We start from the raw sequence: 46,627 nt of genomic DNA, 5'->3' as shown, positions 1-46,627 counted from the left end.
AGTCAAATCGGGGAGTAAAGCTGACAAGGTAAGCTTATGGGCAAATAACCTGCGGGAGCGGCTGCCATTTAATAAAGCAGTGGTTGCATTAGCGAATAAAATGGCGCGAATGGCATGGGCGATGACCGTAAAACAAGAGAGGTACAAATTTGTATAAAAACATTAACCGCAATTAAAAGACAAAAGTTCAATAGCAAAAATTGCAAAGATTGAGATTGACGGAAAACGGTTCATAGCCGTCCTATTTAAACCTGATAATACCAAAGGCTGTTAGAAGCCGTCGAGATTGATAAGGTGATAGGGGCGGATATCCATCAGGGCTAGAGCGGATAAATCTGCTCATAAAAAAGCCGAATATATGGCAGCAATGAACTTTGAAATTCTATCAATTACTGTCTTGCAATCGGAGAGAGTCCATATATGGTATTAATTCTTGTACGAAGGAAAGGCTATTGGAGCGTAATGATGAATGATACACCATAAAGAACAGGAACGTTCTTTATGGTGTATTTTATTGATAATACAGACTAATTATACTGTATTAAAATTTATAAGATGCTTGAAGGTAACCAAATCGACCGATATTGTCATAGATGGCTGAGCCTGCACCTGTACCCGTTGTGCTTCCTGGTAACCTACGGTTAAATAAGTTGTCAACACCCAGTTTAAGGCCAACACCATTTTCAAAGTTATATGCGAATGAAGCATCAGTTATAAAGTATGAGCCATAACGCATTTCACTTGATGGATTTGGGTTAGTATCTAACGACGTGTGATCATATAGTTCAACACCATCTATAAAGCGTGTGCTAAAACCAACTTTATAGTTATTGTAAGTATAATCAACGGTTAGATTACCTTGCCATGTCTCTTCACCTAAAACACCTTCATAATCAGTGTAGTTTTCTGGCTCTGCTGAGAATGGATAATCTTTTGCTTCAATTAGGTATGTACCAATGAAGCTAGTATTGAATCGACCACCTAGTGCGTCAAAGTCATATGCAAACTCAAAGTCAACACCAGAGTTTAAACTACGAGCAATGTTAAGCGCAAACCCTTTTAGTAGGGTAATTTCGCTCGTTTCAGGATCGCGAGTAATTAAATTACAGAATTGATTATCAACACCTGTAGGCGAATCAACACAACGGTCAATAATAGTTTGGAAACCGATACCACTAATTGTATCGTCAATGTCAATTTCCCAGTAATCCGCAGTTACGCTGAAGCCTTCTAACCAACTTGGTTGATAAACGATACCAGCCGTAATTGATTTTGATTCTTCAGGTTGCAAATCAGGATTACCACCGACTAAAGTTTCAAGAGTTGCGCTATCGTAGTTAGAATCGAAGTCTGCTGGAACACCTAATGCAGCACAGTTTGCAGCACGTATTGCTCTGCCCTCAGCGCTTAACTGATCCAACTCAGAAACCTTACAACTATCATCTACATTAGTAAATGACTGGCTCTGACCAGAGAATAGCTCGTCAATGTTTGGTGCTCTCATTGCTTCTGAAACAGTGAAACGTGCTCTCAACTCTGGGTTAATGGTCCAATCTAAACCTAACTTCCAGCTTGTTGCATCACCAATTGTAGAATAATCCGCATAACGAACAGCCGTGTCTAAAACGAGTGAATCGATTAAAAAGACTTCTTCTAGTAATGGAATCGATAATTCAAAGAATGCTTCAGATACATCATATCCACCATCGGTTTCACCTAGGGCATTAAAGAAAGTAGCCCCGGTTTTAGCAAATGGGTCTTCAATAGTGACGCTTGATTCGTCTCTATATTCGATACCACCGGCGAAACCAACCATACCCGCAGGTAATTCAAAAAGTGCAGAATTAGAGAATGTCGCATTAAACACAGTTTGCTCAATCTCTGAAGTTCCCACAGACGTCGTAGTTACATAGTCAATCGCTTGCTGACTAATAGCACCATCGCCCATAATATTAGCAGCTACACAGCCATCAGCACGGGCTTCTTCACTACGACAAACAATATTTCCTGCGTCATCAAAAACCGCATCTATTGCATTGGCATAATTAGCCATGATGACGTTTGCACCATTAATACGTTCTATCTCTGACTTACCATGTACCAAAGATATATCCATGCTCCAGTCTTCAGTCAAATTACCTTTGAACCCTGCTACGAATCGTGTTGTCTCACGCGTATTTTCTTCTAAGCGGCGACCGATATCATTGTACATTTTATTGACACCAATGATCGATAGACCTTCTTGATCCATTAGGGCTGCTGTATCTTCAGATAAGAAAGCATTATCACGCTTTATTAAGTTTGCACCACTGAAGAAGCGGAAGAAAGGCTGACCAATATTTTCCCCTTCGGTTTTAGAGTACTTTGCTTGGAAATATGCATTCAAGTCATCTGTAACATCATAATTAACTTTGAAATTTAAGTTAATGCGGTCAAACTTTGGCTGAATTTCCGAATATTGGCGTAAATTAATATAATCACAATCTGGGCCACCACAATATGAGCCGTCCTCAAAACTGCCTGTATTTACAGGTCCTAACGTGCTGTCTGGGTTAAATCGACCCATAATCGCACCAGTGTTAGGGTTCCAAACTGTACCCGCGTTAGAGATTAAATAATAGCCCGCATTTGGTACTACTATTTTGTCTGGAAAATCTTCACTGTCTAGCATATCTTCAGGTCTTTCCATACCTGTCACGACTTCATATGGCATCGAAGCATAAGATGTCGAAGTCCACGGGTTATCTAATGCATTTAGAGAATCCTGTGAATTGTATTCGAAAGAGATAGCCGCATTACCGCGCCCTTCTGAAAAATCTTGACCGTATGAAAAAGTAAACTTCTCATTTTCATAATTATTGTTATCCGCAAACCCTTTCGTTGCAGATACATTAAGGCCTGTTATTTCTTCTTTTAAAATGAAGTTAACAACCCCCGTTACAGCATCAGCACCATATACAGCTGACGCACCACCGGTGATAATCTCAACTCGTTCAATCCACGCACTAGGAATAGTATTTGTATCTACAGAAGATGTACCTGGGGCACTAGAAACGTGACGTTTTCCATCTACAAGTACTAACGTACGCTCACTACCCATACCACGTAAATCAAGTAAGCTTACACCGGCTGTACCAATAAATCGGCCTGAGTTAGCCAGTGAATACGTCGTTGCTAGTGCAGGTAGCTTGTTTAAAACCTCACCGATATTCATTGCACCAGTGCTTACTAAATCTTCACCTGTAATTACAGTAACTGGTGATGGAGAGATAGCCCCTTCACGAAAAATGCGCGAACCTGTAACCTCAATACGCTCAACTTTTTCTACGCCTTCATCATTTTCATCTGCCGCAATAGAGCTTGCAGAGAATAGTGAAGTTGACGCTGCACTGAAAGCAAGTGCTAAGCGAACGGCCTTCGAAACCTGATTATTTAACATTGTATTCTCCCTGGTCATATCCATATTATGACTTATTAATTTTTATTTAACCCCGCCATAGGCACTAATACCTTAATGCGGTGATTAAATACTAATATCCTAGATAACTTCTGGTCAACATGTTTTTAACTTGCGCCTTTTAAAATAAAATCAATATAAATACAAACGCAACAAAAAATAAAAAATTTAAAACAAACCAAACAATGTAAAAACAAAATTGCAACAATATATTAATAATGCATATTTAAAAAAAACATTAAAACCCCACTAGCTTAAAGGGAGACAGTCTAAAAACGCAGGAAAGAAGAGAGCATCAACCTTAAAACACATAAATCCAAAAAACAGAACAATGAACAACCACTAAGCTCATCACCTATAACGTCCTCATAAGTCAAAAAGGTTATAAGCACTGATGATTTGCTAATATAAAATACTAAAGACACAACTTTTCATAAATAAAAGTAGCTTTGATAGCCTTCGGCATAATTACCACCCGATAGACGGATCAGCTATGTACATTTACATGTCAAACTCACCACCCAATCATAAGCACTTGATTTTAATGTATTTTTAGTTTTAATGGCCAGAAAGCTAAATTTGAGACGCAGGAAAGATTTTAAATGTTCGAGATTAATGGCATATCAGTGTCAAAATATGCAGCTGCTATGCGAAATGAAATGGACGGCTACTTCATAACTGAAGCACTACCCTATTCTTAATTCAATATTGTTGAATGACAAAAGATCTAATATAAAAAGTAAAGAAGTGACATTTCTAAAAAACACCATTACAAATATAAAGTTTATTTTCATTCACGTAAAAATTAATAGTACAAAATATTAAATATAATCTTCCAAAACTTATTATAAAAACCCCTCATAAAAACACAAAAATTTAACAAACGTAAAAGCAAGCATTAAAAATAAATAAAGACATGAAACCATTGCATTCAAAGCCAATACCAAAGAGCTAGAACAATTACTTCAACCTACACTAAATTACATATGATAAAACTATGTTACAACAATGTATTTACAACACTTTCAACTCTGATATTCTTAATACCTACAATTAAAAAACCAAAAACAATTGGATTGATATGAGATATATAAAAAGTTTAGGCCTCTTACTTTTACTATTTAGCCAAATGACTTTTGCTAAAAACACCCTTGAAGACTTCTTTAACAGCAAAGATTATCAACAAGTAAAAATCTCGCCTAATGGAAAATACTTTTCGATTACATTTCAAGATGAGACACAAGTTAAGCTTGTGATTCTCGATAGAAAGACAAAAAAAGTGCTATCCAGTTATGGATTTGGTGAATATCAAAAAATAGCTAACGTCATCTGGGTAAATGATGAACGCTTCATCATGTCAGTCAAAAAAACCGTTGGTTATTTAGATACTAAAGGTGGTTCACCTTACTTCATAGCTTCAAACTTTGACGGCTCTAACCGACGGGAATTGTTAGCGTCACAAACATCGTTTTACAACATTTTAAGTATTTTACCTGACGACAAAGAAAACATATTAGTTACAAAACAACATTATGCTGATGATTTTGCAGTAAAAGTTCATAAGGTAAATGTTTATAATGGTCGTTCTAGTTATCAAGCAGATCAACCTAAAGAAGATGTCTTTGGCATGGTTGCAGATGTGTCAGGCCAACCAAGAATTGCTTTTAGTTATGTTGAAAAAGAAGAGCATGAAATGGGGAAAGGTGAACTCAACATGTTCTATAAAAAGACACCTAATTCAGACTGGGAGACATTTAACCTAGGAATCTTAAATTATAATCCTGGTGATAACCTTTCAATTATTGGCATGAACAAGTCAGGAAATTTAGCGTACTTTACTAATGACTCTACCACTAAGAACATAGCCGTATTTTCTTTTAATTTGGAAACAAATGAACTTAAGAAACTGATAGAAGACGCAGATGTTGATATTTCAACACCTATATATGGCTTTTCAGGTGAGGTTGTGGGTGTTACGTATGATCCCAATTACCCTGCATATCATTATTTCTCGGATGCAGGGGATAACGATGTTTTAAAAAGGCTAAGTGACTCATTCCACGCATATAGGCTAAGATTTACAAGTCATGCCAAAGAACAAAAGCTTTCTGTCTTTGAAGTTTCATCAGATAAATCACCCACAGAATTTTACCTTTACGACATTACCTCGAAGAAAGCGAGTTTTGTCGCTTCGATGAACGAGAAAATAAACAAAAAGGAACTAGCAACTGTAGAGCCATTCAAAATATCAGCACGAGATGGTGTCGTATTACACGGTTATATAACGATACCAAATAATAAAAAAGAACCTTACTCTGCAGTAGTAATGCTGCATGGGGGACCTCATGGTGTCAGAGATTTCTGGGGGTTTAATGCTGAAGCTCAGTATCTCGCAAGTATTGGATATGCAGTGTTGCAAGTAAACTTCAGAGGCTCTGGTGGCTATGGTAGCTCATTTTTAAAGAGTGGTTACAAAAATTGGGGTACAAAAATGCAAGATGATGTAACTGATGCCACCCACTGGGCTATAAAGCAAAAAATTATCGATAAAAATAATATCTGTATATATGGTGGGAGTTATGGTGGTTACGCAGCACTAATGGGCGCAGTAAGAGAGCCTAACTTGTACAAATGTGCTATTGGATATGTAGGCGTATACTCTATCCCTGAAATGTTTTCCAGTGGAGATATCCCAACGAGAGATTCTGGGGTGAAATTTTTAAATACTGTGCATGGTATGGACGTAGAAGATCAGAAATCTCGTTCACCTGCATATAATGTTGATAAAATTAAGGCTAAACTTTTTATAGCTCATGGCTCGGATGATATTAGGGTTCCTATGGAGCAATATGAAGCGCTAACTTCAGCCCTTGATAGAATTAATTACCCTTATGAATCAATGGTAAGAAATGAGGGGCATGGTTATCATAAGCCTAAAAATCGCACTGATTTTTACAATGCTATGACAAAGTTTTTAGATGAAAATCTTAAATAGAGTTTAAAGAACCAGAAATAAAATTAGCAAAATTTTAAGCCGTTAGTTAAATAACCTCTAACGGCTTAATGTTAAACAGAGTGTATATAATTAAGTTTATTAACCTAGTTGTGATACGCTTTGAGAAAATAAAAAAGTTCACTGCTCTTATAAATAGCGTGCATTAATTAATTTGAGCAGCTTATATTTACTAGGAAGTTTTTATAATGTTCATGCTTTTTTGTAACGCTAACTTAAATTTAAAGTCCTTTTATTAGTGATAAATACACAGAAACACAATAGAAATATTCAGTGGGAGACTCGTTTTAACTAAACAAGGGGCCCTTGCCTCTTTACTCGATAACAACGGTCCATGCAAAGTGTTCTTCATCAACGGACATTGGGTTAATACTTTTAATCTTTAATTCTAGACTCGCTTCATCGAATGCGCTGCGAATAGAGTTTTCAGTCATTGACACACGTGTTTGCTCTTCAAGCCGTTTAATTTGAAATTCAACATTAGTCTGTAATTTATCAATTGCAGTATGCGACTCTGAATTAATGTTTTGCATTATTCTTGCAACATTACTTACAACATCTTGAAACCACTGTAATGAATTATTGTCCAGTGAAAACTCATTTAGTGATTTAATGAGTTGTTTATTTTTGTTAGTAAACTCAAGCTGCTGATTTGTAAGCTTGAGATCAACCAATGTTTTTAGTTTTTCAAACAGTTCCAACTCAACCAAAGATTTAAACACTGACAGTCCTGCTGCCGAGTTTAGTGCAATTTGTGATGATGCACTGTGCATCATAAACACCGCTTGGCCACCTGGTTTTAAAACCCGGGTCACTTCTTTGAGGGATGATTCCCACGACGAATATTCGAAGCCAAATTGACTAACTAACAGATCAAAACAATCATCTTCATAAGGCAACTGTTCAAGGTTAGTCGCAAATGAAAAATTTATATCTTTAATGATTTTTTCTAATTTCACATCATTTGACTTTATCGAACTTACGTCTATGTCAGCCGCATCACAAGCATAAATATCAACCAACTTATTCTGTGAATTTGCCGCAGCTTTTAGCCAAATAGCAAGTGCCCCCTTACCGGTTGCTAAATCAAGTACCTTTAGATTTTCACTGCTTATTTCACTAAGAGTTTTCTGCCAAAAATGCAGTATTTCTTTAGGGTAACCAAACTCATTTTTAAGTTCTGCAAAACTTGAAAAACCATCTGTTGAATTCCAATATTGTTCCCAATGCATAATAAAGTCCGAATTTGATACGCACACACTCCAGCTCATATTATAAAGAATCAAAAAGCTAGATTCTATAATTAAAGTCTCTACTGTGTATTCGTATTAATAAAGAGGGGCGAAAGAGGTTATAAAATAAAAGAGCGACATATAATAATGTCGCTCTTTTCTAGTTAAACTTAAACAATATTAGAATGATTGTTTAAAGTTGAAGTACATGATACGACCGAAACCTGAGTATAGGTTGAAGTTGTAGTCACGACCATCATAAGCAAATAGAGGTGGCTCTTTACCAAATGCATTTTGAGCACCGAAGCTGATCTTAGAGTTCCAAGGCGTGTTATACGCTACTTGAAGGTCATGAGTTACCCACGTAGGAATATGACCAATACACTTACCATCTGCATCGATGTCTTCACATTGGCTATCAATAAGGTTTAAGTTCCAAGTTACATCAAAATCAGCAACTGAATAAACATTTGATAATGTTAGACGTTGTTGTGGTACACCAGGGTCTTTAACGAAGTTACGACCACCGTCCGTGCTGTAATCAAGGATGTGAGAGATGTTTAAGTTAGTTGTTAAACGACCTGCATCACCGAAATCAAAGCTTGAACGTGCTTTAAAGTCTAAACCAGAAGTTTCAAGTGTACCATCGTTACCGAAACCACGAACTACATTAGTAATACCGCCATTTGGTGCACGAGTTACTGTAAATGCTGGCGGAAGTGAGTCACCACGTAATGTTGCATCAATAATGTATTGAGAACCAAACGCACGGATACGGTTAGTAATCTCGATATCATAGTAGTCTAGCTCAAAATCGATGTTATCAGTCGCTTGATATACGATACCTAATGACATTTGCTCTGATTGCTCAGATTGTAGATCAGGGTTAGAGATAACAGTTGCATTAATTTGTGATGAACAACCAGCTGCCTCACCGATTGCCGCACATGTTAAATCATCGCTTACTGAGTCAGCAGACTCTGCTGGCTGTTGTGTAAGGTCTGGTAATGACGGTGCACGGAAACCTTTACCCCAAGAAGCACGAAGTACTAACGCATCAATTGGGTTATAACGAGCAGATACTTTTGGTGAGAAATCTGAACCATAGTCAGAATAATCATCGTAACGACCAGCGAAGTTTAGTTCAAATTGCTCAGTTACTGGTACTAGCGCTTCGAAGAATAGACCTCGAACAGAACGTGAACCACCTGCAGAGCTACCTGATGAACCACCTACTTGACCCGCTTCAGAAAGTGAATCGTAGTTATCAGCATAATCTTCTGTACGGTATTCAAAACCTACGAAACCTTGGATAGCACCAGCATCAGTTTCCATGATGTCAAATGCCGCATTCGCAAAGACTTCTTCTTGGTTAAATTTACCAGTACGAGACGTCGTTACAGTCATCGCGTTACGTACTTCTGCTGAAGCACCAAACGGGTCGTTTAACATGTAAGTACCGTCATTGATATACTGACGAGCGATACTACGAAGAATGTAACCACTACCTACGTTGTGGCTTTCGTTGATTGTTTTACGTGCGCCAGCTTCAACTGAAACACTACCAATCATACCATTAGTTCCGAATGTGATATCTTTCAACTCTGTAGAAAGGTTGTTATCACGATTACCTAGAGCAGCAAAACGGTGCCAAAAATCGAGTGGCTGTTGCTCAAGCTCTAACGAAGGATCGTAAATAGGGCTATCAGGGTTAGTTGGGTTATTTGGGCTATCCGCATCAATTTGGTCTGGGCCATATGCAGTCTCATCTAGACCTGGTGCGTAACGACCAAATGACTTAGTTTGTGCGATATTGATGTTAGAGAAAATGCTCCAGTCATCATTGATGTCAAAACGTGCTTTTACGAAAGCTGAACGGTTTTTAATTGACGCTTCATCAGCAGATACAGCTGCGAAGTTAAAACCACAACGCGCACCAATTCGGTAGAAGTTTTCGTTACCAACACCTTCACAAGTAGCTTCTGGCGAGAAGAAATCAAAGTTACTTGCACCTGGGATGTAATTACCCTCATCATCTTGTGCCATTGTTGTGAAGTTGTTTGAGTACACTGAACCACCTGGTGAATACCAAGGGAAGTCACGAGCGTAAACAATATCACGACCATTCCATGAAGCACCTGCAAGCACTGATGCATTATCAGAAGAAGCACCGAAAACTACAGAACCATTTTCACGATCGCCACCTTCATGCTCAATACGACCAGAACCTAATGTAACTTCTGCGCCGTTGTAATCTTTACGAGTGATTACGTTGATTACACCACCAATTGCATCTGAACCGTACAATGCTGATGCACCATCTGAAAGAATTTCAACACGCTCAACAGCTGCCATTGGGATGAAGTTTAAATCTTGGCTAGAACCAGTAAGTGTTGACTTAGGTAAACGACGACCGTCAACTAGAACTAATGTACGGTCAGAACCTAGACCACGTAAACTTACAGTAGTAGCACCTTGCGCAGAGCTACCAGACTGTGGACGAAACGAACCCAGACTGTTGAAAGTTGTGTTACGAAGTAGATCAGCAACTGAAGATTCACCACTAAGCTCAATTGCTTCACGGTCAATTACTGTGATTGGTAAATCAGTAGCCATATCAACACGCTTAATGCGTGAACCAGTTACTTCAATTCGCTCAACCTTTTCAGCACTTTCTTCATCTTCTGCTGCCATAGTGCTAACAGAAAAAGAAGCAGCTGAAGCTGCACCAAAAGCGATCGCTAAGCGAACAGCTTTTGAAACTTTATTATTTAACATTTGATTCTCCCTGGACCACTATACTGTGGCTATATTTTGCATAAGCTTGTTTATTATTTGTTATCGGACATGCGTCGCGACCAACAAATAATAAACAAATTAAACAAAATATCCAGAGTTTTGTTTATAAAAAATTAATAAATTGATACAAAAATTAATTAAACGCTCAAAAAAAGCACTATTTTAACATTAATAAAGCTGTGGAATTTACAACGCTTGGGCAAAAAACAATCAGAACAGCTGAATTTGACTAGAATATAGCCCCTTTGAATTAGTCCCTGAAACCTCAATAATCATGTTAACCAGTGGCAACAGCTGTTTATTAACATAAACACCATAATCGAACTTGTGATTTCCGGTATAATACTCAGCGCCTTTAAGCGTATATACGTATTCAATTACTTGACCTCGTTGTATTTGAGCATTGGGGTTATGTGCTAAATATTGCTTCGCAGCTTTGACATGAGGAGGGATATTTTTTTGATAGTCTGTTAGGTGTTGACCTAGACGTTTTCGATATACCAGTAGCGAGTCATACTCGCCTGCGTAAAGCTTTTCCACATAGTTATCAAATAGCTGCCTGATCAGCTCTTGGTTGTATTGTTCGCTAAATAAAATTTCAAAGAGTGCGACCTGAAACCTCTGAGCAAGCTCTGTCCAATCACTTCGCACTGTTTCCATTCCTTTAAACACAAGTGCTGTTTTGCCATGTTTTTCTACTCTACCTACATAGCGTTTCTTTGAACCGGTGGTTTTGCCCCTAATTGTCGGCATAAAAAATGGGCTGTAGTGAGTTTCAAACTCAATTTCTAAGAAATTTTCTAATTTATATGTTTCCTGTAATACATTTTCCCAGCGTTTGTTTATATTTCTTGCCAGCTTTGTACCAATTTCGTTACAGCTCTGAGAGTTTAATTCATCATCAAGTTTCACAAACGTGGAGTCAGTATCACCATAAATTACCTTATACCCCCACTCTTCTAGCCACTTTTTAGTAGTTTGCATAATTTCATGACCACGTAATGTAATTGAACTTGAAAGACGAGGATCGTAAAACCGACAGCCTTTCGAGCCTAAAACGCCATATAAACTATTCATGATGATCTTTATAGCCTGAGAAAGCATTGGCTGTTCATTGTCTTTAGCAAGTTGCCTCGTTGCGGCAAGTTCACGAATAAGCTCAGGTAGGTGGTGCTCTGTTCTTGAGAAAAGGGCTTGATTAAAGCCTTCAATTGCGTGATTAGGGTGTTTTAGACCCTCCACCATACCTAGTGGATCTATACAAAAAGTGCGCATTATTGATGGATATAAGCTTTTGTAATCAAGTACTAATATATTTTTATATAAACCAGGCTCCGAGGACATGACATAACCACCTGGACTATCAAAGCTAAGACCATGATCGCCTGAGTTTGGAGCTACATAACCACTGCGATGCAATAAAGGAAGATAAAGGTTAGTAAAGGCCGCAACGGATCCACCCATTCTTTCAAGCTCTAAGCCGGTTAGTTGACTTCGAACAACGGCAAAATCGAGTAACTTAAGCTTTTCGAAAATGCGTTGTACTAAAATGCAGTCTTGGCGGTTGTAGCAAGCAAGTGCGAGCTTATCTTCATTAAATTGGCGAACGATTTCGTCTAAGCGGTTATCTGAAGAAATTAGTTTTTCTTCACCTAACTCAATACTCGCCACATTCGCGAGGCTAAAGCTATCGTAGTGATATGTCGCATTTTTAAGTGTATCAATACCATCAATAACAACCCTGCCTGGGATCGTTAAACGTGTAAAATTACCAGTTCTGAGGGTCATTTTTTCATTGTTACGACCCAGAGGCAGCCCTACACCTAATGCTTCAGAACGAGCATGAAGTACTGTAAAATCAAACTCAATGACGTTCCAGCCAATAATAACGTCAGGGTCAATGACTTGCACACACTCACAGAGCTTATACAATAAGTCGATTTCATCCTCACACCATATAACATTGAAGTTAAGATCAGAGGTGTCCTCAGCTTTACCGATCATAAGAACAGCATCTATGCTCTTCCCGACTAGTCCTACTGAAAACAGCACCCCTTCTCCATCACATTCGATATCTAACGATACAGTCGTAAAAGTGGGTGTGAACTCGGTATTTTGTTTAAACTGAACGTCTGCTAATACGGGGTAAGGCTGACCTTTAATTAACCGTCCTTTGGCCCACACCGAACCTTTGATAAAACGCTCCATTAAAAACCGGTCAACCGGTCTAATATCGTCTTCGTAAACTTTGATGAAATGGGCTTTTAGCTGTTTTGCAGCGCGGTAATAATGCTTAAGTGAAGAAAAATAGCACGACACAACAGCCTGCTGCTGGAAGCTTTTTAATTGCACTGGCTTAAATTCACATGCCACATTGTGCTGTGCCAAGATTCGAGTTGCCGCAGCAACATCTTTTTCATTAATGAAAAAGAGCACTTTTTGCGGTGGGCTAATCAGCTTGACAGGTCCTTGCTCAGACAAAATCCACACCACAATGGATACGCCATGCGTACTATCAAAGCATTGTGTTGAAAGAATAAAGCCAGAAGTTAATTGCATCTATATGACCCTTTAAACCCAAATATGAAAATGCGAAATGCATAAAACAAATGCTAATCAACAAATTTACTAACAAGTCGCTTGTAGTTACTCAGTTAACTCTCTAAAATTAATTACTGTAATTATATACATACTTTAGGTTATCTGGGCATGCTTTCTGACTCATTAAAAAAAACTATTCGGCAAATTCATAAGCATGTAGCTGATAATCTCACTGATTACCGCCCACGAAGTAGTCAAAACTACTTAGTTGCTGAAATAGCCAAAACACTGGCGGGTGAATACCATAAAAGCCAACGTATCTGTGTTATAGAAGCCGGCACAGGCACGGGTAAATCGTTAGCGTATTGTTTAGGTGCGCTGCCACTCGCTATGGCAAAAAAGAAAAAGCTGGTTATTTCAACGGCGACCGTTGCCCTGCAAGAACAGCTAATTAATAAAGAGCTGCCTTTTTTCAAAGAGCATTCAGGCCTCGATATCAAGTTTGATCTTGTTAAAGGCCGACAACGATATATTTGCGCACAAAAGCTCAGCAACGCGGTCAATGGCGATAGCCAAACCCAAATGGAGTTCATGCCCACACTTTCTTCTCCCTTAAGTGATATGGAAACAAAGTGTTTAAAACAGCTGTACGATGCGTATTCAAAAAAGCAATGGCAAGGCGATCGCGATAGCTGGGCCGACACAATTCCCGATAAAGTATGGGGCCTTATTGCTTGCGATAAGCACTCATGCCAACGACAAATGCGTGCTCATCAATTATGTCCATTTCATATGGCGCGCCAGCGGTTAATGCAGATGGATGTGCTTGTTATCAACCACTCATTATTGCTTGCCGATCTTGATTTAGGCGGCGGAAAAATACTGCCTGAACCCGATAACACCATTTATGTTATTGATGAGGCGCATCACTTAGCCCATATCACTCGCGACTTTTCATCTGCCGCAGCGACCATCAAAGGCACGATAGAGTGGCTTGATAAACTGGTAAAATTTGCAGGCAAAATGGCCAACGTTTTGGTAGGCCAAAAGGCCATTGGGCAAAATTTTAAACTGAGCGACAGTATTAATGATGCGGCTAAAAACTTAAAAGTGGTGCGCGACATACTCGACAATGCCAACTTTAATTACAACAGTGATGATACCTATCGCTTTGAGCACGGTGAAATCCCAGCCTCGTTACATGCCAAAGCAAAAGACATTAGCGACGCAACGCTTGATGCTCTGCGTGCCTTGAATAAAATGCATGACACGCTCGTACAAGATGTGAGTGATGGCGATATAAAACCCTATGTTGCCGACCCTATTTTAGGGGAAAGTGGTCACTACATAAATCGTTTGGAATTATTAAATAAATTATGGTTTAGTTATGCCACAAAGGGTGAAGGTATTCCCCATGCACGCTGGATTAAACGTTTAGAATATAAAAATCATCATGATCATTTACTCAGTGATTGCCCAATTGAAGTTGGTTATTACTTAAAAGATAAACTTTGGAATCAATGCGCGGGAGCCGTACTTTGCTCTGCAACTTTAACCGCACTAGGGTCATTTGACCACTTTGCTTACGAGTGTGGCCTTGCCAAAGAAGAGGGTGTTAAATATATCAAAGTGCCGTCACCTTTTGATTACCCCAAACAAGCTATATTACATATTCCGAACACACTTATAGAACCGACAGACAAAGCATTTAGTGATCATTTAGCCGAAAAGTTACCAAGTTACCTTGATGATAAAAAAGCAAATTTAGTGCTTTTTGCCTCATATTGGCAAATGGACCATGTGGTCAAAGCACTTAGAACGAAAGGGATAGATGTCTTAGTTCAAGGTGAAATGTCGCGCGAGGCTTTACTCAAAAAACACAAAGCTAATGTCGATTTAGGGAGGGCAAGTTATTTATTTGGTACACAAAGCTTATCAGAAGGGCTCGATTTACCGGGTAAATACCTAGAAAACCTCGTCATTACTAAAATTCCTTTTGCGGTGCCAACTTCACCGATAGAAGAAGCACAGGCCGAGTTTGTGCAAAGTAAAGGGGGCAATCCATTTTTATCAATCACAGTTCCTGATGCAGCAAAGAAATTAGTTCAAAGCTGTGGTAGACTGCTTCGCAAAGAAAACGATCAAGGTCGCATTACCATTCTTGATCGCCGTTTAGTGACCAAGCGATATGGCAAAGCCATGCTCGATACCTTGCCACCTTTTAAAAGACAAATTGATTATTAATGTTTGAACTAGCTTTAGAACCAACCACATGGGCATTACTTTGCGCTGTCGCGCTGGCCGCTGGATTTATTGATGCCATTGCTGGCGGTGGAGGTATGCTTACCGTCCCCGCGTTACTGACAGCCGGACTTCCTCCCCATCTTACGCTTGGCACCAATAAATTGGCAGCCAGTTTTGGCTCATTAACAGCCAGTGTCACCTACTTTCGTAAGAAGTTATTTAGCCCTCGTTTTTGGGCTGCATCCATAATAGCAACAGCAATAGGGGCATTAATTGGTACGTTGGTTGTTGATTATTTAAGTATCGATTTTTTAAATAAATTGCTCCCTGTGGTAATCATTTTGGTTGCCTGTTACAGCTTATTTGGCAGCCTAAGCACAACAGAGCATAATGAATTACCAACACTTGATACTAAAACAAAGATTAAACAATGGTTACAAGGTTTAGGACTTGGCTTTTTTGATGGTCTTGCAGGCCCCGGTACCGGCACGTTTTGGACGGCTTCAAATAGTCTATTATATAAAATGAGCTTATTGCTTAACTGCGGCCTTGCTCGGTCAATGAACTTTGTCTCAAACTTTATTTCATTGATTACCTTTGTCGCATTAGGCCATGTTAATTTTTTATTAGGCATCACAATGGGCTTATTTTTAATGCTAGGCGCATGGCTAGGTGCGCATTCTGCGATTAAATTTGGTGGTAAAATGATACGCCCTGTCTTTAATACCGTGGTCATTATTTTGGCATTAAAGCTAATTTATGAGGCTTACTTATAAATGCATTCCCCTGCTTTTGATAAACTATGTGAACAAATTGCTCGGCTGAAACATCAAGCCACACAATTCGATCAGAGCAATTTATTTGCTAAAAACCGCTACATGCAAGCGCAACCAAGTTTATTTGATAGAGGGGTGTTTACAACAAAAAGTATGAAGCTTGCTGACTACGTGAGTGAAATTGAAGACGAGTTAAAAAGTTTACCCCCGGCAGAGCATCGCCACGCGTATCAATATGCCTTAGAGCGGATAACTCAGCAGGTACAAGCCGTCTTCAATGTAATAAAGTCGACTCCTGTTTGGGCAAAAGAAAATAAATACAGTTTTAAGCCTAAAACCAAACCTCAGGTATACAAACAAGCCGTACAAAAAATGATGCAATCGTCGCATGAACTGTATGACGAACTGAAACAGAACCATGAGTTTGAACGTCGTTTAGTACTGATGATCGAAGAAAGAAAACTCAAACTAGACGCAGCCAGCGCAGCAAAAGCAGCAGAAATAAATCAAGAGATACTAGCATTGCATGCACGCTTAGGAAGGTGTCGTAAAGCAATTTCTGCCACCGAAGACAAAATTCAACAGGTCGAAAAACAGCAGCTTAGATAATGTTTTACTATCATCCCAGTTATTCTGCGCTTAATTTACCCGCACGGCATCGCTTCCCTATTCAGAAGTACAGCTTACTAAAACAAAAATTAAGTACCTTTATAAACGACGATAAGTTTATTACACCTAATAAAGCCACAACAGCACAATTAGCGTTGTGTCACGACCCGGCTTACATTAATGCATTTTTAAATGGGACACTTGAGGAAAAAGCCATTAAGAAAATGGGCTTTCCTTGGTCAAACGAATTAGTTGAACGCACCTTACTTTCTGTCGGTGCAAGTATAAATGGCGCTGAATTCGCATTGCAGCACGGTGCCGCTTTTAATCTAGGCGGCGGTTATCATCACGCCTTTAGTGATCACGGAAGTGGTTTTTGTATTTTTAACGATTTAGCGATTGCTGCAAACCACTTAATAAACGAAGGGCTGGCTGACACTGTTCTGATTTTCGATTGTGATGTACACCAAGGAGATGGCACCGCAGAAATTGTAAGCCATCACGAACAAGTGATTAGCTGCTCAATTCATTGTGAGCAAAATTTTCCGCGCATCAAGCAACACTCTCACTACGACTTCGCACTTGAGCATGGCACCACTGACCAACACTACCTTGAAACAGTAAAACAAGCATTCCAACTAACCGTTCGACTTCATCAACCCGATATCATTTTATATAACGCCGGCGCAGATATCGCTAGCGACGATGAGTTAGGGCATTTTTTTGTTAGCCTTGATGGGGTATACCAACGTGATCACTTCATATTAAGCCAAGCAAAAGCGCAGCAAATTCCTATTTTTTCGGCTTTGGGTGGGGGCTATCAACGAAATATAAATCGCTTAGTTAATGTTCATTCTCAGCTTTTTAGAGCTGCTGTCGATTTATTTTAAAGCTTGGTATACACTGAAATGACTATCACTTTGGATTCAAACTGTATGAAATTGCATGATGATATTCATAACTATTATGAAAAACTGGTTGTCGAAGATATAGCGCAACGAGAGTTAGATTCCGTATACAATGACGATGTGATGGCCGATTTATGCTGCACAGTACTCAACCAGCTTCCCGCTCGTTACATTCGCTACGATGTCGATATGGAGTTCTATTTACCGCACAGTGAGCGAATGCTAATGGAACAACAAGTACAAACGGCTATCGATGTTGCAATCAGCCAGGTTGCAAAGAAAAAGGAATTACAGAATGGACAATGAATTAGAAGCCGCTCCTAATTATATTAAAGTGGCTGTCGACCTTATTATGCTCTTAGAACAAAACGAAGTCCCTGCAGAGGATGTGCTCGCAGCATTAGAAATAGTCAAATCAGATTACGAAAAAAAACGTGTGAAACCTGCTGAATAGAGGCCTTCTATTCAGTGCTTACTCTACACTTACAAGCCCGAATAAGGCGAGTTTATCAGGCAGTATCTGGTATGCTCGTGCTTTACTATTTTGAATGATTCATCATTATGCCAATACACAGCTTACTGCGCTTATTTTTTCTTGCCGCTATTTGGGGCGCATCATTCTTGTTTATGCGTATGGCGGCCTCAAGTTTAGGGCCTGCCGTTTTAATTGAACTACGCGTAGGGTTTGCCGCCTTAACACTCTGTGCCTTTGCCGTGTATTTTAATAAAAAGCTTGCTTTTTTTACCTACAAAAAGCACTTTTTTATTACTGGTGCACTCAATTCTGCGATTCCTTTTTTATTATTTGCGTTTGCCGCACAAACTATTAATGCCTCGACATTAGCGATTTTAAATTCAACAACCCCCATTTGGGGAGCCATTGTTGGCATAATTTGGAGTAAATCGACACCGAGTAAAAGTATGATACTGGGACTCTTACTCGGTCTCATTGGGGTTGCTATCCTAGTTAGACAAAACAGCCTAACTATCAACACCGCCACAGTAACAGCAATTATTGCATCCCGGTGTGCCTCACTTAGTTATGCTATTGCCTCGCATTACACCAAACACGCCCCCAAACTGTCAGCTTTCGATAATGCGCATGGCAGTATGTGGGCCGCAAGTATGCTCGTATTACCATTGATTTTTGTGATGCCAATAAGAGAAATGCCAAGTCAAACCGTAATGGCGGGTGTTATTGCTCTGGGTATTGTGTGTACTGCAGTGGCGTATATTCTCTTTTTTCGTCTAATTGACGAGATTGGTCCAACCTCTGCGCTCACCGTTACCTTCTTAATTCCTTTGTTTGGCATTATATGGGGCAACCTGATACTCGACGAAGAAATAGGGCCAAATACGTTACTTGGCGCTCTGTGTGTTATTGCTGGCACCATGCTTGTGACTGGGTTTATTCGTATAAAATCGCTTTTTAAACGACATACCTTGTAACAGAATCCCCTTTGCTTTTTAAAATCCAGTCTATACTCTATTGGATAAAGATACTGATAAAAGGAGAATTATGATGTCAGGCACTACGATGGTGGTATTAATTGTACTGATCTCGGTTGGTTCAGGCGTTATCTTCGATATGTATAAAAAACATTTAGAATTTAAATCGCGCACCCTAAAAGACAATAAAGAAGCGAATGAACAAGTTGCAGCGGTTACCGCTGAGCTTCTTGAGTTAAAACAACGCGTACAGACCCTCGAAGCCATAGTCACAGACTCAAGTTACAGCGTAAAACAAGAGATTAACAAGCTTTAAAACAATTAGGTTCGCATTAAGCGAGTATACTCATCAAGCACTTGCTGATAATAATCAGCATCTTGGTTTAGCATGCGTTGGTAATGTGCACATAGTTGCCCTAAGTAAGCTTGGTGATCCTTATTCGTTAATTGCCACATCCCCTGTCCTACTCGCGTTATTGGCGTTTTAGCCGATGCGCTCACGAACATTAACTCATAAAAGCGTCTATTTTCAGAAATAAGGTGCTCGGCGACTAAACCAAAATCTAATGACTGTAGGTGGCTGCGTACTTTATAGCTATGGTGCACAGGACAAACTATAAAATCGATGTGAGCAAGATGATTGTGAGCCTGAATCTGCGAAATAAACTGACACACTAAATCTCCCCCAACTCCTGCAATAATCACGAGATGACGTTTTTGGGGTGTTAAAGAAATAGTGGCCACATCTTGGCAATGTACCTGCCAATGTCCGCGTTGTTCTTCAGTTGAAAAACGCGCCAGTGTCTGTTGGAGTGACTGCATCAACTCAGGCACGATATCTACAAAGTGGATTTGATCGGCTCTATTATCTTTGAGTAACTGCATGCCTAAAAAGCCATGATCGCAGCAGCAGTCCCAAATCTCATCATACTCATTTGGGACCATTTGCGCGATCGCTGATAAACGCTTACTTAACGCCATTACTGTGTGGTTTTATAAACAAGCGCTTTTAAGCTTCTATCGCTGTCTACTTCAATAAAACCAGCGGTAGGCGCTAAACGTTCAACGAATGTAATTGCACCTTCTGTGTGCTCTGCAATCAGTGCTTTAAATGCTTGTTCAGACATTTCAGGGCTATTGGCACACAACAATAAAAGGGTGTTTTCGTTGAGCAGCTCAGGCAAACGGCGCAATATTTTTTGATAATCTTTCGTCAAAATAAAGCTGCCTTTTTGAAAGCTGGGCGGATCGACAATAATCAACTCATAAGGTGCTGACTTTTTAAGCTTACCAAATGATTTTAAAATATCATGAGGCAAGTAACTAACACCCCGTGTAAACCCATTAAGTTGGTGATTTTGTTTACCTGTTCTGAGCACGCCTTTATTCATATCCATATTAATGACTTGCTCAGCCCCCCCTTGCATTGCCGCAACGGAGAATCCGCAAGTATATGAAAATAAATTCAGTACTTTAGCCCCCTGACTATGAGCCTGTACAAACTCACGGCCACGACGCATATCAGGAAAAATACCGGTATTTTGCCTGCTCAATAAATCGACTCTAAATTTTATGTCATTTTCTTGAACAACATGCTCGTCAGGAAGTTCGCCGTGTACCACGCTATTAATCGTATTTATACCGCTACGCTGTTGATACACCAACGCAGTAATTAATTCTGGGGCATTATTTTGCGCCCATTGCCAAAGTACTTCAGTGAGTTGACCTAGTTGATCGTCAGGGATGCTCTCATACGACACTAAAAATAATGCCGGAGGGTAAAAATCAACATTAATATGGCTTAATTCAGCCACACTGTGGCCGCGGCCATGAAAAATACGGCAAAGTTCGTTAGCCGAAAGTGGCGCATCTGCTAACGCAGTTAAAATGGCTGAAAAATCGTTTGTCATAGTACTTAATTTATTAGCTGTTGTTGTAATTCATGTATTTCGTCACGCACTGAGGCTGCTTTCTCAAACTCCAGATCACTTGCGTACGCGTGCATTTTAGTCTCCAGTGCTTTAATTTGACTGGCAATCTCTTTAGCGCTTAGCACTTTTTTAGATTCTTTACGGACCAATCGAAGGTTATCTTTAGGGCCAGCCTCTTCACCAACATCCATAATATCCGTGATACTTTTCACTAACGCTTGCGGTACAATTCCATGTTCTGCGTTATGAGCTTGCTGTTTTTCACGACGACGATCAGTTTCATCAATAGCCTGACGCATTGAATTCGTTATACGATCACCGTACAGAATTGCTTTACCATTTAAATGACGAGCAGCGCGCCCTATTGTTTGTAATAAAGAACGCGTCGAACGTAAAAAGCCTTCTTTATCAGCATCGAGTATCGCAACAAGTGAAACCTCTGGCATATCAAGGCCTTCTCGTAATAAGTTAATACCCACTAACACATCGAAAACACCAGCGCGCAAATCACGTATAATCTCAACTCGCTCAACTGTGTCGATGTCAGAATGCAAATAACGAACTTTTACATCATGATCATTTAAGTAATCCGTTAAGTCTTCTGCCATACGTTTTGTTAAGGTCGTCACTAAGACACGCTCATTTACCTCAACTCGTTTGTAAATTTCAGACAATAAGTCATCAACCTGAGTACCCACAGGGCGCACTTCAATTTCAGGGTCTACTAAGCCTGTAGGACGAATAACTTGTTCAGCCACTTCACCTGCTGAGCGCGTTAGCTCAAATTCGCCTGGCGTTGCCGATACATAAATCGTTTGCGGTGCAATTGCTTCGAACTCTTCAAATCTAAGTGGCCGATTATCCAATGCCGAAGGAAGACGAAATCCATATTCAACTAAGTTCTCTTTTCGACTACGGTCACCTTTGTACATTGCACCAATTTGCGATACGGTCACATGCGACTCATCGATGATCATCAAGGCATCATCAGGTAAATAGTCAAGCAATGTAGGCGGCGGATCGCCCGGAGTACGCCCCGATAAATAACGGCTGTAGTTCTCAATACCAGAGCAATAACCAAGCTCGGTCATCATTTCTATATCGTATTGTGTTCGCTGTGCAATACGTTGCTCTTCGACAAGTTTATTTGCGCTAAGCAACTGAGCTCTGCGATCTTTTAACTCGACCTTAATATTCTCAATCGCATCAAGAATTTTCTCACGGGGTGTCACATAGTGTGTTTTTGGGTAAATAGTCGCGCGCACAATGTGCTTTTCAACAGCCCCTGTTAATGGATCAAAGATACTTAAACGCTCAATTTCATCATCAAACATTTCCACACGCACCGCGTATGTATCTGACTCAGCAGGGAAAATATCAACCACTTCACCGCGCACACGGTACGTACCACGACTAAATTCAATGTCATTACGCGTATATTGCAACTCGGCTAAGCGACGAAGCATATCACGCTGGTCGACAGTTTCGCCTACTTTGAGTAACAACATCATCTTCATGTACGAGTCAGGATCGCCCAAACCGTAAATAGCCGAAACAGATGCAACAATAATTGTGTCACGGCGTTCAAGTAACGCTTTGGTTGCACTTAAGCGCATTTGCTCAATATGCTCGTTAATAGAGGCATCTTTTTCTATAAATGTGTCACTGGCAACAACATACGCTTCAGGCTGATAGTAATCATAATATGACACGAAATATTCAACCGCATTATGAGGGAAAAACTCTTTCATCTCTCCATATAACTGCGCTGCAAGCGTCTTATTATGCGCCATGATAATCGTTGGCCGATTTAGATCATGGATTATATTTGCCATGGTAAAGGTTTTACCCGTCCCTGTAGCACCTAACAATGTTTGATGAGCAAGCCCTGCTTCAAGGCCCTCAGATAATTGAGCAATGGCCGTGGGTTGGTCACCACTTGGTTTAAATTTTGAAACCAGTTGAAAATGATCACTCATAAATGACACTCCTTCATCGCCGTTGTGCTTAATGCATTTACTTCTTTTATAAACCACTTATAAGCCACAAAAGCCGTAAACAAATTACCCACAGCTGCGCCTATAAACAAGCCTGTTAACCCTGCAATTTCACTCCCGACATAAGCAATTGGCACATAAAAGACAAATAAACGAATGATACTTAAAATCAGCGCATTCATTGGCTTATGTAAAGCATTAAATGAAGAGTTAGAGAGAATTATCACACCTTGCAAACCGTAACTTAATGGCAAGATATAAATGAAAAGTTTAATGACATCAATAACCGCCTGCTCTTTACCAAAGACATGCGCAATAAAACTAGAGGTCAAAAGCAACAGTAAATAAATGCCGAATTGCCAAATCATCACAAACTTCAACGTAGTAATATACGCTTCTTTTACACGGCCTAACTTTCCGGCTCCAAAGTTTTGACTGACAAACGGTGGCAATGTCATCGACAATGCTAAAACCACTAAACTGGCTATTGACTCAATTCGGCTACCCACACCAAATGCAGCGACGGCTTCAGGGCCATGCTTAGCCACTAACGCCGTCATCACAGCCATTGCAATGGGTGTCAACATGTTCGCCCCTGCTGCAGGTAAACCTATTTTTAAAATTTTTCTTATTGCCCCAATAATCGTTTGTTGGCCAGCGTACAAGCTCAACAAACCATTTTTAATTGCCAGTATATAAAGAATAATCACCACCGCGAAAGACCATGCAATTACACTGGCAATGGCAGCGCCTTGAATACCCAATGCCGGTATTGGGCCCAAACCAAAAATTAAAATCGGATCTAACACGGCATTAATGAGACCCGCGCCCCCCATTACTAAACTCGGCGTTTTTGTATCGCCACTTGCGCGCAAAACAGAATTACCAACCATCGGGGTAATCAAAAATACACTGCCTAAAAACCACACACTCATATAGTCGTGTATTAGCGGAAGTACTTGCTGCCCAGCTCCCAACAATTCAAAAATAGGGTTAATAAATACATACCCAATAACAGACAAGCAAAACACCAAAACCACAGAAATGAGTAAAGCAATACTGGCATCAAACCGAGCTTCATCTAATTTGTCACTCCCTAATGCTTTCGCAATTACCGCTGAAGTGCCAATACCGAGGCCAATGGCAAGACTAATAACCGTAAAGGTTACAGGAAAAGTAAAGCTCACTGCTGCAAGGGGTTCTGTACCAAGTAGACTAATAAAGAAAGTATCAACTAGGTTAAACATCATTAAGGTGATCATCCCGAAGATCATAGGGATAGTCATTTTTTTCAACGTTGGCAGGATTGGAGAGTTTAAAAGATCAGGTTTAGATTTGCTCTGCGACGTCACGGTCATGGGAATACTTTGCCTCTTTTACTGAGCTGATAAGTTTAAAGCATCCTCGCCTTGCAAGCCACGGTTAATTTTAAACAAAGAAAACTGTCACTTTTGAGGCTTTAACATAAAAACAACCACGAACATCGTTAAAAAACAAAATAAGAACATCATTAATAGCATTGTTACAATAAAATGGCAGTAACCGCTGCTTTTTTACACAACAAACCGTGTCATTTTATCGTCACGAATAACATTACTTATCAATTCAGCGTCGCTTCAGATACAAAACTTAACTGTTTGATTTTAAATAAGTAAAAAAAATATAATTAAATGCTTGAAATTGCTGCAGCGCCCTAAAATTCTAGCGCCATAGCTGTTCTTAAAGTTTAATAAACAGAGTTATCCACAGAAACCGTGGATAACTCTCTGAAAGCCGCAATTATAAAGGCTTTTGAGCTCAGTATTTATCGCAACCTATGAAAATCACGCAAGTGTCTTGTTTTAACCCTTTTGTTAGATTCTTTTAAAGAATGCCTAATTATTGTTCACACTCACCATGCAAATAAATATGACAATTCAAAATAAAGTGGCTAAAAAACAGCCTAACACACTGATAAAAAACACTTAAACCACTCTCTTATCTGTCTTTACATTCACAATTCAGGATCAATTAATGCCGTATTTAACGTTTTTTCTCAACCGACAGACCGATTTGAGACCTCTAAAATGGAAGAATTTAATGCGCAAATAAAAATGATTAGATTAAATTTTTATAGCGAGAATAAAATCTGAGATAAATGACAATTTCCTCTCTTATAAGCCAAAATTCTATACAACGAATACTTTTGACTAATTTATAATATTGCTCGTGGTCAAAAAGCATGCAAAAAATCACATGATCCAACATGAAATTTTACTTTAACCGCGAAAACATCTGTGTTTTTCAGCTACATTTTGTTCAGATCGAACATAAAAACATCGAATACACTTCTTTTTTGAATTTATGAAGTTTTTATGTTGACACTTTGCAATGCTGTCATTAATATTTCGCCCCGTTGAAAGGCATGACGCTTCCCCCTTAGCTCAGTTGGTTAGAGCGACGGACTGTTAATCCGCAGGTCCCCCGTTCGAGTCGGGGAGGGGGAGCCAAGTTTTTCGACCATAAACGTTTCCCCCTTAGCTCAGTTGGTTAGAGCGACGGACTGTTAATCCGCAGGTCCCCCGTTCGAGTCGGGGAGGGGGAGCCAAGTTTCTGTTTTTTATTGTTCCCCCTTAGCTCAGTTGGTTAGAGCGACGGACTGTTAATCCGCAGGTCCCCCGTTCGAGTCGGGGAGGGGGAGCCAACTTCCAGAATATATTAGACTTTTATCATCTTTCACATTCTGCGAATCTATTAGACTTTCTGCCTTATATATTCTAATCTATCCTGAGTTATTTCTTTTTTGCTATTTAAATAGAATTCACTGTACTTAAAGCAATCAATCAGGGAATTGATTCTTCCTTTTAGGCTTTTATAAGATAAAAAACATGGCAGGCTTTAAAAAACTAATATTTGTTCAACTTATTTCTTGGCTACTATTTGCATTGCTCGGTGGGTATTTTATTGCACTGGGGTTTGACAACGCAGTTAGCGATGCTCAGAAAAAAGCGCAATTCGTAGTGAATACTTACATAAATAGTTTAACGATGGACGAGCTTGCGCCTGAAAAAATACAAAAAGCGCTTGCCGACGGCACTACTTTCTCTAAATTTATAATACGAGATCAAGCAGGTAACCTCGTTACCATGGTTGAATCGCCACAGCCCCTGCCCCTCTTTGCAGATATTGTAAATACGAGCTTTAATTCGATTCGCCCACAATTTGCTGTTAACCAAGCTTCTGACATAAAAGTTGAATTCACAATCAACGCAAACAATCTGGCAAACCTGCTACAACAGTCCATGTTTATTGTCATTTTAGTCTCAGGCTTAATTGCTTTGTTGCCTATTATATATATGCAAAGCATGTTCAGACGCTTAAACCGAAAAGTGAGCACCACCATTGCAGATATCATCGATATCTATATCAATCAAAATCAGGTTAATGGCGATCTTGAACAAGCAATGGACACAACACGCTTGAAAAAGCTTAGTAAAGATTTAATACCTACTTTCAATCGTCTTTCGCACTTTTTACAAACCAAGCATGATGATATTGAAAACAATGCAATGAGCATTAAGCAAGAAGCGTATAAAGATGTCATTACAAATCTTGGTAATCGTAATATGTTCGTCGAATACTACGAGAAAAACATCGAAAATGCCGATAAAAGCACCTTTGGCTCTTTAGCTATGGTGCGTTGTAGTGAGCTACAAGCAATAAACCAAACTCGCGGTTATCAAAAAGGCGATGAATACGTAAAAGGTGTTGCCGATATTATTAAACATATCAGTGGTACTTACACCAATAGCCAAGTATTTCGGGTAAACAGTTCAGACTTTGCTGTTATTTTACCTAATACTCCCCTAAAAGAAGCTGAACGATTCGGTGATAACTTACAATCGCGTTTTACGCAGTATCAGCAGAACCAAGAATTAAGTTCAGTAGCAAATACAGGCATAGTTGGGTACGAAAAAGGCAAACCTTTAGGCGAACTACTGTCGATTGTTGATAACGCTATGAGCATGGCACAATCTAAGCAAGCAAATGCATGGCATGTTCAACGCGAAACAGATTTAGTAAACAATGTGAGTGCTGGCTTTGGTAATCAAAACTGGCGCAAAGTGATAAACGAAGTGATCGAGTCAAAGCGTGTTCACTTAGTTATGCAAAATATCATGCCAATTGGTAAAAGCATCAAAGCCTATGCCGAAATTCAAGTGCGCTTTAAAACAGCCGAAAATCAAATGCTTCCTACGGCGTCTTTTTTAGCGATGGCCGAAAAACTCGGTATGGCAATGGAAATTGATCGATTAATAATCGACACCACCCTTGAAAAAGTGAAGACACGCAACTTCTCACAAAAGTTTTTTGGTATAAATGTCACAGCATCCAGTGCGCATAATGATCAGTTTCTTATTTGGTTAGAACGCCGTTTGTTAAAAGATAACAATATTGCCACTAAATTAATTTTTGAAGTCAGCGAATTTGGTCTTCAACAAAATATAAAAGCAAGTAAGCGTTTTATTGATATGGTTCATCGTGTCGGTGCGCGTGTGACTGTTGAACGCTTTGGTGTAGGCTTAACTTCATTTAAATTCTTCAGAGACTTGAAGCCTGACTTTATTAAAATGGATGCAAGCTATACCCGCGGCCTTGAAGATGATAAAAACAATCAATATTTTATGCGCTTGATGGTAGATCTTGCTCACCGGATTGGGGTTAATGTTTTTGCCGAAGGTGTAGAGAGCCAGGAAGAGAAACACATTATCGAAACCCTTTGCTTAGATGGCGTGCAGGGTTATTACATAGAAAAACCAAAAGACATCTAAGATCTACGCCAATAAGACCTAATAAACCGACTGTTTATCAGGTCTTTAACGTAACTTTAACACTTCAAATACAAACAGCTTTGTTAATTTAAGCTAATCGCCTCGCATGTGTTGTGTCAGCCTCCAGAAAAAAGGATAATGACGTTGTTTTTATTCTCGTGAGGCACGCATGACAGAGTATGTCTTGTTACTGATTGGTACCGTACTAGTCAACAACTTCGTTTTAGTTCAGTTTTTAGGTTTATGCCCGTTTATGGGTGTATCAGGTAAACTCGACACTGCTATTGGTATGTCTTTAGCGACAACCTTTGTGCTAACACTCGCCTCTGTTACCAGCTATCTGGTGAATCACTATATTTTGATTCCACTCGATATCGCATTTTTACGCACCATGAGCTTTATTTTGGTGATTGCTGTCGTTGTGCAATTTACTGAGATGGTTGTTAGAAAAACCAGTCCAACTTTGTATCGTTTGCTCGGTATATTCTTGCCTCTGATCACAACAAATTGTGCAGTGTTAGGTGTTGCCCTTCTTAATATCAAAGAAGACCATTCATTCTTACAATCAGCCGTGTATGGTTTTGGCGCAGCAGTTGGTTTTTCAATGGTGTTAATTCTTTTTGCCGCATTACGCGAACGTTTAGCTGTTGCAGACGTTCCTTCACCATTTAAAGGTGCATCGATTGCGATGATCACCGCAGGTCTGATGTCGATGGCCTTTATGGGTTTTACAGGATTAGTGAAGTTTTAATATGACCTTGTTTTATGCCTTAATTGCGCTAGGTTCATTAGCGCTAATATTTGGTTTGATTTTAGGATTTGCTGCCGTACGTTTTCGGGTAGAAAGCAACCCTATCGTTGATCAAATTGACACCATATTGCCACAAACTCAATGTGGACAATGTGGCTACCCTGGTTGTCGCCCTTACGCAGAGGCGATAGCGAATGGTGACGAAATAAATAAATGCCCGCCGGGCGGCGAAGCCACGGTAAAAAAACTGGCTGATTTAATGGGGGTTGAAGCAAAACCTCTTGCTGGCGGCGAACAAGCAGAGCCAGTAAAAACCGTTGCATACATTCGAGAAGACGAATGTATTGGCTGTACTAAATGTATCCAAGCCTGCCCTGTTGATGCCATTGTTGGTGCGACCCGTCAAATGCATACCGTACTCATTGACGAATGCACTGGCTGTGATTTATGTGTTGAACCTTGCCCAGTTGACTGTATTGATATGCTGCCTGTAAAAGAAACCAAACAAACTTGGAAATGGCAATTAAATGCAATCCCTGTGACTCAGGTAGATTAGGAGCGCAGATGGAAACGTTAATAGAACAAATCAAACAAGGTAAAGTCTGGCCATTCGCTGGGGGGATTCACCCACCTGGACAAAAGCAACAATCAACATCACGTGCAATTGAGCGACTAGAGCTTCCAGATAAATTAGTTGTGTCACTAAAACAACATATTGGTGCCAACGGCAAATTAATCGTAGAAAAAGGCCAATCAGTTCTTAAAGGTCAAGCGTTAACGAAACCTAGCGGTAACTGGTCAGTACCTGTACATGCGCCTACTTCTGGTGTGATCACTGATATCTGCCCGATGCCATCTGCGCATCCATCAGCGTTGCCTGAGCTCAGCGTCATTATTGAACCAGATGGCAAAGATACATGGTGTGAACTAAACCCTGTTGATGACCCTAAAGCACTCTCACATGATGAGTTAGTCGATATTATTCATCAATCAGGTATTGCAGGGATGGGGGGAGCTGGTTTTCCCACTTACGTAAAAGCAGATACGCGAAAAAGCATTGAATTTTTAATTGTAAATGCCGTTGAGTGTGAGCCATACATCACTGCAGACGACATGTTAATGCGTGAACATGCACACGGAATTATCGCCGGTATTGAGTTAATGCAGCACTTGCTCAACCCAACACTGACAATCATAGGTATTGAAGATAATAAGCCAGAAGCTATTGCAGCAATGCAACAAGCAGCAAAACATAATGAGTCTATCATTGTTCAAACTGTCCCTACTGTTTATCCTTCTGGCGGTGAAAAACAATTGATAAAATTGCTAACAGGCAAAGAAGTACCTAGCGGCAATATTCCTGCTGACATTGGTATGTTAGTGCACAATGTAGGCACCCTGTTTGCGATTAACCAAGCGGTTTATGAAGGCAAGCCATTAATTGAACGCGTGGTCACAGTGACTGGCAATACAATCCATAAACAAGGAAATGTATGGGCGTTACTTGGCACTGAAATAAAACACTTACTAGATTGCCAAGGCTTTTCACCGGTGCCACAACAACGAGTTGTCATGGGCGGCCCTATGATGGGCTTTACCTTACCAACGGTAAGAATCGGCATTGTAAAAACCACAAACTGTATTTTAGCCCCTGATCATCAAGAGCTGGCTGAACCAGGAGACGAAAAAGCCTGTATTCGTTGTAGTGCCTGTGCTGATGCCTGCCCTGCTTCGCTATTACCCCAACAGCTGCAGTGGTTTGCTAAGTCAAAAGAATACGACAAGTTAAATGAGCATAACCTATTCGATTGCATCGAATGTGGAGCCTGCGCCTATGTCTGCCCGAGTGAAATTCCACTTGTGCAATACTACCGAGTTGCTAAAGCCGAAATCAAAGAGCAACAAGCAGAACAAATAAAAGCTGAGCGCGCCAGAGAGCGCTTTGAAGCACGCAAAGAGCGTTTAGAGCGCGAACAAGAAGAGCGACAAAACCGTCATAAACGCAAGCCCGCGACGAAGTCGAGCGATGAAAAACAAAAAGTGGCCGATGCCCTCGCCCGTGTTAAACCAAAATCTGACGATAAAGACAGTAAATCAGCTGTTGCAGCCGCAATTGCCCGTGCCAAAGCGAAAAAACAAGGCGCAGAACTGGAACCAGATAATTCTGAAGTAGCTAAAGAACGTGCTGCACGTAAAGAGCAAGCGCGTAAGTACAAAGAGCAAAAAGCGCTAGAGCAAAGTGAAGAAACCGTCGATAAAGACGATAAGAAGTCAGCTGTTGCAGCGGCTATTGCCCGTGCTAAAGCGAAAAAAGCAGCACAAGCCACTGAAGCTGATAACGCAACCGATGCAGAGCCTGAAGCCGTTGATGATAAAAAAGCGGCCGTAGCGGCGGCTATTGCCCGTGCTAAAGCGAAAAAAGCAGCACAAGCCACTGAAGCTGATAACGCAACCGATGCAGAGCCTGCAGCCGTTGATGATAAGAAAGTGGCTGTAGCGGCGGCGATTGCCCGTGCTAAAGCGAAAAAAGCAGCGCAAGCCACTGAAGCTGATAACGCAACCGATGCAAAGCCTGCAGCCGTTGACGATAAAAAAGCGGCCGTAGCAGCGGCGATTGCCCGTGCTAAAGCGAAAAAAGCAGCACAAGCCACTGAAGCTGAGAACGCAACCGATGCAGAGCCTGCAGCCGTTGATGATAAAAAAGCAGCTGTTGCAGCGGCGATTGCCCGTGCTAAAGCAAAAAAATCAGCGAAAGAGCAAGCCGAAACTGAGAGCGCAACCGATGCAGAGCCTGCAGCCGTTGACGATAAAAAAGCGGCCGTAGCAGCGGCAGTTGCCCGTGCAAAAGCGAAAAAAGCAGCGAAAGAGCACGCTGAGCAACAAGCAAAAAACGAAAGCGCAGACACCCACGGTACTGACGCTCACTCTGATGATTCAAGTACAGATGAACCTGAAGCACAGCAAATAGATAACACGCCTGAATCAAGCGAAGACAAAAAGAAAGCGGCGATTGCTCGTGCAATTGCTCGCGCTAAAGCTAAAAAGTTACAACAAGAAGGAACCGATAAGTCATGAAACTAACCATGGCCAGTTCGCCGCATAATCATAGTACCAAATCATTAAGCCGCTTAATGATCACCGTGATTGCTGCGTGTATTCCAGGTTTAATAGCCCAAGTTTACTTTTTTGGCACTGCGGTATTAATTCAGCTTGTGCTCGCGTTACTGACTGTCAGTGTCTGTGAAGCCGCTGTTCTGTTACTTCGTAAACGCAAAGTATGGCCAACATTAAGCGATGGTAGTGCTTGGCTTACAGCTGTACTATTGGCGCTTAGTATCCCACCTCTTGCCCCATGGTGGATTATCGTAATTGGTTGCCTATTTGCTATTGTCATTGTTAAACAACTTTATGGCGGGCTTGGTTTTAACTTGTTTAACCCTGCAATGGCGGCATATGTATTATTGCTTGTGTCATTTCCTGTGCAAATGACAAGCTGGCTGCCAGTAAACGATCTGCTTGCAAATCCAATTAGCTTTACACAACAACTATCCGTTATTTTTAACGGCTTTACCTCTGCTGGATTTAGTGTTGATCAGCTGCGTGTTGCAATTGATGGCACAACAATGGCAACCCCTTTAGATACGGTTAAAACCGATGTGGCTCACCACCTAACAGTGTCAGAAAGTATGAGCAAACCACTGTTTAATGATTGGTTTGGACTTGGCTGGGGCTGGGTAAACTTTGGTTTCTTATTAGGTGGTTTATACTTATTAAAAGCAAAGATAATAAACTGGCATATTCCTGTCGGCTTTTTAGCATCTCTTATACTGTGCAGTGGTATTGGTTATATTGCAGCGCCAGGCACAGAGCCAGGCGTGGTATTTCATCTATTCAGTGGTGCAACCATGTTAGGCGCATTTTTTATCGCAACTGATCCTGTTTCGGCATCAACCACCAATAAGGGCCGCTTAATTTACGGTGCCTTAATTGGTTTACTTATTTACTTAATTCGTACCTTTGGTGGTTATCCAGATGCGGTGGCATTTAGTGTTTTGTTATTAAATATGGCTGTGCCGTTAATTGATTACTATACACAACCACGTACTTACGGCCATGGAGTGAAAAAATGATACTTTCCTCAATGACTAAAAATGGTGGCATTCTTACTGTTTTTGCACTGCTTACCACAGGGGCTGTTGCACTGACACATAGCCTGACGGCTGAGCGTATAAGCGAGCAAGAAAAAAAGCAACTTGCAGAGCAATTACAGCAAGTGCTTGATGCCCATCACTATGACAATCAACTATATAAAGATTGTGTGATCATTACAGATGAACGTTTAGGACCTCGTCCTGATCAGGTTATTTACCGTGCTTACAAAAATGACGAACCCTATGCTTTAGTGATGCGCCATGTCACACCTAGTGGCTACAGCGGCGATATCAACTTACTAACAGCCGTATTTGCTAATGGCGACATTGCTGGCGTGCGTGTCACAAAGCACGAAGAAACGCCCGGTCTCGGCGATAAAGTCGAAATAAAAAAATCGGATTGGATCACCCTCTTTAAAGGCCAAAATGTGCTAGGTGACGATGACACACGTTGGGCCGTTAAAAAAGATGGCGGTCAGTTTGATCAGTTTACTGGGGCAACAATTACCCCTCGAGCGGTCGTTGGCTCAGTCAAAAATGCGGTGCTGTTCGCAAAAGCTGAGTTTGATAACCTATTTGCTGCGCCAAATTCATGCCAAGGAGCACAGTAATGAGTGAAATCAAAACCTTATTTAAAGAGGGTATGTGGGCAAACAACCCCGCCCTTGTGCAATTACTGGGCTTGTGTCCTCTGCTGGCCGTAACATCAACCATTACAAATGCGTTAGGCCTTGGTTTAGCAACCTTACTGGTATTGGTTGGTTCAAACATCACTGTCTCTATTGTGCGTAACTGGGTGCCGAAAGATATACGTATTCCCGTTTTCGTGATGATCATTGCAGGGTTTGTTACCATCGTTCAGCTGCTTATGAACGCCTACACATTTGGTCTGTATCAATCATTAGGTATTTTTATTCCACTGATTGTCACCAACTGCGCAATTATTGGCCGAGCAGAGGCATTTGCCTCTAAAAATACCGTGCCTCTTTCTGCATTCGATGGCTTAATGATGGGACTTGGCTTTATGTTGGTGCTTGTTGTGCTTGGCGCTATTCGAGAATTAATAGGTCAAGGCACGCTGTTTGATGGTGCCGACTTATTACTTGGACCATGGGCAGAAGCACTGCGCATTGAAGTCTTTAGCTTTGACAATCAGTTCTTATTAGCAATTTTACCTCCGGGCGCTTTTTTAGGGCTTGGATTATTGATTGCGGCAAAGAATGTGATTGATACAAAAATAAAATCTAAGCAAGTTGTTACTCCAGAAGTAGAAAAAGGCCCTCGAGCCCGAGTAACGAGTTTAACTTAAAGGAGAGCACGCACCGTCACTGCGTGCTTAACACTCACCATGAATAAAGAAAAACGCTACGAGATCCTGTCTCGCCTCCGCGCAGAAAACCCTCACCCAGAAACTGAGCTTGAATACTCAAGCCCTTTCGAGTTGTTGGTTGCGGTTACCCTATCAGCTCAAGCAACGGATGTTGGTGTAAATAAAGCGACCCGTAAGCTTTTTCCTGTCGCAAACACGCCCCAAGCTATTCTTGATTTAGGTCTTGAAGGCCTGCGTGATTACATAAAAACAATTGGTTTGTTTAATTCTAAAGCCAATAATGTCTATAAAATGTGTGAAATTCTGGTCAATAAACACAACGCTGAAGTACCAGAAAACCGCGAAGCCCTTGAAGCCCTACCGGGCGTGGGTAGAAAAACGGCTAACGTTGTTTTAAATACCGCTTTCGGCTGGCCTACCATTGCCGTAGACACGCATATTTTCCGTGTTTCTAACCGCACTAAGTTTGCCATGGGTAAAGACGTGGTTGCAGTTGAGCAAAAACTAGAAAAAGTCGTACCTAAAGAATTTAAGGTCGATGTACACCACTGGTTAATACTTCATGGGCGCTACGTGTGTACTGCACGTAAACCTAAATGCGGCAGCTGTATTATCGAAGACTTGTGTGAGTTTAAAGAAAAAACAGACTAGACTAAGGTCTGTTAAGAGCGAATTACGGAAGTTACCCAAAGCAGAACAAGTCAGGTGCTAGGTAGATGATTTAAATAAATTAGTTAACCAGCTTAATTACTCAGGCTAGCAACTTTCGTACACGTAAAAAGATAATTGCTTATTAAGGCAAATTTAGGTGTAATAAATAATAAGCGCTGAGCAATGCAGGGAAAGCTTACTTTACATTATCTAAGCTAACTTAACACTAGCTAGGAAAGTGAGAGCCTCCAAAAAGCCTATTTTTATATTTAAAGCCATAGTATAAACAACACCAACTCTACACACCGAGCAGGTAGCGGCTCAGTCCAACAAGCGATTATGCAACACAAACTGCGTGTTGCATAAATACGAAATGTTTTGCCTCACAAGGAGTCTAGTATGAGCCAGAAAATCGACCTTTATGATCACAACAATTATTACTACCATGGCCAGATTAAGGATAATGGAAGTATCGATCTTTATAGTCCAAACAATACCTATTATTACGGGAAGCTGAAAAGTAATGGGAATATAGAAATATACGACCCAAGTAATAATTACTTTCACGGGAAACTAAAGAGCAATGGGAACATTGATCTTTATGATCATGATAATAATTATTGGCATGGCAAAGTTAAGGCATAACAAAAAAGTCACTGCGACCAAATACTCTCCACTTCGATTTTGTGCGAGAAAATACTCGCACAAAATCAAAGCTCCGGCATTTGGCGCGCGCTTTAGGCGTTACCTTTCTTTTTATTGTCATTTATGCCAATCTTCTCTCATATTGAAAATATACCCAAATGGAGTATACTTTGTTCTATAAGACCAAAGTTTTTGCTTCTTTAACGAAAAAAGAAGCTTTATCAGACAATGACCTTATTAATGCCTGTAAGGAAATGAGCAACGGGCTTTTTGATGCTGATTTAGGTGGCAATGTTTACAAAAAGCGTATTGCATCAGGTAATAAAGGAAAAAGTGGAGGATTCCGTACTATTGTCGGTGCAGTTATAGGGGATAAGTATTTTTTCCTATATGCATTTGCTAAAAGTGATAAGGCTAATATCAACTCAAAAGAGAAATTAGCCTTAAAAGAGTTAGCAAAAGAGTTTTTAGAATTTAGTCAGGATGAGCTTAACCAATTAATTGAAGATGGCGAGCTCATTAAGGTAGGTGAATTATGAGTGACATTTTAAAAGCAGTACACAAAACAGCAAAAGGTTTGCAAAAGTCAGGTGCCATTAACAAAACCACGATGCGAAAGTTTGATGCTCTGTGTTTAACAACCGTCCATGAGTTTACACCAGAGCAAGTACGCACCCTTCGACAAAAAAATAATCTGTCCCAGCCAGTATTCGCTCGCTATTTTAATGTTAGTGATAAATTAGTCAAAAAGTGGGAACAAGGCGAGAGCAAACCTAGAGGTGCGGCACTGAAAATGCTATCTCTAGCCGAAAAAAAAGGCCTTGAGGCAATTGCGTAATCAAAAGCTAACAAGTAAATCAACAGGATTTTAAAAGCTTGGCTCGCCTCATTCTTCGGCAGTATAGCCAAGCTTTTAAACCAGTTATTTAGGCGTTAGCTATCTATGTATGTTAACTAAAGTTAGCAAATTTAGTTACTTACATTCAGAGTGTTTTTTGGTGGATTGGTTAGGTTCAACTCCCGACAATAGCGCTGTCCTTACCGTACTCATAGTTTTGGTTTTATTAGTAAATTATTTCACTAACTTACTTGTTCTACATAACGAAAACTTATATGAGGAGAGGCTTATGGATAAAATGTTAAGGCACACCAAATTTTTATTACTATCAGGTTTAATGACTGTTAGTGCGGTAGGTGCCAGTGCTGTTTCAGCTGGATTGATATCTAGGAAGGATCTAGAGATTTCAAACTCTCTGGGTCCCCACCAAAAAACATTCCCCCTATAATCTCAATAGCTAATAAGAGTCTAAGGTTACAACAGTCCGCTTCTGGCACAAAACAGTCCATCAAGTAAATGTGCTATATCTAAATTCCTTATACTTATGCTGGCCTACCATTGCCGTAGACACGCATATTTTCCGTGTTTCTAACCGCACTAAGTTTGCCATGGGTAAAGACGTCGTTGCAGTTGAGCAAAAACTAGAGAAAGTCGTACCTAAAGAATTTAAGGTCGATGTACACCACTGGTTAATACTTCATGGGCGCTACGTGTGTACTGCACGTAAACCTAAATGCGGCAGCTGTATTATTGAAGACTTATGTGAGTTTAAGGATAAAACAGAGTAATAAAGTTTGCTTTGCTAGCTTAAAAAGTGGTCGCGCTGAATGCGCGGATAATGTCGCTAATGTGTCAGTATAATCGCTAATTTGTGAGAATCTATCAGTATTGCAAACTCACCACTGCTATTTTCCATCCTGAGTTCATTCGCTAATTGTGCCAAACACAGGCTTTGACACAATTAGCTAGGCCTATTATTAAGGGTTTTGGCTCAACTGTTTTTTAATAAAGTCTCTCGTATCTTTTAAAAGCGACACTCTTGCTGGTCCGTGAACATACATCATGTGACCACCGTGATAATAGTAGTAATCAATTTTATCAGCGTTTATACCGTGTCTGTTTAAGGTGTATTCAGCATCAAAAAATGGTGTGACCATATCGTAATACCCAGAGGCAACCATAACTTTCATCTGTGGATTACTGCGAAGGGCATACGATAAATCTGGCGCAGTATTCACGTATTTTGGCTCCCAGCTTTGTCCATCAGGAGCCGTACGCCAGCGCCAATTATCAGATAATTCAGTGTCAGATGGATTTAAGTATTTTCTTTTCCACTGTACGTTTAAATCCGTGTGCATATATTTCATGAGTGCTGCTTTGTAGGCCGGTGCTATGGCTTTCGACGCATCTTGCGTAGGATTAGCGGATAGGTCGTCTCTTTCATCAAGCTTATAACGTCCATCGAGCAACCCAACGGCGACGCCCTCGTCACGCAACAACTCTTTAGCAAATCTAAACGCGTTGATGCGCAAATCAGTTCGCTCTATGTATTGTTTGCTAAGGCCTGTATAACGTTGTAATCCCTCAACAATTCGCGCTCTTTCAGCTGTGCTAAGGGTATTACCTTTAAATAATGCGGGCAGCAATTCATCAACGGCAAATTGTCGACTCGCATCAATAAACGCTTCAAAACTTCCTGATGTATCAACTTTTTTATGGTACCAAGCTGTCGCAGCTAATGTTGGTATGTAAGTAATGTAAGATATAATATTGTCGTCTACATAAGGGCTTGAGCCTTGGTAATCCAAAGCTTGGGACACAAAAATGATGCCATTTACATTAATAAGGTGTTTGTCCATGAGCACTTTAGAAACAGCTGCCGCTCTAGTCGTACCATAGCTTTCTCCTAATAAAAATATTGGCGCATTCCAGCGGTTTTCTTTCGTCAGCCACTGCGCGATAAAATCAGCAATGGCGGATGTGTCTTCATTCAACCCCCAAAAGGCTTTGCTTTCAGTTTCACCTAATGCGCGAGAGTACCCTGTGCCAACGGGATCAACAAACACCATATCAGTCACATCGAGAATCGTTTCTGGCGCATCTTTTAATTCATAAGGAGCAGCCCCTGGATGCGCTGCGTCGCTTGGCACAACAACGCGTTTAGGCCCGTAAGCGCCCATGTGTAACCAATTAGAAGATGAACCAGGGCCACCATTCCATATAAACGTAACCGGTCTGTTTTCTTTGTCGTCTGCGACAATGTAATCAAATGAAAAGACAGAGGCGGTAGGTCCTTCGTCTTTGTTCAATAAATAAGTTTCACCGGCTACAACTTTGTATTTCAGTTTTTTGCCATTAAAGGTGCCTTTGTGCTGTGTAACAAATTGAGTGGCTTCTGGTATCAGTTTCTTACTGTTGTTTGAAGCTGATACTTCCTCTGCATATGCCACGTTTATACTCAACGCGCTTAATGTAAATATGACCACTGTTTTGAAATTTTTAAAATACGCCATTCTTTACTCTCTTGGTTGTTTACTTTTGTTTTTATCTTTATCGAGTGGGAGTGCTTTTGTCACTCGTTCTTTATCGCTGAGCATTTTTCAATTAGGCAGTCATCCTCCCACGAGTCAAACTTAGAAGCGTGTAAGTCCCCTCTGTTTACACTTGGCAATGATGTAAAAAGTTACATTATCGTGTTGCTCACTCAGGGTAGCCTCTGTGGTGAATACCCTATGCCATCGGGTCCATTTCCTGTGGGCAGTTCAAATAACGTTTTGCCAGAGATTATATCAATAACAAGCACCTTATTTTTTTCATAAGCAGACAAAAACAAAGTACGATCATCAGGATGAAAAACCACACCTTTTGGCCCCGTCCCCTTCTCAAATACGATTTGATGCAATATTTCCAACGAAAAGTACACAAATCAAATAATACATCCACTTCATTTTCTGCTCCCTATTCTTAATAAGCTTAATTTTCGAATTAGGTATAATTAAGCCCCCTCTAAGGAAAATATATTTTTCTGCCTTCCTAACACAAGTGCGGCGATATAAGTTGTCTGCGTTTAGTTGTATATAATTACAGCAATCTCGCCAGAAAATAAAATATATGTGTTCAAACTCACTATTCTGTTTGCTAATACATAAAACACTTTCCTTGCTAAGGTATTACTAGTATCGAATGATTGTGAGTGATTCCAACTTGTACTCGAATTAAAAACATGAAATTGCACAAACTCTAATCTCAAAAGACTCGAAACTAATAGCACAATAATCAAAGTATTAATTTCACAAGCCACCATCCTTTCGTTATGCTGTTGAGTATTGTGAAAATTTTTATGAGAATTGCTATGTTACCTTTACTTCGTATCTTGTTAATTGAGCAAGACCCTGCCACTTTGCAAGAGCTGTCAACGAACCTTGCACGAACAATCCCTAATTTTGAGCGGAGTGATGTTGATATCGATATTATTGAGTGTAATGAGCTCAAGCAGGCATTAACATGTGTAGAAGAAGATGGTGATATTCAAGCTGTGGTACTCAGTTGGGATGTACTGAACAATAGCGAACGAACCTATAGTCGCTTTATAGAGCAGTTAAAAGGGATCCGTCTTGAGCTGCCAGTGTATGTTATTGGCGACGATACTAAAGGGTTAGAGATCGTTAACGAGTCAGAAGAAATTGAATCTTTCTTCTTTAAAGATGAAGTAATTTCGGACCCCGAAGCAATCTTAGGTTATATGATCAACGACTTTGATGACAGATCAGAAACCCCATTTTGGACAGCCTACCGTCGTTATGTCGGCGAAGCGAATGATTCATGGCACACACCCGGGCACAGTGGTGGTTCTAGCTTTAGAAATTCTCCCTACATCAAAGATTTTTATCAGTTTTATGGCCGTAATGTATTTGTTGGCGATCTGTCGGTTTCTGTTGATTCGCTTGGTTCATTGTCAGACAGCACCAATACCATTGGCCGCTCACAAGAGTCAGCTGCTGCGACATTTGAAGTTAAGCATACTTATTTTGTCACCAACGGTTCATCCACCTCGAATAAAATTATTTTGCAAACGTTGCTGCGTAAAGGCGATAAAGTGATCATCGATCGCAATTGTCATAAATCAGTACATTATGGCATTTTGCAATCAGCTAGTTTACCCATTTATTTGTCGAGTATTTTAAACCCTAAATATGGCATCTTCGCGCCCCCCTCATTAGCAGATATCAAGCAAGCGATTGAACAAAATACTGACGCAAAACTGCTTGTTCTCACCGGTTGTACCTACGATGGTCTTCTTAGTGACTTGAAACAAGTGGTTGAGTTTGCCCATCAACATGGGATTAAAGTATTTATCGACGAAGCGTGGTTTGCGTACTCGCTTTTTCACCCAAGTTTACGCTACTACTCTGCCATTCATGCAGGCGCTGACTATGTAACCCACTCTGCACATAAAGTCGTGTCGGCGTTTTCTCAGGCGTCTTATATTCACGTAAACGATCCTGATTTCGACGCCGATTTCTTCCGCGAGATCTACAGTATTTACGCCAGTACTTCACCTAAGTATCAACTTATTGCCTCGCTTGATGTGTGCCAAAAACAACTAGAGATGGAAGGCTATAAGCTACTGAATGCCTTGTTGAATCATGTCGCAGAGTTCAAGCAACAGATGGCGTCACTCAAGTATATAAAAGTACTTGGAAAAGAAGATTTTATGGAAATTTTCCCGCATTTTAGTGGCGATAACATGGGTCACGATCCACTAAAGATTCTTATTGATATTAGCGAATTGCCTTATTCATTAAAGGATATTCATAAATTCCTATTAGATGAAATTGGCCTAGAAATAGAAAAATACACGCACAGTACAATATTGGTTTTACTGACACTTGGCGGAACGCGTTCTAAGATCATTCGTCTTTACAATGCATTAAAGAAACTAGACAGCGGAAAAGTAAAACTGGCTACATCGATGAGACGTACACGCTTACCAGAGAACTTACCAGCCATAGACTTAGCATGTATTCCAAGCGATGCGTTTTACGGCGAACGCGAGTCTGTGCCTATTAGTAAGAGTAACAACCGCATTTGTGCCGGATTAGTGACTCCTTACCCGCCTGGTATTCCACTTTTAGTGCCAGGCCAGCATATCACTGATGAGCATATAGAATATCTAAAAGAATTAGCAGGACAAGGACTGACGATTCAAGGGAGTTTTGATGGCGAGATCTATGTTCTTAAAGGTAAGGTGAAAAAGTAAACAAGACTATTAATACCGTCAAGTACCTTATCACTATTCAGCAATGCCACACGGTATTGCTGAATAGTAGATTAAAAACAGCCCCACACACTACAAAATAAACGAAGCGAGAATGCAATGCTACAATTGAAGAACAAAAAAGCGCTCAGACTTATGCGCGTTGCAGCTCTTATTGTTACTCTCACTAGCATATACATTTTTGCCCCCTGGCAGTTTGCCATATATTACTTTCAGCCACTTCCCGCCAACATTCAAGCACAAACACAAGAGGCTATTGAACAAGGAGTTGATGGCATTATTGTGTATGTTCATAAACAAGGAAACCAACCTGAATATTTTGCACAAGGTTGGCATAATCGAGAGCAAAAAATCCCCGCTTATGCGACTGCGTTGTTTAAAATTGGGAGTATCCGTAAGCTGTATGACGCATCAGCTTTAACAAAGCTTGTGTCTGCAGGGCTGATTGATATCGATAAAACACTGGCTGATTATCTTCCATCGTTAGTTGGACGCATTCAAAACGCAGATAAAATCACCTTACGAATGATGGTACAGCACAGAAGTGGCATTCCCAATTACACAGATACTAATAACTTTGATTGGTCAATCGCCTACCCCGATCCGCTAGCTTTGGTGCTAGACACCCCTGCTGACTTTGATCCAGATACAGATTATGGTTATTCCAACACAAATTACCTGCTACTGCGAAAAATAATGTCTACTGTGCTGGGTTATGATCATAACCAATTTATTAAAGATGAAATTTTAACGCCATTGGGCCTAACGCATACGTTTTCATCAGTACATGAAATCAATTTAGTAGATTTGATGAGTGGTTATTACGTGGGTTATGAGAATGATTTTAAAGCACTCGAACAAGGCTATGTGGCGACAGCACAAGATGTAGGCGACTTTATTCTTGCTTTAAACAAAGGCACTTTTTTCAACAAACAAGAGCAAATTTTGTATGCATCACTTTATAAGTATGAACACACAGGTTGGGTATTAGGCTATTCAAGCATTGCTCGTTATTATAAAGATATCGATACAGTCGTTGTGCAGTTTATAAATACTAATGGCGATGATACTGTGATGCTAGCAGAAATAATTTATAATCGAATTATTGATATTTTAACAGCGCAGCAGTAGCTGCGTTATCAAAAATTTGTGAATTTTAAAGAGGATTTAAATGCGTTTATTACACACAATGCTTCGCGTTGCTGATTTAGACAAATCTATCGAATTTTACACGCAAGTATTAGGCATGAAAGAACTGCGCCGTGCAGATAATGAAGAATACCGTTACACACTTGCTTTTGTTGGTTACGGTGAAGAAAAAGACGCTACCGTGCTCGAGCTCACCTATAACTGGGATACCGACAGCTACGACTTAGGCAATGCGTATGGCCACATTGCAATTGAGTTTGATGACATTTATAAAGCCTGCGAAGATATTAAAGCCGCAGGCGGTAATGTGAGCCGTGAGCCCGGCCCAGTAAAGGGCGGCACCACTGAAATCGCTTTTGTTAAAGACCCTGATGGTTATGCAATTGAGCTAATTCAGAAAAAAGACTACAGTCAATTTTAATTGTTTTGGCTATTTCAGTCATTAAATTGACTGAAATAGCCACTTTGCAAGCGCCCGTTCAAGCTCTGTGAAATCGATTGGCTTCGCAATGTGATCGTGTATACCTATTTCCATACTTTTTTCGATATCTTCTCTCATTGCATTCGCACTCACTGCGATAATGGGTGTATTAAATCCTTCTTGCTTCAGCAGTGTTTTACTGGCCGTTAAACCATCCATCACAGGCATTTGAATATCCATTAAAATTAACGCGTAGTTATTCATTGATGCCTTATCACAGGCTATTTGGCCATTTTCAGCAAGTTCATAGCTCAAACCTAATTGCGATAAGTATTTCGTAATAACAATTTGGTTAATTGGGTTATCTTCTGCGACTAACAACGGTGTTTTTATGCTTGAAAAGTCGACCGTTATCGCCGTGTCGAGTTGACTTGTTTTTGCTTTGCTAAGCACGTGTGAGTGGGTTTTAAAACTCACCATAATAGTAAATGTAGTGCCTTCACCAAGCTTACTTTTAAGCGAAATTTCGCCGCCCATTAAATCCACTAAGCCTTTACTTATGGCAAGCCCTAAACCTGTGCCGCCATATTCACGCATGATATTACTTTGCGCTTGTACAAAGGGGTTAAACAAAACGGTTAATTTATCTTCTGCTATACCAATACCTGTATCAGTCACAGTAAATTCAACTGTTGTCGTGTGAGCATCTTTGTCAATGACATTAATTGATAGAGTAATTTCCCCTTCTTTTGTGAATTTAATCGCGTTTGACAGCAGGTTTATAAGCACTTGCTTAACGCGAATTTCATCACACTCGACGTTGACTGCTTTGAGTTGATTAATATTAAGTTGGCAAGCAATCCCCTTAGCATCGCAGCTGGGTTTAAATAACACAATGAGATCTTGGCATAGCGCGATTAAATTGCATTCTCGCGTATCAAGTTCTATTTTATTTGCTTCAATTTTTGAAAAGTCGAGTATGTCATTAATCACTGTGAGTAACACATCGCTGCAGTTATTAATTTGTCTCACAAAATCAGCTTGTTCTGAATTTAATTGGCTTTTTTTCAACAACTGTAAAAAACCAACAATCCCATTCATTGGTGTTCTAATTTCATGGCTCATATTTGCTAAAAACTGGCTTTTAACTTGCTCAGAATGCTCCGCCCTAACCTTCTCTAGCTGTAAAGAAGTGATCTGAATATCAATTGTTTCAGCCATGCTATTGAGTGACTGAGCTATATCTTTAAACTCCTGATAATGAAAGTCATCGGTTATTTTTTTGTAGTTACCACATGCAAACTCCCGACTCAGTGCAGTAATACGATTAAGTGGATTATGCAAACGTTGCGTTAACCAATGAACCAAAAACAATGACACAACTGAAAGACCTATAATTAACAAACCTCCAGCTATCGCTGTTTCCTTTACCGCATTGGTATATGCAGTTTCAGCTTCATTAATTCTAAAGTGTAATGCTGTTCGTTCATTATTAAACAGCACGTTACTAATCGACGCACTTCCTGTCAGTAACGCCGTACTTTCAACGACCCCTAAACTGTATAAAACATGATCTTGCACGGTAATTTGTACTTGTTTACCTGATTGGTAAGTAGGCTGCTCATTGTGAACAGCAAGCCACTTTAATGCTTCAGATAACGGAATAAACGACACTAATAACCCCGTTTTTCGGATTGGTTCACTTAACGAGTCTTGTTCATGTAACAGCGTTGAAGTAATTGCTATTAATGCATTTTGTTTGGTTTCTGTTTGAAAGAGCAATTCATTCAACTGCGGCTTATTAATTACTTGAATGCTATTTTGATTGTTCGAGATCTGCGCGCTATCGAGAATACTTTTTGTTAGTGCGTAATTTAGCGTTAACGATGTTATTGGGTAACCTTCAACAATAAAGCCTTGATTATCTAAAACAATTGATGCAATTATTTGTGGGTTATCTGTTACAAATTGCTGTAATTGAACCAATGCAAATTGCGAATACACCACGGTATCTGGAAGCTCAGCTATCGCTTTTGTACTACTTAATAACTGACTATTTTTTTCTAATTTGAAGATCAGTTGTTCCAAGCTTGCCGCGTTATTTCTTGCCTGCCATTGTAAGCTTGTTTTAGCTTGTTCAATCGAGTTTAAATAAAAACGCCCGATCATCAAGCCTGCCAGCACCAAAAGCGGAATAATAACCAGCAATAATACACTTGCGAATAATGCTTGGCTAAACCGTGGGCTGTTCATTGCACCTCTTCATTCGCAATTGAGCGCTCTGCGAGTCCCTGCATAAATAAACCTGCTTGTTCGGCAGTCAGCGCACCACTGCCATAACGAGAAAAGCCTTTTGTTAACACTTCCCATGCAATTATCATCGCAGCCGATGATGGCATTGGTTTGGTATGTTGCAAAGCAGCAAGCAAGGTAAGTAACGTATCATTGTTTTGCTCTAAAAGCTGCGTTAAAACTTGCGTGTTCACTGGGATATCGTGAAGTTTTTGCCAAATTAAATGCTGAAATGGTGCATGTTGCACAGCCTTTGCAAACTTAATTAAGTTGTCTTTATTAGGGCCCTGTAAACTATTATTCGGAAAAGCTAAAACAAACGTTGAGTAGTACGGCTGCATGAAGTGACCATTTAGTTTTGGTAGTGGTTGTACGGCCAACTGCTCCCCCAGTGCTTCTTTGTAAGTATTGAGGGCCCAAGCACCATTTATAATAAATGCAGCCTGTTGGTTTTGAAATGCGGCATGTGAACAGCTGTAATCACACTCTCTGTCCACGATACCTTGCTGATTTAAATCCCATACATATCGCAAAGCTAATTGCATTGCTGATGTATTCAACTGTACTTTGTCATCAACAATCAGGTCGCCTTCAAATGCGCTTAAAAATGGAATAAACCAATACATTTCCATAAAACTCCAAGTGATTAGTTTCACCTGTTCAGGCAGCATAGGTTTTAGTTTAATAATATCCTGCCAGTCATTTATTTTTTTCTTTACGTACCGAGTGTTATAAAAAAGCAGTAAATGATTACCTTGAATAATGGGAATGCCGAGTAATTGACCATTCACTCTTGTTGTATCTAAAGTGCGTTTATCTGTTGTTTCAGCTATCAGTGATTCGGGAATAACACTAAAATTAGCGTATTTGTTCAGACCCAGATGGTCAGCAGGAAAAATTACGGCATCGGTGGTTGTCGCACTATTAGCTTGAACAAGCCGTACTTTTAACGCTTTTTGGTCAACCAACACAGAATCAACCGTTAATTCTGTTTGCTCAGCCAGCTCACTTAACAGTTGATTGAAGTTATCATGCTTCATTGTATAGGCCAGCTTAATTGTCGTGGCATAACACGGGAACATTGCCAACAGCACTACCAACCCAAATACTCGCCACACGCTCGTATCTACTTAATAAACAGAAAATTATAAATTTAGTTAAGCACACTTGTTTACAATTGCCTAGCTTAATCAGGGGTTTTCTTACATCTTAACGTTGTGATCACTAAACCAACAATTGCAAAACAAATTAACCAAATAATACCATTCCGCTTAATTAAGTGGTCTATTTTGAGGCAATAAAACCGCGTTGATAACAAGGCAAAAATTTAGTTATTTAGTTGTTCTCGGCAATT

Annotated in this window: 34 protein-coding genes, 3 tRNA genes and 1 pseudogene; 27 read left to right on the top strand and 11 right to left on the bottom strand. The window is 40.1% G+C overall.

The window, feature by feature from the left end; translation table 11 throughout:
* Positions 1-541 precede the first annotated feature (541 nt).
* On the bottom strand, positions 542-3,439 hold the full coding sequence (locus BM378_RS19020) for a TonB-dependent receptor domain-containing protein (RefSeq protein ID WP_074989797.1): 2,898 nt from the start codon (positions 3,437-3,439) through the stop codon (positions 542-544).
* 1,099 nt (positions 3,440-4,538) lie between these two features.
* Here BM378_RS19020 and BM378_RS19015 point away from each other — a divergent pair.
* Positions 4,539-6,452, top strand: a complete 1,914-nt coding sequence (locus tag BM378_RS19015) for an alpha/beta hydrolase family protein (RefSeq protein ID WP_074989796.1) — start codon at positions 4,539-4,541, stop codon at positions 6,450-6,452.
* 332 nt (positions 6,453-6,784) lie between these two features.
* On the opposite strand, the gene BM378_RS19010 is transcribed toward BM378_RS19015, so the two are convergent.
* From BM378_RS19010 to BM378_RS19000, 3 genes are all read right to left on the bottom strand, one after another.
* Positions 6,785-7,702: a class I SAM-dependent methyltransferase gene (locus BM378_RS19010; RefSeq protein ID WP_074989795.1), complete on the bottom strand. Its 918-nt coding sequence runs from the start codon at positions 7,700-7,702 to the stop codon at positions 6,785-6,787.
* A 180-nt stretch (positions 7,703-7,882) separates the two neighbouring features.
* A complete protein-coding gene (locus BM378_RS19005; RefSeq protein WP_036969455.1) occupies positions 7,883-10,480 on the bottom strand; it encodes a TonB-dependent receptor plug domain-containing protein in 2,598 nt (865 codons plus the stop codon).
* Positions 10,481-10,711: 231 nt separating this feature from the next.
* Positions 10,712-13,060 carry a DNA polymerase II gene (locus tag BM378_RS19000; RefSeq protein ID WP_074989794.1) on the bottom strand — a complete coding sequence of 783 codons (2,349 nt, stop codon included), beginning with the start codon at positions 13,058-13,060 and terminating at the stop codon, positions 10,712-10,714.
* A gap of 150 nt (positions 13,061-13,210) precedes the next feature.
* Between BM378_RS19000 and dinG the strand changes: the two genes are divergently transcribed.
* The 8 genes from dinG (at position 13,211) to BM378_RS18960 (ending at position 19,344) form a co-directional block, all read left to right on the top strand.
* Positions 13,211-15,286, top strand: a complete 2,076-nt coding sequence (gene dinG, locus BM378_RS18995) for an ATP-dependent DNA helicase DinG (protein WP_074989793.1) — start codon at positions 13,211-13,213, stop codon at positions 15,284-15,286.
* A complete protein-coding gene (locus tag BM378_RS18990; protein ID WP_036969465.1) occupies positions 15,286-16,062 on the top strand; it encodes a TSUP family transporter in 777 nt (258 codons plus the stop codon). Before dinG ends, BM378_RS18990 begins: the two co-directional genes overlap by 1 nt.
* Positions 16,063-16,671, top strand: coding sequence for a primosomal replication protein (locus BM378_RS18985; protein ID WP_036969469.1), 609 nt, complete (start codon positions 16,063-16,065; stop codon positions 16,669-16,671).
* Entirely contained in the window at positions 16,668-17,561 is an 894-nt protein-coding gene (locus tag BM378_RS18980; RefSeq protein ID WP_177222596.1) for a histone deacetylase family protein, read from the top strand. The genes BM378_RS18985 and BM378_RS18980 overlap by 4 nt, the downstream gene beginning before the upstream one ends.
* Positions 17,562-17,606: 45 nt before the next feature.
* Positions 17,607-17,885: a late competence development ComFB family protein gene (locus BM378_RS18975; protein WP_065978833.1), complete on the top strand. Its 279-nt coding sequence runs from the start codon at positions 17,607-17,609 to the stop codon at positions 17,883-17,885.
* Complete coding sequence (locus BM378_RS18970; RefSeq protein ID WP_074989791.1) at positions 17,875-18,033, top strand: DUF2496 domain-containing protein; 159 nt, start codon at positions 17,875-17,877, stop codon at positions 18,031-18,033. Before BM378_RS18975 ends, BM378_RS18970 begins: the two co-directional genes overlap by 11 nt.
* 107 nt (positions 18,034-18,140) lie before the next feature.
* The gene (locus tag BM378_RS18965) at positions 18,141-19,028 is read left to right on the top strand and encodes a DMT family transporter (RefSeq protein WP_074989790.1); all 888 of its coding nucleotides are present in this window, start codon (positions 18,141-18,143) and stop codon (positions 19,026-19,028) included.
* Positions 19,029-19,101: 73 nt separating this feature from the next.
* Positions 19,102-19,344, top strand: a complete 243-nt coding sequence (locus tag BM378_RS18960) for a hypothetical protein (protein WP_036969480.1) — start codon at positions 19,102-19,104, stop codon at positions 19,342-19,344.
* Positions 19,345-19,349: 5 nt separating this feature from the next.
* On the opposite strand, the gene BM378_RS18955 is transcribed toward BM378_RS18960, so the two are convergent.
* The 4 genes from BM378_RS18955 to BM378_RS18940 are packed head-to-tail and all read right to left on the bottom strand — an operon-like array spanning position 19,350 to position 24,314.
* The gene (locus BM378_RS18955; RefSeq protein WP_074989789.1) at positions 19,350-20,009 is read right to left on the bottom strand and encodes a tRNA (adenine(22)-N(1))-methyltransferase; all 660 of its coding nucleotides are present in this window, start codon (positions 20,007-20,009) and stop codon (positions 19,350-19,352) included.
* Positions 20,009-20,938, bottom strand: a complete 930-nt coding sequence (locus tag BM378_RS18950; RefSeq protein ID WP_074989788.1) for a class I SAM-dependent methyltransferase — start codon at positions 20,936-20,938, stop codon at positions 20,009-20,011. The genes BM378_RS18955 and BM378_RS18950 overlap by 1 nt, the downstream gene beginning before the upstream one ends.
* 5 nt (positions 20,939-20,943) lie before the next feature.
* On the bottom strand, positions 20,944-22,938 hold the full coding sequence (gene uvrB / locus BM378_RS18945; RefSeq protein ID WP_036969486.1) for an excinuclease ABC subunit UvrB: 1,995 nt from the start codon (positions 22,936-22,938) through the stop codon (positions 20,944-20,946).
* Positions 22,935-24,314 carry an MATE family efflux transporter gene (locus BM378_RS18940; protein WP_074989787.1) on the bottom strand — a complete coding sequence of 460 codons (1,380 nt, stop codon included), beginning with the start codon at positions 24,312-24,314 and terminating at the stop codon, positions 22,935-22,937. Before BM378_RS18940 ends, uvrB begins: the two co-directional genes overlap by 4 nt.
* Positions 24,315-25,368: 1,054 nt before the next feature.
* Between BM378_RS18940 and BM378_RS18935 the strand changes: the two genes are divergently transcribed.
* The 15 genes and pseudogenes from BM378_RS18935 to BM378_RS18860 form a co-directional block, all read left to right on the top strand.
* Positions 25,369-25,445: transfer RNA gene (locus BM378_RS18935), tRNA-Asn, on the top strand.
* Positions 25,446-25,466: 21 nt separating this feature from the next.
* Positions 25,467-25,543: transfer RNA gene (locus tag BM378_RS18930), tRNA-Asn, on the top strand.
* Positions 25,544-25,562: 19 nt separating this feature from the next.
* Positions 25,563-25,639 (top strand) — tRNA-Asn (locus BM378_RS18925).
* Positions 25,640-25,823: 184 nt separating this feature from the next.
* The gene (locus BM378_RS18920; RefSeq protein WP_036969491.1) at positions 25,824-27,767 is read left to right on the top strand and encodes an EAL domain-containing protein; all 1,944 of its coding nucleotides are present in this window, start codon (positions 25,824-25,826) and stop codon (positions 27,765-27,767) included.
* A 169-nt stretch (positions 27,768-27,936) separates the two neighbouring features.
* Positions 27,937-28,518 (top strand): electron transport complex subunit RsxA, encoded by a 582-nt coding sequence (rsxA, locus tag BM378_RS18915; RefSeq protein WP_036969494.1) that lies wholly within the window; start codon positions 27,937-27,939, stop codon positions 28,516-28,518.
* A 1-nt stretch (position 28,519) separates the two neighbouring features.
* Complete coding sequence (rsxB, locus tag BM378_RS18910) at positions 28,520-29,074, top strand: electron transport complex subunit RsxB (protein WP_036969496.1); 555 nt, start codon at positions 28,520-28,522, stop codon at positions 29,072-29,074.
* Positions 29,075-29,082: 8 nt separating this feature from the next.
* The gene (rsxC, locus tag BM378_RS18905) at positions 29,083-31,593 is read left to right on the top strand and encodes an electron transport complex subunit RsxC (RefSeq protein ID WP_074989786.1); all 2,511 of its coding nucleotides are present in this window, start codon (positions 29,083-29,085) and stop codon (positions 31,591-31,593) included.
* A complete protein-coding gene (rsxD, locus tag BM378_RS18900) occupies positions 31,590-32,648 on the top strand; it encodes an electron transport complex subunit RsxD (protein WP_074989785.1) in 1,059 nt (352 codons plus the stop codon). The genes rsxC and rsxD overlap by 4 nt, the downstream gene beginning before the upstream one ends.
* Positions 32,645-33,280: an electron transport complex subunit RsxG gene (gene rsxG, locus BM378_RS18895; RefSeq protein WP_074989784.1), complete on the top strand. Its 636-nt coding sequence runs from the start codon at positions 32,645-32,647 to the stop codon at positions 33,278-33,280. The genes rsxD and rsxG overlap by 4 nt, the downstream gene beginning before the upstream one ends.
* Entirely contained in the window at positions 33,280-33,978 is a 699-nt protein-coding gene (locus BM378_RS18890) for an electron transport complex subunit E (protein WP_074989783.1), read from the top strand. Before rsxG ends, BM378_RS18890 begins: the two co-directional genes overlap by 1 nt.
* A 39-nt stretch (positions 33,979-34,017) precedes the next feature.
* Positions 34,018-34,650 (top strand): endonuclease III, encoded by a 633-nt coding sequence (gene nth / locus BM378_RS18885; protein ID WP_065978838.1) that lies wholly within the window; start codon positions 34,018-34,020, stop codon positions 34,648-34,650.
* 399 nt (positions 34,651-35,049) lie between these two features.
* The gene (locus tag BM378_RS18880; protein WP_065978839.1) at positions 35,050-35,295 is read left to right on the top strand and encodes a hypothetical protein; all 246 of its coding nucleotides are present in this window, start codon (positions 35,050-35,052) and stop codon (positions 35,293-35,295) included.
* A 170-nt stretch (positions 35,296-35,465) separates the two neighbouring features.
* Positions 35,466-35,834, top strand: coding sequence for a type II toxin-antitoxin system RelE/ParE family toxin (locus BM378_RS18875; RefSeq protein WP_227006829.1), 369 nt, complete (start codon positions 35,466-35,468; stop codon positions 35,832-35,834).
* Positions 35,831-36,133, top strand: coding sequence for a helix-turn-helix domain-containing protein (locus BM378_RS18870; protein WP_065978841.1), 303 nt, complete (start codon positions 35,831-35,833; stop codon positions 36,131-36,133). Before BM378_RS18875 ends, BM378_RS18870 begins: the two co-directional genes overlap by 4 nt.
* Positions 36,134-36,681: 548 nt before the next feature.
* A pseudogene (locus BM378_RS18860) lies at positions 36,682-36,921 on the top strand (iron-sulfur binding domain-containing protein); the annotation flags it as partial.
* A gap of 189 nt (positions 36,922-37,110) precedes the next feature.
* On the opposite strand, the gene BM378_RS18855 reads toward BM378_RS18860, so the two are convergent.
* Complete coding sequence (locus BM378_RS18855; RefSeq protein ID WP_083422943.1) at positions 37,111-38,646, bottom strand: S10 family peptidase; 1,536 nt, start codon at positions 38,644-38,646, stop codon at positions 37,111-37,113.
* An 839-nt stretch (positions 38,647-39,485) separates the two neighbouring features.
* Here BM378_RS18855 and BM378_RS18845 point away from each other — a divergent pair.
* The 3 genes from BM378_RS18845 (at position 39,486) to gloA (ending at position 42,981) form a co-directional block, all read left to right on the top strand.
* The gene (locus BM378_RS18845; RefSeq protein WP_065978844.1) at positions 39,486-41,393 is read left to right on the top strand and encodes an aminotransferase class I/II-fold pyridoxal phosphate-dependent enzyme; all 1,908 of its coding nucleotides are present in this window, start codon (positions 39,486-39,488) and stop codon (positions 41,391-41,393) included.
* Between the two features lie 117 nt (positions 41,394-41,510).
* The gene (locus BM378_RS18840; protein ID WP_074989782.1) at positions 41,511-42,542 is read left to right on the top strand and encodes a serine hydrolase domain-containing protein; all 1,032 of its coding nucleotides are present in this window, start codon (positions 41,511-41,513) and stop codon (positions 42,540-42,542) included.
* Positions 42,543-42,582: 40 nt separating this feature from the next.
* On the top strand, positions 42,583-42,981 hold the full coding sequence (gene gloA / locus BM378_RS18835; protein ID WP_036969520.1) for a lactoylglutathione lyase: 399 nt from the start codon (positions 42,583-42,585) through the stop codon (positions 42,979-42,981).
* Positions 42,982-43,002: 21 nt separating this feature from the next.
* Here gloA and BM378_RS18830 read toward each other — a convergent pair whose 3' ends face one another.
* Complete coding sequence (locus BM378_RS18830) at positions 43,003-45,234, bottom strand: HAMP domain-containing hybrid sensor histidine kinase/response regulator (protein ID WP_074989781.1); 2,232 nt, start codon at positions 45,232-45,234, stop codon at positions 43,003-43,005.
* The gene (locus tag BM378_RS18825) at positions 45,231-46,313 is read right to left on the bottom strand and encodes a sugar ABC transporter substrate-binding protein (RefSeq protein WP_074989780.1); all 1,083 of its coding nucleotides are present in this window, start codon (positions 46,311-46,313) and stop codon (positions 45,231-45,233) included. The genes BM378_RS18830 and BM378_RS18825 overlap by 4 nt, the downstream gene beginning before the upstream one ends.
* Positions 46,314-46,627: the final 314 nt, after the last annotated feature.

The sequence above is a fragment of the Pseudoalteromonas lipolytica genome (genome assembly GCF_900116435.1).
Taxonomy (GTDB): Bacteria; Pseudomonadota; Gammaproteobacteria; order Enterobacterales; family Alteromonadaceae; genus Pseudoalteromonas; species Pseudoalteromonas lipolytica.
This window is presented reverse-complemented; position numbering and strand designations above follow the sequence as displayed.

Coding starts and splice junctions, on each gene's coding strand:
- BM378_RS18830 (WP_074989781.1), bottom strand. CDS start 45,234: ATGAACAGCCCACGGTTTAGCCAAGCATTATTCGCAAGTGTATTATTG.
- BM378_RS19000 (WP_074989794.1), bottom strand. CDS start 13,060: ATGCAATTAACTTCTGGCTTTATTCTTTCAACACAATGCTTTGATAGT.
- rsxC (WP_074989786.1), top strand. CDS start 29,083: ATGGAAACGTTAATAGAACAAATCAAACAAGGTAAAGTCTGGCCATTC.
- rsxB (WP_036969496.1), top strand. CDS start 28,520: ATGACCTTGTTTTATGCCTTAATTGCGCTAGGTTCATTAGCGCTAATA.
- dinG (WP_074989793.1), top strand. CDS start 13,211: ATGCTTTCTGACTCATTAAAAAAAACTATTCGGCAAATTCATAAGCAT.
- BM378_RS19020 (WP_074989797.1), bottom strand. CDS start 3,439: ATGTTAAATAATCAGGTTTCGAAGGCCGTTCGCTTAGCACTTGCTTTC.
- BM378_RS18965 (WP_074989790.1), top strand. CDS start 18,141: ATGCCAATACACAGCTTACTGCGCTTATTTTTTCTTGCCGCTATTTGG.
- BM378_RS18855 (WP_083422943.1), bottom strand. CDS start 38,646: ATGGCGTATTTTAAAAATTTCAAAACAGTGGTCATATTTACATTAAGC.
- BM378_RS18845 (WP_065978844.1), top strand. CDS start 39,486: ATGTTACCTTTACTTCGTATCTTGTTAATTGAGCAAGACCCTGCCACT.
- BM378_RS19010 (WP_074989795.1), bottom strand. CDS start 7,702: ATGCATTGGGAACAATATTGGAATTCAACAGATGGTTTTTCAAGTTTT.
- BM378_RS18985 (WP_036969469.1), top strand. CDS start 16,063: ATGCATTCCCCTGCTTTTGATAAACTATGTGAACAAATTGCTCGGCTG.
- nth (WP_065978838.1), top strand. CDS start 34,018: ATGAATAAAGAAAAACGCTACGAGATCCTGTCTCGCCTCCGCGCAGAA.
- BM378_RS18990 (WP_036969465.1), top strand. CDS start 15,286: ATGTTTGAACTAGCTTTAGAACCAACCACATGGGCATTACTTTGCGCT.
- uvrB (WP_036969486.1), bottom strand. CDS start 22,938: ATGAGTGATCATTTTCAACTGGTTTCAAAATTTAAACCAAGTGGTGAC.
- BM378_RS18955 (WP_074989789.1), bottom strand. CDS start 20,009: ATGGCGTTAAGTAAGCGTTTATCAGCGATCGCGCAAATGGTCCCAAAT.
- gloA (WP_036969520.1), top strand. CDS start 42,583: ATGCGTTTATTACACACAATGCTTCGCGTTGCTGATTTAGACAAATCT.
- BM378_RS18950 (WP_074989788.1), bottom strand. CDS start 20,938: ATGACAAACGATTTTTCAGCCATTTTAACTGCGTTAGCAGATGCGCCA.
- BM378_RS18960 (WP_036969480.1), top strand. CDS start 19,102: ATGTCAGGCACTACGATGGTGGTATTAATTGTACTGATCTCGGTTGGT.
- BM378_RS18940 (WP_074989787.1), bottom strand. CDS start 24,314: ATGACCGTGACGTCGCAGAGCAAATCTAAACCTGATCTTTTAAACTCT.
- BM378_RS18970 (WP_074989791.1), top strand. CDS start 17,875: ATGGACAATGAATTAGAAGCCGCTCCTAATTATATTAAAGTGGCTGTC.
- BM378_RS18890 (WP_074989783.1), top strand. CDS start 33,280: ATGAGTGAAATCAAAACCTTATTTAAAGAGGGTATGTGGGCAAACAAC.
- BM378_RS18920 (WP_036969491.1), top strand. CDS start 25,824: ATGGCAGGCTTTAAAAAACTAATATTTGTTCAACTTATTTCTTGGCTA.
- BM378_RS18840 (WP_074989782.1), top strand. CDS start 41,511: ATGCTACAATTGAAGAACAAAAAAGCGCTCAGACTTATGCGCGTTGCA.
- rsxA (WP_036969494.1), top strand. CDS start 27,937: ATGACAGAGTATGTCTTGTTACTGATTGGTACCGTACTAGTCAACAAC.
- BM378_RS19005 (WP_036969455.1), bottom strand. CDS start 10,480: ATGTTAAATAATAAAGTTTCAAAAGCTGTTCGCTTAGCGATCGCTTTT.
- rsxG (WP_074989784.1), top strand. CDS start 32,645: ATGATACTTTCCTCAATGACTAAAAATGGTGGCATTCTTACTGTTTTT.
- rsxD (WP_074989785.1), top strand. CDS start 31,590: ATGAAACTAACCATGGCCAGTTCGCCGCATAATCATAGTACCAAATCA.
- BM378_RS18825 (WP_074989780.1), bottom strand. CDS start 46,313: ATGAAGCATGATAACTTCAATCAACTGTTAAGTGAGCTGGCTGAGCAA.
- BM378_RS18870 (WP_065978841.1), top strand. CDS start 35,831: ATGAGTGACATTTTAAAAGCAGTACACAAAACAGCAAAAGGTTTGCAA.
- BM378_RS18975 (WP_065978833.1), top strand. CDS start 17,607: ATGAAATTGCATGATGATATTCATAACTATTATGAAAAACTGGTTGTC.
- BM378_RS19015 (WP_074989796.1), top strand. CDS start 4,539: ATGAGATATATAAAAAGTTTAGGCCTCTTACTTTTACTATTTAGCCAA.
- BM378_RS18880 (WP_065978839.1), top strand. CDS start 35,050: ATGAGCCAGAAAATCGACCTTTATGATCACAACAATTATTACTACCAT.